This is a genomic window from Pseudomonas sp. 2(2015), from assembly GCF_000955865.1.
GTDB lineage: Bacteria > Pseudomonadota > Gammaproteobacteria > Pseudomonadales > Pseudomonadaceae > Aquipseudomonas.
The window spans coordinates 622,298-678,611 of record NZ_JYOF01000003.1; the positions used below are offsets into that span (position 1 = coordinate 622,298).

The following is a 56,314-nucleotide window of genomic DNA, read 5'->3' on the forward strand; positions in this document are numbered from 1 at the left end:
ACCAACAGGTGATCGTCCAGCGCCCGAGCCACACCGCACGCCTGGCTGCGCCTGACCCGCAGCATGCACGGCAGATCCTCAGCGCCCGGCGCCTGGCCGAAACCACCCTGATCAGCCTCGCGGCCAAACGCGCACGGCCGGCCAAGATCCGCCAGTTGCGCGAACTGGTGGCCCGCGAGCGCCAGCACCATGAACAGGGCCAGCGCTGCACGGCGATCCGCCTGGGCGGCGAGTTTCACCTCAAACTTGCGGACATGGCCGACAACCTGCCGCTGGCGCGTTTTCTCAACGGCCTGGTACCGCAGACTTCGCTGATCATTGCCCAGTACGAAGCACGACCATGCAGCCATTGCGCCTGGCAGGAGCATGCGGCGATCATCGATGCGCTGGAGAACGGCGATGGCGAGGCGGCGCTGGCGTTGATGCATGAGCATCTGGATCATATCGAGGCCAAGCTCGACCTGGAGGGTTGAGCATTTTCGCCTGGGAGCGGGACTTGCCCCGCGATACGATGTGGCCGACAGGACGCTATCGCGGGTCAAGCCCGCTCCTAACAGATGGACCGATGACCGCCTTGGAGGGCACCCTGATGACACCTGCGCCGCACATGACACCGCAGCAGCGCCAGCAAGTGCGCGCAGCAATGTCCGATGCCTTCGTCGACACCCACGTCGAATACCTGTGGATCGCCCGCCACCTGGTGGGTTTTGACCGCGAGCTGCTCAAGGAAATCTTCTACAGCGAAGTCGCCCCCGCCTGCTACGGCAACATCATGACGCCGGTACCGCCGGTCTGGACCGGTTTCGACGAAACCTGGCTGCAGGAGGAGATCGAAGAAACCCTCCAGGCACGCCGCGACAGCTGGTGGCGGCGCCATATCGACCGCCTGTTGAACGCCACCTGGGTGTGGTTTTTCTGCAAGGAGATCTGGGCCGACATCCTCCTCGCCCTGGACGAGGCCGAGGCCGAACAGCAGCGCGAGTGACGGCACCTATACTCAGGTAACCACACCATTCGAGCTTGCCTGACCACAGGGGGGCTGCGCTTTGATTCCGCGTTCCCCGCTCATCGCCCTGCTGCTCGCCGTGCTCCTGGCGCTGGGCGGCTGCGGCTCACGGCAAAAGGTCAGCGAGCCGCCGCCCATCCCGGTCAATGCGGCGACCTGGCAACAGATCGACCGCGAAATCATCGACGCTTCGCTGGCGACCACCAGTTCGGTCAACGACTATGCCCGGCGCTCCATGCGGGTCTGGAAAGACCGCGTGCAACAGTACACCGAAAGCGAGTTCATCCCCTGGTTCACCGGCTACTGGACCCAGCAATGGCTGACCATGAAAGTGGCATGGTACAAAATGAACAGTGGCGACGGCAGCGAAACCCCGGAAAAGCGCCTGGCCCAGTACCTGCAGGAGCAGTACCACGAACGGGTGCTGGACCCGGTGGCCAAGGAGATCGACCCCGAGGCCATTCGCGACCGGGCCATGGAGCTATATATCCAGCTGCTTGGCCAGCAACTGCAGCAGATTGCCCAGCGCTACCGGGCGCCGCCGGAGCAGTTCAACCTGCACCTGACGCGAATCCGGGCCATCGGCCTCGGCCCCCCGGCCAACAACAATGCCTCGCTGCATCAACTGCTGTTCAGCAAGCCGCTGGAACAGCAACCCGCCTACGCCGCACTGGTCAAACGCCTGCACAGCGCCGTGCGCGCCGGCACCCAGCGCGCCGACATCGGCCTGTCATCGGTCGCCCAGCAAGCCAGTGAAAAGCTCGGCGCCACCCTGGCGCCACGGGGCATCGCCAGCGCCGTGGCGGCAGCCGTCGGGCGTGCGGCGGGCACGGTGATTTCCCTGGCGGCCACCGGCATCGGGGTGATGACCCACAACCGCGAACAACCGGCGATGATCGAGCAACTGCGGGTGATCCTCAACGTCGCACTGAACGAGGAATGGCGGGAACTGATGGAGAACCGCAAGACCGGCGCCATGGCCGGGGTCTACTACCTGTCGGGTGAGATAGAAGACAGCCTGCTGGCCGCCGAAGGCCCCGAGCGCGAGCCGCAACCCGCAGCCCAGGTGATCACCCTGCCGGCCCAATAAACGCGCGGCTTATGCGGCGACGCGGTTGTCGGGCTGAGCCTGGGCCGAGGTCGGCAGGCCGAAGATGCGGTCAAACAGCCAGTTGTAGATGAAGGTGTAGCACGGGATCAGGATGATGAACGCCAGGTCGACGACAAAGGCCTCCAGCAGGCTCATGTCCAGCCACCAGGCAATCAGCGGAATCAAGTACACCACCAGGGTCAGCTGAAAACCGATGGCATGCGCCAGCCGCCGGCCAACACTGCGCCCACGCTTGGCCTGGCGGCTTTCCCAGTACTCGAACAGGGTGTTGTAGATGAAGTTCCAGGCCATGGCGATGGTGGTGATCATCACCGCCAGCGGCCCGGTATTGCTCGGCGCGCTGTCGGCCAGGTAGGCCAGGCCCAGGGTCGACATACACAGACCGATCAGTTCATAGGCGGTCACGTAGACCAGTTTGCGTTTGACACCTTGCACGTTGCTAACCTCGGTTTTGCCGTAAAACGCCGCCCTCTTGGGCAGCTGAGGCGGGCAAGCATGCGTCAATCTTCTTGACAGCCAAAGTCAGCAGCTATCAGATTATCTGACAGGAGATTGCCATGAACTTTTCCAGCGACAACATCGAACTGTTTCTTGCCGTGCTCGACCGCGGCTCGTTTTCCGCTGCCGCCCGGGCTTTGGGCCGGGTGCCGTCGGCGGTGAGCATGGCCATCGGCAACCTGGAAGCGGAACTGGGCTTCAGCCTGTTCGAACGCACCCACCGGGAAACCCGCCCCACCGCCATGGCCCAGGCCCTGGAGCCGCACGCACGGATGATCGCCAACCAGCTGGGGCAATTGCAGGTGCATGCCCTGGAGCTGTCCCAGGGTCTGGAAAGCACCTTGAGCATCAGCGTGGTGCCGGACATCGACCACACCCGCCTGCTGGCGGCGATCAAAACCCTCAGTGAGCGCCACCCGCTGCTGGAGGTCGAGGTGCTGAGCGCGCCGCAGGAAGACGCCCTGCAACTGCTGCACGACGGCCGCGTCAGCCTGTGCCTGGCCTTCGCCGGGCTGTCGGTGGACGCCCGCCAGCGCTTTCAGAACACCGGCATGGAGTCGCTGGTGGCCTGTATCGGCCCGCAGCACCCGGCCCTGCAACAGCGCCCCCGGCAAATCGTTTACCTCGAAGACCTGGCCAACGTCCGGCAGATCCTGGTGGCCAGCCGCGACCTGCCCCTGAGCGACACCCGCGCGCTGATCGGCAAGGCGTACTGGCGCACCGACAGCCTGGCCATGGCCATCGAAATGGTCGAAGCCGGCCTTGGCTGGGGCGACTTTCCGTTGTCGCGGGTAGCACCATTGCTCGGCGCCGGGCGCCTGGTGCGCCTGGACTTCAGCAACACCCGCAACGAGTTGCAGTTGCCGGTACATGCCTTCTGGCGCCAGCACCAGCCACTGCAAAAAGCCGCCCAGGCGCTGGTGCGTTTATTGGCCGTACAATAAAGCGCCCGGCTGAAACACGCACGCCAGAGCAGGCAGTAGGAAAATCCTGTCAGCCCCTGCGGCAAAAACTCCTATCAATTTTTCAGTTTTGCGGCCGATACCCGTCTGGATAGGTACGAGCACACGCCAAAAGCGCCGCTCGGCACTCCTCTTTACTGGCACAAGGTCTCGGAACATGAACCTGAAATTTCGCCACAAGATCCTGCTGTGCGCCTGCGGCGTCGTGGTTCTGGCATTTGCACTGTTCACCCTTTACAACGATTACCTGCAACGCAACACCATCAAACAGAACATCGACTCGTCGGTCAAACAGGCCGGTGCACTGGCTGCCAGTAGTGTGCAGAACTGGATGAGCGGGCGCATTCTGGTCCTGGAAAACCTCGCCCAGGACGTTGCCCAGCAAGGCGCCAACGCCGACCTGCCGGGCCTGGTCGACCAGCCTTCGTACACCAACAACTTCCAGTTCACCTACGTTGGCCAGGCCAACGGCGTGTTCACCCAGCGCCCGGACGCGAAGATGCCTGACGGCTACGACCCGCGCCAGCGCCCGTGGTACACCGCGGCCGTCGCTGCCAACCAGACCATGCTGACCCCGCCATACATGGCTGCGGTCGGCGGCCTGGTGGTCACCATCGGCATGCCGGTGAAAAGCAAAACCAGCGGCGAGCTGCTCGGCGTGGTCGGTGGCGACCTGAGCCTGGCGACCCTGGTGGACATCATCAACGCCGTGGACTTCGGCGGTATCGGCCATGCATTTCTGGTCGACCGTAACGGCCAGGTGATCGTCAGCCCGGACAAAGACCAGGTGATGAAGAACCTCAAGGACATTTACCCGGGCAGCAACCTGCACATCGCCCCGGGCACCCACGAGGTCACCCTGAACAAACAGGAGCGGATCATCTCCTTCGCCCCGATCAGCGGCCTGCCGACCGCTGACTGGTACATCGGCCTGTCGATCGATCGCGACAAAGCCTACGCCGGCCTGAGCCAGTTCCGTACCTCGGCCATTATCGCCATGCTCATTGCCGTGGCTACCATCGCCGGCCTGCTGAGCCTGCTGATTCCGGTGCTGATGCGTCCGCTGACCACCATGGGCCGCGCCATGCAGGACATCGCCCAGGGCGAAGGCGACCTGACCCGCCGCCTGGTCGTCGAGAACAAGGACGAGTTCGGTGAACTGGCCGGTGCCTTCAACCAGTTCGTCGAGCGTATCCACGCCTCGATTGCCGAAGTGTCTTCGGCCACTCGCCAGGTCCACGACCTGTCCGAGCGCGTGATGAGCGCCTCCAACGCCTCGATCATCGGTTCCGAAGAGCAAAGCATGCGCACCAACAGCGTGGCTGCGGCGATCAACGAACTGGGCGCTGCCACCCAGGAAATCGCCCGCAACGCCGCCGATGCCTCGCAACACGCCAGCGGCGCCAGCGAGCAGGCCAACGACGGTCGTCAGGTGGTGCAGGAAACTATTTCGGCGATGACCTCGCTGTCGCAGAAGATCAGCGAATCCTGCGAGCAGATCGAAACCCTCAACGCCAGCACCGACGACATCGGCCAGATTCTCGACGTGATCAAGGGCATCTCCCAGCAGACCAACCTGCTGGCGCTCAACGCTGCCATCGAAGCGGCCCGTGCCGGTGAAGCCGGGCGTGGTTTTGCCGTGGTGGCCGACGAGGTCCGCAACCTGGCCCACCGCACCCAGGAGTCGGCCGAAGAGATCCACAAGATGATCACCACCCTGCAGGTCGGTTCGCGCGAGGCGGTGCACAACATGAACGCCAGCCAGGTCTCCAGCGAAGAAAGCGTGATGGTTGCCAACCAGGCCGGCGAGCGCCTGAGCAGCGTGACCCAGCGCATCGGCGAGATCGACGGCATGAACCAGTCGGTGGCCGCCGCGACCGAAGAGCAGACCGCCGTGGTGGAAAGCCTGAACCTGGACATCACCCAGATCAACGTGCTCAACCAGCAAGGCGTGGCCAACCTCAATGACACCCTGCGTCATTGCGATGCCCTGGCCCAGCAGGCCGGGCGCCTCAAGCAACTGGTCGACAGCTTCAAGATCTGACCGCTGTAAAAAACAAAAGGGGCCGCTTGCGGCCCCTTTTTTCATCCTCTCGCGCTACACCGCAAGCACCTGCTTGGCCCGCCCCAGGCGCAGCCAGCCGATCAAAACCGCCAGCATCAGCACAAAACCCAGGTAACCGAAGAACGGATAGACCTGGCCGACCAGGCTGATAAAGCCGATCAGGCTGCAGACAAACGCCGCTACCCCCGCCGCCACCGAACCCAGGCGAAAACTGCGGGTGCCGGCCGGCAACAGCCGCGCCAGAAACGAATACAGCGTGCCCACGGCGGTGTTGACGATCATGCCGAAGATGATCACGCACATGATCACGCCCAGTGCCGGGGAGATTTCGCTGGCGATCGACAGCATCGGCATCGGCAACTCGGCCACGCTGTCCAGGCGCGACAACAGCCCGGCGCTCATCACCAGCATCAGCCCGCCCAACGCCGCGCCGCCAAGAATCCCGCCCCAGATCGCGGTTTTCTCCAGGCGTGCGGAGCCACCGAGAATCGCCAGGATCGGCGCCCCGGCAACGATGTTGTACGACACATACAGGAACGCACCGAGCAGCCAATGGCTGGTGCCCGCCTCCTGCTGGCTGGCCACCTGGTCAAGCTGGGCAAAGCTCAGCTCGCGGGTGAACACCGCGTACAAGGCAATTGCCGTGGCGACCAGGATCAGGAACGGCGTCACCGCACCGATCAGCAGTATCACCTTCTGCACATCCAGGCACACCACCGCCACCACCAGCACAGTCACCAGCACACTGCCGGCCAGCGCCGGAATGGCGAACTGCTGCTCGAGCAAGGCGCCGCCGCCGGCAAGCATCACCACAGTGACGGCGAACATGAAAAAGGTGATCAGCAAATCGACGAACAAGCCCAGGTAACGCCCGCAGATGGCGTACACCACGTCCTTGTGCGAGGCCGCCTGCAAGCGATTGCCGAGCCTTGCCAGGGCCATGCCGAGAAAGGTGAACAACGCCGCACTGACCAGCGCCCCAAGCAGGCCCCAGAGGCCGAAGTCGACAAAGAACAGCAACAGCTCCCGCCCCGAGGCGAACCCTGCGCCGACGATCACGCCGATAAAGGCGCCTGCAATTTTCAGCTGCTCTTTCATTTCCAGCCCTCTGGTATCGATGGCCCTGCTGGGCCTTTGTTGTTGTTTTTACCCAGTGTTGCCGTGCTGACTCAGTCGTTGCCGATCCAGGCCTGCACTTCGATCTCGACGTCCACGCCCAGGGCCAGGCCGGCGCTGACGGTGGAACGCACCGGGTAGCCGTTGGCGAAGAAGCTTTTGTAGACATCGTTGAAGCCGGCGAAATGGACCATGTCGGACAGCCACACGGTGGCCTTGATCACCTGGTCGAAACCGACGCCGCACTCGGCCAGGGTTTCACCGATACGCTCAAGCGCCGCCCGGGTCTGAACCTGAATGTCGCCGCGCACCACTTCACCGTCGGCGTGCATGGGGATCTGCCCGGAAAGAAACAGAAAACCGCCGACCTTGACCGCCTTGGAAAACGGATATGGCAGGTGGCTGGGGATACGCTCGATAGTCGAACTCATGGGAAATCTCCTTCGGGAATTAACGAAAACGCGCCGGGGACAAGCGTTGCGGCTCGACCCCTTCGGCGCTCAGGGTTGCCGGTAACGGTTGCTCAAGCAACAGCGCACAGGCCAGTTGCGAAGCGCCAGCGGCAGACTGGATACCATAACCGCCTTGCGCCGCCAGCCAGAAAAACGCCGGGTTGTGCGGATCGCGGCCAATCACCAGGTCGCCATCGGCAACGAACGAACGCAGCCCGGCCCAGCTATGACTGGGGCGGCGAATCGCCAGGGTGGTGATGGCCTCGATGTTGTAGATACCGATGGCGACGTCGAGCTCTTCGGGCATCACATCCTGGGGTTCGACCGGGTCGGCGTTGGCCGGTGAGCCGAGCAACTGCCCGGCATCGGGTTTGAAATAAAAGCTCTCATCGACGCCGATCACTGCCGGCCAGCGGCTGAAGGCCTGGTCCGGCGGGCCGTCGAAGGTAAAGGCCGAGCGCCGGCACGGCTGCAGGCCGACCGGCTGTACGCCGCAGACCGCCGCGATGTGATCGGCCCAGGCGCCAGCGGCATTGACCAACTGGCGCGCCTGAATGCAGCTGCCGTCGGCCATCACGAGCTGCCAGTAACCTTCGTGGTAACTGCCCTCGACCACCTCGGCATTGCAGTGCAAGTGCCCGCCGGCCTGGCGGTAACCGCGCAAGAAGCCCTGGTGCAGCGCGTGTACATCCAGGTCCATGGCGCCGGGTTCGAGTACCGCGCCGGCCAGCACCTCGGCGCGCAGGCTCGGCACCAGCGCCAGCGCCCCGTCGCGGTCGAGCAAGGTCACTTCGGTACCGTTGGCCTGGCTCTGTGCATAGGTGCTGTCGAGCAGCGCCTGTTGCTCCAGGGTCGCCACATACAGACAACCCCGCGGTTCGAGCAGTGCATGCTCGCAGAAGCCCGGCGGCGGCGACTCATAAAAGGCCCGGCTGGCGCGGGTCAGCGCCTGGATCTGCGGGGTGCCATAGGCCTCCATGAACATCGCCGCCGAGCGCCCGGTGGAGTGGTAGCCGGCCTGGGCTTCGCGTTCAAGCATCAGCACTTGGCGCCCTGGCGCCAGCCGATAGCCCAATGAAGCACCGGCAATACCGGCGCCGATGATCACGATGTCGAAGGTCTGTGTCATAGCCATGCAATCACCTGCGAGATGAAATTATCATTTGTGAGAATTCTAATATCTGAGAATTTCGGATTATGCAAGCGCTCACGGTAAGATGCGCATCCGTTTTGCCTGACCGAGATGCTTGATGAGTGCCGACCGCTCCCCTGCCGACACCCGCCCTGGCGCGCTGCCGCTGATTGACCGCGCCGAAGTCGGCGCGCGCCTGCGCAGCGTGCGCAAGGCCCAGCAACTGACGCTCAAGCAACTCTCGGCGCTGTCCGGAGTACCGGTCTCGACCCTGTCGAAAATGGAACTGGCGCAGGTCTCGGTGAGCTACGAAAAACTCGCGGCGGCGGCGCGGGCGTTGCAGGTGGATATCGCCCAGCTGTTTCGCGCTTCAGGCGTAAGCGATGTGCCAGTGCCGACCACCGTCGTGGTCAACTCCCTGCCCAGCGCCCCCGGCTACAGCACCGGCACCTACGACTACCACCCGATTGCCGGCGAATTCCCGCAGCGCCTGATGACCCCGATGTACGCCCGGATCATCGCCCGCGAGCGGCAACAGTTCGACGAATTCATCCGCCACCCCGGGCAGGAATTTGCCCTGGTGCTGAGCGGGCGGGTGCGCATCGTATTCGAGACCGGTGAGGCGGTGAGTATCGGCCCCCAGGAGACGGCCTACTTCAACAGCAATGTCGGGCATATTTATCTTTCCGAGACGGAAGATGGCGGCGATGCGCATGTGATGGTGGTGATGACGGATCGGTAACAGCGTTGTCTGTAACACCGCATCGCGGGTCAAGTCGAGACGTCGCGCCGCCGCTCCCACAGCGCTACGCGCTCAACAAGAGCGAAGCGAATTGTGCTCTTGATCTTGATCTACCAGCCCCGTTAACCAGAAGGGCCGAGTGCAGGTGTTGCGAAGGGGCGAGTGCGCAGCACCTTCGGCGATAGCCGAAGTTGCGAAACGTAGAGTTGCTTGCAACTCGTAGTTCGCAATGCCCCGTAGCGACGCCGGAGCGAGGGGACCCGAAGCGCAGCGTAGGGCCCCTGGTGGGGCAAGCCCTTTGGTTACTTTGGGGCGACTGCCAAAGTAACCCGCCGTAAGGGCGGAAAGGTGACTCCGCGCCACCATCACAACCGGATAAGCCCCTCCTCTCACAGCCACCACCGGTTATAACCTAATAACGAACAAGTCTATTTGGCTATAAAAAAACCTTTATGCTGGCTGCCATCCGATCACGGGCACGTTGGGCGTTTAGGTTACTTATGGATGTAGGTTCTTTCGGTTTCACCATTGCAGGCCTGGTAGTTGGATTCATCGTCGGCATGACCGGCGTCGGCGGCGGCTCGCTGATGACCCCGATCCTGCTGTGGTTCGGCATCAACCCCGCCACCGCCGTAGGTACCGACCTGCTCTACGCCGCCATCACCAAAGCCAGCGGCGTCTGGGTCCACGGCAAAAACAACAATATCGACTGGAAAATCACCGGCTGGCTGACCCTTGGCAGCGTCCCGGCCGCCGCCCTGACCCTGTGGTTCCTCGCCAGCCTCGATGCCGACACCCAGGCCGCCAACGCCATTATCAAGCAAGGCCTGGCCGTGGTCCTGGTGCTCACCGCCCTGGCCATCCTGTTCAAAAGCAAACTCCAGGCCTTCGCCAGCAAACACGCCGGCGACCGCTACCACCTGAGCGGCACCAGCCTCAACCTGCTGACCGTAGTCACCGGCGTGGTGCTCGGCGTTATGGTCTCGCTGACCTCGATCGGTGCCGGCGCCCTGGGCACCGTGGCGCTGTTTCTGCTCTATCCGTACCTGGTCACCCGCCGCCTGGTCGGCACCGAAATCGCCCACGCCGTGCCCCTGACCCTGGTCGCAGGTCTCGGCCATGCGAGCATGGGCAACATGGACTGGTCGCTGCTCGGCTACCTGCTGCTCGGCTCGCTGCCGGGCATCTACATGGGCAGCCACCTGACCGGGCGAATTTCCGACAGCATCCTGCGCCCGTGCCTGGCGGGCATGCTGCTGATGATTGGCTACAAGCTGGCGTTCTGATCAAAGCTTTCAGGCAACACCAATCCCTGTGGGGCCGGCCTTGCCGGCGATGGGCTACGCAGTAGCCCCAGGGTCAATCCTGCGTACGCCACAGCACCGGCCACTTGTCTGGCCAGTTCCCAGTGCAACTGCCCATGCGTGACAGCGAGCGCGGTCGCATGCGCTCCCCGTCAAAACGCCAGCTCTGTTCCATGCCGCAATCGCCAATGCCCCGCGCCAGGATGAAACTGCTGAGCACCCCGGTGTCCGGGTCATAGCCCACCGAACCGCCAAAATCGTCCCACTGCTCCTGCGCCGCAATCTTCTCCAGTTGCAGCGCCTTCGCCTGCTCGGGATGCGCCCGCGAAGTGGTGTACAGCGCGTACTCGCAGTTGTAGGCACCGCAGCCGAAACGAAAGCTCACCAGCGCCGTGTCCTTGCTCAAGGCATAGGCCTGGGCACTGTCCGGGGTCCAGTCCGCGTCGGGATCGCGCCAGTCGTTTGCGGTGGCAGTCATGACCACCTCGCTGATGCGCCTGGCCTCTGCTTCACCCATCGGCTCGGGGCGTACGAATGGCGCCAGCTTGGGCAGTACTGGCGCAGAAGGCACGGCGCTATCCGGCGCATCCCCTGTGCGCACCAAGGCGCTGCGATGCCCTGCCCGCCCCTGCACCGAATCGATCAGCAACAACGAAGCCGTCAGGCCGTTCAGAGAGCTACCGAGCTCACCATCATTGCTCTGCGAGGTCAGGCGCGCGCCGTTGCGCATGGCCTTGAGCAGGGCCATCGCCTGCTCGCCGCTGGCGTGCCAGAACACCACGCCGTCCTCCTGAGCCTCGCTCAAGGGTAGTGCCAGCGGCTGGCCATCGAGCTGCAACGGCGCCTCCAGCGAGCTGTTGCTGAAGATCGTCACCTGCAGTTGGCCATCGAGGCCGGCCCCGCGCATTACCTGGATGCCCAGCGGCATGTCCGCCCGGGTATCGGCCGCCAGCGCCGTGCACTGGCGGGTATTGTCACAGCCCACCACCCAGTCCTTGAGGGGCTGGTACAGCGGTACCGGTTCTGCCGCCGCAGCGTGGGCAGCACCGGGCAAGGCCAGCAAGGTGAAAAAAGCGGCGTGCAACGGTGCGCTCATGATGAATTCCGTTTCAGGTAAACGGCGCATTCTAACGCTGGGCATCCTGAAAGTACTGCTCCAGGGTAATGATGCTGAGTTCACCAGCGGCTGGCTGATTAGACAACCGGCTTGCCAAAAACATATGGAAATCCGTATATTCGAATTTCCATATGTAAAAGGCCGATTCGATGCTCAGCCCCACCGCCCTGTTCAAATGCCTCGCCGATGAAACCCGTGCCCGCGCCACGCTGCTAATCGCCCGCGAAGGTGAGCTGTGCGTCTGCGAGCTGATGTGCGCGCTCGACCACAGCCAGCCAAAGATCTCCCGCCACCTGGCGCAACTGCGCAGCTGCGGCCTGTTGCTCGACCGCCGCCAGGGCCAGTGGGTGTACTACCGGCTTAACCCGCAACTGCCGGCCTGGGTCAACCAGGTATTGCAGTTGACCCTTGAAGCCAACGGCCAGTGGCTCAGCGCCGACAGCACCCGCCTCGATGGCATGGGTGATCGCCCTGCCCGCGCAACCTGCTGCTAAGGAGTCCGCCCCATGCGAATCCTGTTCATGTGCACCGCCAACAGCTGCCGCAGCATTCTGTGCGAAGCGCTGTTCAACCACCTGGCCCCGGCCGGTTTCGAAGCGCTCAGTGCCGGCAGCTTCCCCAAGGGCCAGGTGCATCCTCGCAGCCTGTCGACCTTGCAACGCGCCGGCATCGGTATCAGCGGCCTGACCAGCAAAGGCAACGACACCTTCGCCGACAACCCACCGGACATCGTCATCACTGTCTGCGACAACGCCGCTGGCGAAGCCTGCCCGCTGTACTTCGGCCCGGCACTGAAGAGCCACTGGGGGCTGGCGGACCCGTCCGAAATCCACGGCACCGACACCCAGCTCGATGCCGCCTTCGACGCCACCCTGGCGCGTATCGCGCTGCGCTGCACAACCTTCCTCGCCCTGCCCTTCGAGCGCCTGAGCCGCGATCAGCTGCAGGCTGAAATTGACCGCATCGGCACCTTGTAAAAGGACTCTCCCATGAACGATCAACTGCCCAATCTCGACCTCGACCTGATCCCTGCCAACGCCGCCCATGACGGGCACAAGCCGCGCATCCTGCTGCTTTACGGCTCGACCCGCGAACGCTCGTTCAGCCGCCTGCTGACTGAGGAAGCTGCGCGCCTGCTGGAGCACTTGGGCGCCGAAACCCGGATTTTCAACCCCAGCGGCCTGCCCCTGCCCGACGACGCGCCCGAGGACCATCCCAAGGTGGTCGAACTGCGCGACCTCATGCAATGGTCCGAAGGCCAGGTGTGGTGCTCGCCCGAGCGCCACGGCGCCATGTCGGCGGTGTTCAAGGCGCAGATCGACTGGGTGCCGCTGGCCATGGGCGCGGTGCGTCCGACCCAGGGTAAAACCCTGGCAGTGATGCAGGTGTGTGGTGGTTCGCAATCATTCAACGTGGTCAACCAGCTGCGGGTACTGGGGCGCTGGATGCGTATGTTCACCATCCCCAACCAGTCCTCGGTGCCCAAGGCCTGGCTGGAATTCGACGGTAACGACCGGATGAAACCTTCGGCCTACTACGACCGCGTGGTCGACGTCATGGAAGAGCTGGTCAAGTTCACCCTGCTGCTGCGCGGGCGCAGCGAGCATTTGGTCGATCGCTACTCCGAGCGCAAGGAGTCGGCCGAGGCTTTGTCACAGCGGGTTGGCCAGCGTTCGATCTGAGCGCCTGACGATAGCCAGCGAATAATCGCACCGGCTGTCGTCATCCAGGCTTACCAGTTCCATGGCCAGTGCGAAGCGCTCGGTAATCCCCAGCTCATCCCCCAGCCCACGGAAAAACTCGCGCAGTACCGGCCACTGCAGCACGTCTTCGAAGCCCAGTTCACGGGCGATGCGGTGGTAGCGATCGGCGCCGGTGATGCGTATAAACACCTGCTCGGCGCCGAATTCGAGGATGTGCAGGCGGTATTCCGGACTGGAGGTAAAGATCGCCGCCACCACCAACCGGCCGAGGCCACGGGCGTCGCGCTCCAGTTGCACCTGGCTGGCCATGTGCCGCGCTGCCATGCGCCGGCCGAGGCGATAGAACATGCGCTCGGACAGGCGATTGATGTGCTCGCGGCCAAACATCTCCCCGGCCTGCTCCAGCATCAGGCCATAGAAGGCTCCGGTGATGTTCGACAGCGACTGGGCCATGCCGACCACGCTGTCGGGGAAAAACGCATGGACCAGCGCCTGCCAGTCCATATCCTCGGGGTAGCGGTCGTGCTCGCGCAGGGCGGCGGCTTGCAGGAAGGTCTCGGGAAGTCCTTTTCCGGGCGAATTCATTGCCACTGATCTCCATGAAATGGCCCCATGCATCCATTGCACAGGCGACCGATGAGTGTAGACAAGCCTTGCTGGCGCTACCTCACCAACCGACGTCCGGCATGCTCACGGCCCATGACGAACTGCAGCAAGCGGTCCATCGGCAACGGCCGGCAGAACCAGAAGCCCTGACCCAGGCTACAGCCCTGGGCCTTGAGATAATCGAGCTGCTCGCGGGTTTCGATGCCCTCGGCCACCACCTGGATATCCAGGCTCTCGGCCAGCATCAGGTAGCCATTGACGATAGCCTGGTCGATCGGGTTGCTCTGCACCTCGCTGATGAACACCCGGTCGATTTTGAGCTTCTCGAACGGCAAGGCGCGCAAGGTGCTGGGCGATGAATAGCCGGTACCGAAGTCGTCGATCGACACCTGCACGCCCATGCCTTGCAAGCGCAAAACGTTCTGCCGGGCCTGCTCGATATCCTTGAGCGCGGCGGTTTCGGTCACTTCGATTTCCAGGCGGTTGGCCGCCAGGCCGCTGCACTCGAGAACCGCCGCCAGTTTGCTGACAAAATCGCACTGCATGAACGAGTAGCCGCTCATGTTCACCGCCACCGGCACATCCAGCAGGCCGGCTTCGATCAGCGCCCGGTTGTCGGCGCAGGCCCGGGTCACCACCCAGACATTGAGCGCCGACATCAGCCCGTTCTGCTCGGCCAGGGGGATGAACACCTCGGGCGATACCGGGCCGTTGGCGCCGTCGTTCCAGCGCAGCAAAGCCTCAAGGCCGGTGATCCGTTGCGGGTCGGCCAGCTCGAACTGCGGCTGGTAATGCAGCTGCAATTGCTCGGTTTCGATCGCCTGGCGCAGACGCTCCAGGCGCTGCTGCTCGCGCTGCTGGGTGATGCGCATGGCCGGGTTGAAACAGGCGATGCGATTGCCGCCGGCCTTCTTCGCCTGGTACATGGCAAAGTCGGCATCGATGATCAGTTGATCCGGCGCCGGCGCTTGCCCTTCCCGGCAATTGGCGCAGGTACTGACGCCAAGGCTTGCGCGCACAGCCAAGGCCATGCCGTCGATCCGCAGCGGCGCCTGCAGGCACTCGAACAGCCGTGTGGCCAGGCCCATGCCACCCTGTTCGGCAAACGGCTGACGCACCACCACCACGAACTCATCGCCGCCAACCCGGGCCAGCAACCCCGCACCGGTCAGGCACTGGCGAAAGCGCTCGGCGACGCCAACCAGCACCCGGTCACCGACGTAATGACCATGGTTGTCGTTGATGATTTTCAAACCATCGAGGTCGATGAACACCAGCACCAGTTGCTGCACCTGCGCTTGCGCCAGGGCGATCTCCTGCTGCAGGCGCGTATGCAGGGCGCTGCGGTTCATGCAGTGGGTCAGGGTGTCATGGCTGGCCAGGTGGTTGATGCGCCGGTGCATCTGCAGCTGTTCACTGATGTCATAGCACACCCCAATCAGCAGTTGCCGGCCACCCAGCAACAGCTCGCCGACACTCACGTGCAAATCGAACAACGAGCCGTCCTTGCGCTTGCCGAGCAGCTCGCGCACCAGGCCGTTGAGCTTGCGCCCGCCGCCCGCACGGTAGGACGCCAGGCACTGATCATGGTGCTCGGCGTAGGCCCTGGGCATCAGCCGGGAAATATTCGCACCGGCAAGTTCGGCGAAGCTGTAGCCGAACAGCTTCTGCGCCGCGGCATTGATCGCCTGCACCCGCCCCCATTCATCGGTGATGACAATCGCATCGGCGGCGGCCTCGAAAATCGCGTAGGGAATGCTGGTCAGCTCACGCTCAGCGTTGGCCGCAAGCTTGTCGAAATCCTCTCGGGTCATGATCGCGGCCTAGCGGTTGAAGCGGTCCACCAGCGCATACATTTCATGCGCCGTGTGTTCAAGCTCACGGCCGATGCTGGCGGAACTGGCGGCTATGTCGACGTTCTGCTCGGACACCTGGGCGATGGTGGTGATCTGCCGGCTGATGTCTTCGGCGACATGGGCCTGCTGTTCGGAGGCGGCGGCCATCTGCTCGGTCATCTGGTGGATATGCTCGACCGCCACGCCGATGCCTTCCAGGGCGTTCTGGGTGGCGATCACCTGATCGACACCGGCATGGGCCTCGTCACTGCCCTGGCGGGCGATATCCACCGCCTGGTTGGCGGCGCTGTGCAGCGACTGGATGATGGTCTGAATGGTTTCGGTCGACTCCTGGGTCTTGAACGCCAGCGCCCGCACCTCATCGGCGACCACGGCAAAACCACGACCCTGCTCGCCGGCCCGCGCCGCTTCAATGGCGGCGTTGAGCGCCAGCAGGTTGGTCTGGTCGGCGATCTGGCGGATCATGTTCGAGGCGATCTGGATCGACTGGGTCTCGTCGGCAAAATTTTCCACCGACTGGCTGATCTGGTTAACGGTGTCCTGCAGTTTCTCGATCACCAGGCGAGTCTTGCCGGCTTCTTCGGAGCCGACCCGGGTCAGCTGGTTGACGTCGTCGGCCTCACGGGCAGTGTCGTGGATGTGGGTCGAAACCTCGGAGATAGACGCCGCCATCTGGGTCATGGCGGTAGCGGCCATGTCGGTCTCGTCGCGCTGGCGCTGCAACGACGATTCGGAGGCCTGAGCCAGCTTGCCGCTTTCGCCGGCCATGGTTTCGGTCTTCTGCGCGTAGTCGCCGGAACGGCTGAGGGCGGTGCGCACCTTGGCCTGTTCGCTGATCAGCGACATCATCAACTGCGCCACGGCGCCGTGCTCGTCGGTGTAGGTGCGGGCAATCAGTTCGCTGTCGAAACTGTCGGCGGTGGCACGCCGGGCCAGGTCGAACTTGCGCTGCAGGTTCCAGTGCGCAGCCACCTGCATGCCGACAAAACCACAGGCCAGCACGGCCAGCGCCGCCCAGCTATCGAGGTACCACACGGCGGCAAGGCAAGGCACGCCAAGCGCCACCGGCGCCAGCGCCTGCTCTTTCACAGCCTTGGCCAGGTGCTTGAAGCTCCAGCTCTTTTTGCCCGTACGGATGCGCTGGTAAAGCGCGGCGGCACGCTCGATATCGGCACGCTGCGGCTTGACCCGCACCGACTCGTAGCCGACGACCGTCGCCCCCTCGAGGATCGGCGTGACATAGGCGCTGACCCAGTAGTGATCGCCGTTGCGGCAGCGGTTCTTGACGATGCCCATCCAGCTCTTGCCGGCCTTGAGGTACGACCACATGTGGGCGAACACCGCTTCGGGCATGTCCGGGTGGCGGACGATATTGTGCGGGCTGCCGATCAGCTCTTCACGGCTGAAGCCGCTGATGGCCACCAGCTCGTCGTTGCAGTAGGTCAGGTTGCCGTGCAGGTCGGTGGCAGAAATCAGCCGCTGTTGGTTCTGGAAGATGACTTCCTGCTGGGTGACCGGCAGATTGCTTCTCATGCGCTGGGTATCCGTTATTACGAGATCAATCGGGTGTAATTACCCGCATTGTAGGTGTGGCAATTGGCCATACCTCATGAATAGAGCGGCTGTAGCTATAGCGATATGGAATACCTGGTTAACTTTGCTCGCCGGGCTGGTTGGCCAGGGTCAGGCATTCACGGAACAGCCGGCTGGCCGGGTCGAGGCTGCGATTGGCCGAGTAGAAGCAGCCGATGCTGCCAAAGCTCAGCGGCTTGCCAAGGTCGAAGGCCTTGAGCTTGCCGCCCTGGGCCAGTTGCTGGGTGGTTTGCAGGGGGAAGAAGCCGACGGTCTGTTGGTCCTGCATCAATTCGTAGTTGGTCAGGGCCGCGATCGACTCGATGACGTTGGCCGGCGGGCCCAGGTCCAGTTCCTCGAACAGGCGGTCGACGGTACGCCGCAACAGGCCGCTGCGCGGCGGCAGAATCCACGGGAACGGATGCAGCTCGGCCAGGCTCAGCGGCCCGCCGCTGGCGTGCAGCGGGTGCTCGGCACCGGCGACGATGCACAGCCCCTCTTCGCACAGCACATCGACTTTGAGCCGCGGCTCGTGCTCGTGCCAGCGCCAGTCATCGGGAATGCGCCCGACGACAATATCCAGCTCACCGGCCAACAGGCTTGAGAACAGCTGGTCCATATGCCCGACCCGCACCGTCACCAGCACCCCTGGCGCGCTCTCCTTGAGCAGGCGCAGGGTATGCGGCAACAGCAAGGCCGATGACGAGGTCAGCGAGCCGACCATGACCTGGCCGGTGGTGCCGCTGTGGTAGGCATTGACCTCATCGGTGAGGCTGCGCAGTTCGGTGAGCATGGCATGGGCGCGGCGCACCACCACCCCGCCCAGCTCGGTGGCACGCACCCCGCGGTTGCCGCGCACCAGCAAGGCGGCGCCAAGGAAGGCTTCCATTTCGTGGATGATCTTGGTCACGGCCGGCTGGGTCAGGTTCAACGCCTGGGCCGCGCCCACCAGCGAGCCGCTACGCAGGACCTGGTCGAAGACCACCAATTGATAGAGTTTGAGTTTGCGCGCAACAGAGACAACGGTCGACTTCATGGGTAACACCGGATGATGATCGAGCGCCGTAAAAACAGCACTCAACCTAACGGGCGATTCCTTATTGTTTTATAAACTTTCACACCATAACTTCGCAGCGTGGCGGGGAGAGTTGTTCATTCCTTTAAATTCAATATAGAGCCCGCAGGCGAGCAAAAAACTGATGCAGATCATCAATTTAGGCGAGAAAAGCAGGTAGGGAGAGAGGGTGCGGCGGGGGTTATTTTCCGAGCATAACATACTTTCAGACATCGGCAAGGCAGCGGCTTCCTTGCTATTCCAAACAGCCTATAAAGCAGGCAGTCAAAGTTGAAATAAAAATAACGAACACAACTATAACAACTTGGAATACCTGGAAGATTTATTATTTCTGCTTGCCCGACAGACATGAAAAACCCCGCTCGGGGCGGGGTTTGCTCTGGCGGTGACGGTCAGAAGGATTCGACCGGCTTCTGCGCCGCAGCTTCGGCTTTTTTCATCTCCAGGTTAGGAAAGGAGAAGCGGATGTACAGCGCCGAGTCAGCCCCCTCACCGGTCAGCATCAGCTCGGCGCAGCGGATGTTATCTGCAGAGCCATTTAGCAAGGTGGGGACACTGGAGTATTTCTTCGAGGTATCGGCCCCCTCAAGGAAGGTGTAAGTGAAATCCCCCGCCGCGACGCCCACTTCTTCATAGCGGGTATACCGGGTCAAGTAGTCGTCGCGATTGCGCGCACTGCTCGCCAGCTCGATCAAGTCCAATTGCGTGTTGGCGTCCGACATCGAACTCAACATGAACGTCTTGTTCAGTGCTGTCATGGCGTTGTTGTAAATCTCCTGATCGAAGTCACTGATCAGCGAAACCGTGTTCAGTTTGCCGCCTGCAAATACCAGGGCCAGGGTAAATTTGTGGCCGATAAAGTCCACATCATCCTTGCACATGGCGGGAGCGAGAAGATCTTCCGAGCAGTCGTAATAGCCCTTGGCTTCGGTATAGGCTGACCGTGGCGAGTCAAAGGCAAAATCCTTGAACAGCTTTTCTTCGGCCATGGCCGACGAGCTGGCTCCGAGGGTCACGGCCAAGGCCAATCCGAGAGAACCCATTTTTTTCGACATCAGACATTCCCTTGCAGGTGAGCAAAATCTTCGTTAATGGCTCAATGCTATCGCATCCTGAGCACTGATGTCCCAGCGTTGCTCCTTGACGCCTCGCAAGCGTCCAGTTTTCTTGACACATCGAAAGAGACTCAGTAATTTTTCCGCCCCTCCTTTTCGGCTACCTCTGCCGTGCACTGCCCAGGCGTTAACTCGCGAAGCGGTCATACAGATGCCGACACTTCCCTGGCGTACCTCTACTCCGATATCAAGTGCACAAGGATGATTCCATGATCATTCGTCAGGCAAACGCTGCCGACTACCCGCAACTGCTCGACCTCTGGCTGCGCTCCGTGCGCGCCACCCACCACTTCCTGCAAGCATCCGACATAGACGCGCTGCTGCCGCAACTGCGCGACGTCTACCTACCCGCGGTTGAGTTATGGGTTGCAGTAGACACTGAAGACCGCCCGCTGGGCTTTATCGGGCTCAACGAAACCCACGTTGAGATGCTCTTCATTGATCCCGACCTGCGCGGGCAAGGCATTGGCCGAGCGCTACTGGATTACGCGCATGATTCGCGGGATACCCTGAGCGTTGACGTAAACGAGCAAAATCCCCAGGCGGTGGGGTTTTATCTGCATTACGGCTTTGTTCAGACTGGCCGTTCGCCGCTGGATGGCGAAGGCCGGCCGTTCCCGTTGCTGCACATGAGCTTGCCGGCTGCAACGGCCTGAAACGGTTCTGGGTTGCCAAGCAAGAATTGGGTCAGTGCGCCAGTGACGGTTGGGTAGCGACCGAGACGGTGAAGATCAAGACAAACAGCACAACGAGTACCCAGAACACCACCACGATTGTCAGCATGACAACCTTCAGGCTTTGATAAAGCCAGCGCAACCAATGACCTTCGGGTCTTGCTGCTGAGCGGGTTCTGAGTACGCCCTTCAAATAGAAACCGAGCAGGGCCAACAGTGCGCCATCCATCAACAGCGCGGGCAGCCCGGCTACGGGAAAAATGCTTTCCCACCGATAGAATGGCGAGCGGCTCAGGAACAGCACATAACAGGTGAGGCTGCCATAGGGGATGGCTCGCCACCCTTTACCGGCCAGCGCCCCGACCATCAGGCACATAACCACCATGAACGGGTTGAGGAGAATATCGATCATCCATTCCAGTACGTTGGGGAAGTAGCCCGGGGAACGGATGCTGCGCCAGATGTGTTCGAACAATGTTCAGGCTCCTGCCTTTTATGGACTTTCCGCAGCACGGTATCGGCGCATTGTCGGGTTACATGAGCCCTGTTCAGGGGCTGTACGAAACGCCTCTCGTCGTAGACTGCTTACGAGCGAACACTCAGCACTCTTGATAGACTATTGCACCTTTGTTTTTGATTAGCGCCGGCATGCTTTAGCAAACCACGCAAAGCAAAAACACCCCTGAATGGCTGCAAATGCGTCGTAGAACATGCCCCTAGAATCCGCCTCAACCCCAGTAAACCCGCGCCCTGAGCCGTCCCGCCGGTTCAGCGTTGCGCCTATGATGGACTGGAAAAATTTTCCCCGCACGCCTTTAAATTTAGGCGCTTCAGCGCTCCCATAGAGATCGCGAACCATTTTTGTACCAACTCTTCTCCCGTTATCTCTTGAATTTTCTGCCGCTCGCACGCCTGTCTCTGCAGCAGCTAGTCAACACGACTGGCCATGCTTGCGCTACCATTCGGTATGCGCCCCGGCAACGCTTCTACTACTGAACCGCGATTGGCCAGTTAGCTCGCGCACAAATACTTCGAAACGGCCGATTCATGACTACGTGTAGAGAATTACCGCCTTACTTCCCGACTGATTTGGAGCATACCAACAACAAGAAGCAGTTGCCGCGCCAAACATTAATGCTAGACTTTATTGACAATAAATTTCACTCAGAAATATTAAACAACAAGGATGAAAGGCTTGCCATGGCTTTTATTAAAGATATTAAAATAGAAGACAATGCAACCCCAGCTGCCGCCACTTCAAAAATCGTGGCCCAGCGACTAGGGAAAACACTTCGCGAGCGTTTCCAAGACCACATACATAAGCGTGAATGCACCCCAGAAATGTCCGACTACGACATTAAAATGGCAAGCCGCGCTATTGCAGCCTTTTCAATTTATAGCCTAGCCTCCGTTGACGAGATTATCGCAGGCAAGAGTGTATGCGATAGTTCCAACGATGGAGGTATTGACGCAATCTGCGTAAACCACAACGAAAAATTGGTTGTCATGGTGCAGTCAAAGTTCAACCAAGCGGGCAATGGGACGTGGACGAAAGATGACTTCGTAGCCTTCAAATTCGCTTGCGAGAAGCTGCAACTTGAGGAGTACCATAGATTTGATGAAATCCTACAATCAATGTCAGCAGATATTGACACAGGGCTAAGCTCGCAGGATTATAAATTTCTTTTTGTCATGGCGCACACTGGAAAACGAGGAGCCGCCGAAGCTATCCTTAGTGATATGCAAACTTGGCAAGACGAACTAAACTCCGCAGCGCTTGCACCCGATACACTTTCCCAAGATGAACTACCTTTCCAAGTCCACTTAGTGTCTGCCGAGGATTTAACTGAATGGCTACAGGCAGGAACTCATGTAAGCATCGACCTCGACGATGTTGAGATCGAGGACTATGGTCAGAAAAAAGAGCCTTACATATCATTTTACGGTCAGATTGGTGGAGACCAAATTCTTGAGTGGTGGGAATCTCACGGCACTCGACTGTTCTCTAGGAATATACGAAATTTATTAGGCGACACAGAGGTGAATTCTTCAATTAAGGAAACGGCCAACAATGAACCAGAGATGTTCTGGTACTACAATAACGGCATAACACTGCTAGTATCAGACATACAACCCCATCGTAGAAATGCTAGCAGAGATACAGCCAGGGGAACCTTCAAATTCTCAAATGTCAGCATTATAAATGGTGCTCAAACAGTGAGCACTATTGGACAGATATTCAAAGGCAACACTGAAGAGCGGAGCACCGCCCTATCTCAAATTAAGATTTCCGCGCGATTCATAAAAGTCAACGACACTGAAAATGCCGAGATTGCAACAGCAATTACAAAAGCCAACAACCACCAAAACAGAGTATTAGGTCGAGACTTCGCCTCGCAACACCCAGAGCAGATAAGACTATCAAAAGAACTGGCTGTTGAGGGCTACCAATATCAATTGCTCAGAACATCGGGCCAAACTACACCCAATGAACAAACTATTATTGATCTTGATGAAGCACTTGATGGGCTTGCTTGCCTAACCAAGTCTTCCTCCATACTTACCACACTCAAAGTAAAGCGAGGTCGCTTTTTCGAAAGCCTTGACGGAAACTTCTACAAGACCATATTTAACCCTACAGTATCAGGGATTAAGGTAATCAATTCCGTCACGCACTTACGCACCGTCGAGAAATTAATCTCTGAAAAGCTTGAAGGTATCGACAGAGCAGCAAAACGGAAGCAACATTTAATCGTTACCCATGCAAATAGGGTGCTGACTTCTATTTTACTTCGAGAGACATGTGGGATTTTCAATGCAACAGAAATTGTGCAACCAAATGAGCCACAACTGCTTGAAAAACTCGAATTCCTATGCGAAGAAGTTGAGCAGTACATTGAGCACAATTATACGAATGCGTACCCTGCAAGATTCTTTGCAAACATCGAAAAAGTTGAAGAAATAATTAGCCATCTCACAGGGAAGTTAAAATCCCACCCGTTTTCCATTGCAGCCATTCAGTCCCAATGAAACGTTGCGTAAGGACCGGGGAGTGGTTGCATCAGATACCTGCACATACCCCGATTGTGCTGGAGTACTGACGCAAGAAAGCTCGAAGCCCCAGTCTAAAAGGGCTTCGGGCTTTTATTTGGCTGTAGCTAAAAGGCTGTAGTTAGCGCTGGATGGCGTGGTTTGGCGTACGACTTACCCCATCTTTGCCCCACGCTTTTGCTAATGGAGTGTTCCTGATGGCGCTCAAAGAGACCGCAGTTGGTAGTATGTCGTCGCTTCGCCCAAGGCCGGGTTGCCTGCTTACGAGCGAACGCTCGGTACTCTTGGTAGACTAGAGCACCTTTGTTTTTGCTTCGCGCCGGAAAGCTGTAACAAACCGCGCAGAGCAAAACATCCCTGAATGGCTGCAAATGCGTCGTAGAACATGCCCCTAGAATCCGCCTCAACCCCAGTAAACCCGCGCCCTGAGCCGTCTCGCCGGTTCAGCGTTGCGCCTATGATGGATTGGACTGACCGCCACTGCCGGTTCTTCCTGCGCCTGCTGTCCAGCAACGCCCTGCTCTACACCGAAATGGTCACCACCGGCGCCTTGCTGCACGGTGATGCCGAGCGTTTCCTGCGTCATAGCGAGGCCGAGCATCCGCTGGCGCTGCAGTTGGGCGGCAGTGTGCCGGCTGATCTGGCCGAGTGCGCCAAGCTGGCCGAGGCCGCAGGCTATGACGAGGTCAACCTCAACGTCGGCTGCCCGAGCGATCGGGTGCAGAACAATATGATCGGCGCCTGCCTGATGGGCCATCCGGCGCTGGTCGGCGATTGCGTGAAGGCAATGCAGGATGCGGTGCAGATTCCGGTGACGGTCAAGCACCGCATCGGTATCAATGGCCGCGACAGTTATGCCGAGCTGTGCGATTTCGTCGGTCAGGTGCGCGATGCCGGTTGCCGCAGCTTTACCGTGCATGCGCGCATTGCGATTCTTGAAGGCTTGTCGCCGAAGGAGAACCGTGAGATTCCGCCGCTGCGGTATGACGTCGCCGCGCAGTTGAAGGCCGACTTCCCGGACCTTGAGCTGGTGCTCAACGGCGGGATCAAGACCCTGGCCGAATGCCAGGAGCACTTGAAGGTTTTCGACGGGGTGATGCTCGGACGCGAGGCTTATCACAATCCGTATCTGTTGGCCGAAGTTGACCAGCAGTTGTTCGGCAGCAGCGCGCCGGTGATCAGCCGCAGCGAAGCGCTGGCCAAATTGCGCCCTTATATTGCTGCGCACCTGGCCTGCGGCGGCGCCATGCATCACATCACCCGGCATATTCTCGGCCTTGGCCAGGGCTTCCCGGGGGCGCGCAAGTTTCGCCAGTTGCTGTCGGTGGATATCCACAAGAGCAAGGACCCACTTGCCCTGCTCGACCAGGCCGGCGAGCTGCTGCAGGGGCGTTAACCCCGGAACCTGTGCGCGCTTTGGCACTCGAAGGCTTATCCCCTTCGCCCCGCCTGCCAGCCAGCCCTTGAGCGGCTGGCAGCGCTCGGGTAATGTCGATCCATTGCACAGGACAGAGCACGCCCATGACTTCCAAGCTGGAACAACTCAAGCAGTTCACCACTGTGGTTGCCGACACCGGTGATATTGATGCCATCAGCCGCTTGAAACCGGTCGATGCCACCACCAACCCTTCGCTGCTGCTCAAGGCCGCGGCCATGCCTGGCTATGCCGAGCTGCTCCAGCAATCGGTCGCGCACAGCAAGGGCGATGTCGGCCTCGCCTGTGACGCCTTTGCCGTGGCGGTTGGCGCCGGCATTCTCAAGGTGATTCCGGGGCGTATCTCCACTGAGGTCGACGCCCGCCTGTCCTTCGACCAACCGGCGCTGCTGGCCAAGGCCCGGCAGTTGATCGAGCTGTACGACCAGGCCGGTATCGGCCGTGACCGGGTGCTGATCAAACTGGCCTCGACCTGGGAAGGCATCCGCGCCGCCGAGGTTCTGGAAAAGGAAGGCATCCAGACCAACCTGACCCTGCTGTTCTCCTTCGCCCAGGCCCAGGCTTGCGCCGACGCCGGGGTGTTCTTGATTTCGCCGTTCGTGGGGCGCATCTACGACTGGTACAAGAAGTCCACCGGCAAGGACTACGTCGGCGCCGAAGACCCGGGCGTGCAGTCGGTGACGCGCATCTACGATTACTACAAAACCAATAACTACAAGACCGTGGTCATGGGCGCGAGCTTTCGCAATATCGGCCAGATCGAGCAACTGGCCGGCTGTGACCGCCTGACCATCAGCCCCGAGCTGCTGCAGCAGTTGAACGATGATCAGGGCGAGCTGCCGCGCATCCTCAAGCCTGGCAAAACCGGCGAGGCGCGCCAGCAGTTGACGGAAAGCCAGTTCCGCTGGGCGTCGAACGAAGATGCCATGGCCACCGAGAAGCTGGCTGAGGGGATTCGCCAGTTTGCCCGGGATCAGGAGAAGCTTGAGGCGTTGTTGGCGGCAAAGGCCTGATACAAATCTGGGTTTGCCAGTGAGGTAGATTGCGCGGAGCATCACTCGGTTCGCGTCGTCTGCAATCGCTGGCAAGCCAGCTCCCACAGGTACTGCATGCATAGCAGGCATCCCGGATCAACCTGACCTCCCAATCTTGTGGCGCCTTCTCCGTTGTCGATAACCGATGCATCTTCTTTGCCCTTGGTACTGGCCGGCCCGTTGCTGCGCCGCCTCGAACCCACGCGCATCGTGTTCTGGCTGGTAGCCTGCGAGCCGCTGCAAGCTGAACTGCAACTGAGCTGCGCAGGCGTTTGCGCCGACATCCACTGCAAGGTTGTGCCGATTGGCCGTCAGGCGTTTGTCCACCTGCTCGACATCCGCCTCGACAGCCCGCTGCCGTGCGATGAGCAGATCGACTACGACCTGATCTTCAACAACCAGGGCATCGCCGACTACGCACCACACCTGCTTTACCCGGGCGCGCAACGGCCGAATTTCGTCCTGCGTTCATACCTGGAGCACCTGCTCCACGGCTCCTGCCGCAAACCCCACCACCCGGCGGCCGACGGCCTGCTGTGCGCCGATCGCCTGTTGCTGGAACATCCCACGCCATTGCAGCGCCCGGCCCTGCTGATGATGAGCGGTGACCAGGTGTATGCCGACGATGTCGCCGGGCCCATGCTGCGCGCCATACATGCGCTGATCGAGCGCCTGGGGCTGTTTGGCGAGCACCTGCAAGGCGCGGTGGTCGATGACAGCGCCGCGCTCTACCAGCACCCGGCCAGCTATTACCACCGCGCCGACCTGCTGCCGGCACTGGAGAGCAACGAAACCCTGCGCGAGCGCTTTTTCGGCGGCACGCGCAAGCCGATCTTCACCAGCAGCAACGCCGACAACCACCTGGTGACCTTCGCCGAAGTCATGGCCATGTACCTGCTGGTCTGGTCCCCGCTGCCCTGGGGCCTGATTGACGTGCAGATGCCACCCGGCCTCAATGCCGAGCGCCAGGCCCGCTACCGCCAGGAACAGCAACTGATCGACGGCTTTGCCAGCGGCCTTGGCGGGGTGGCGCGGGTATTGGCGCATTTGCCGAGCCTGATGATTTTCGATGACCACGACATCACCGATGACTGGAACCTGTCGGCGCAATGGGAAGAAACCGCCTACGGCCACCCGTTCTCCAAGCGCATCATCGGCAACGCCCTGCTCGGCTATATGCTGTGCCAGGGCTGGGGCAACAACCCGGATGCCTTTACCGGGCTACTGGAGCATTGCCAAGCCTTCAGCCACAGTGCCGACGCCGATGACTACCTCGACACGCCGCTGCAGGATGCGCTGATCAACGAGGTGCTGCGCTTTCAGGGCTGGCAGTTCGTCCTGCCCAGCAGCCCGGCGCTGCTGGTGCTCGATACCCGCACCCGGCGCTGGCGCAGTGAAAGCAACTTCAACAAACCCTCGGGCCTGCTCGACTGGGAAGCCTTAAGCGAGCTGCAGCAGGCGCTGCTCGACCATCCTTCGGCGATCATCGTCTCGCCGGCGCCGATCTTCGGCGTCAAGCTGATCGAGAGCGTGCAGCGGGTATTCAGCTGGCTGGGTTATCCGCTATTGGTCGATGCCGAGAACTGGATGGCCCATCGCGGCGCGGCGCAGGTGATCCTGAACATCTTCCGCCACTCGCGCACACCGGGGCACTACGTGATTCTCTCCGGTGACGTGCACTACTCGTTCGTCTATGAGGTGCTGATCCGCCACCGCCAGCGCGCCCCGCACCTGTGGCAGATCACCAGCAGCGGCATCAAGAACCAGTTCCCCAAGCGTCTGCTGGACACCTTCGATCGCCTCAACCGCTGGCTGTACTCGCCACGCTCACCGCTCAACTGGTTTACCAAGCGCCGGCAAATGCAGGTGATGCCGCGCACACCCGCGCACAGCAAGGCCGGCGAGCGGCTGTGGAACAGCGCGGGCCTGGGCCAGGTGTTTTTCAATGAACAGGGGCAGCCGGCGCGGATTTTCCAGCTCAACGCCGATGGCAGCGCGGCGACCGAGTTTCCACCGCGCGAAGCTGACTGTTAAGTGATTTTTGACCGGCGCCAGAACGGCGCCCGGTCGACGATCAGGTGCGCTCGAGAGCGTTGACCAGGTCGTGGAAGGCTTCGCGGTTGGAATCGTTCAGACCCATGAGGATCTTGTGCGCCTCAAGCACCTTGGAGCGCACCACGTCTTCGTTCTGATCCTGCGACGGCAGGTCGGTCAGGCATTCCGGGCACGGGATCGGCCGGTCAACGATGTTGAACACCTGGTCGAAACCCATCGACTGCAACAGGCGGGTGATGTCGGCGTGGGTGGTGACCACCGTCGGCAACAACCCGACCTTTTGCCGCGACAGGATCGAGAGCTTGGCCAGCAAGCCCAGGGTGGTGCTGTCGATGCTGTGGGTTTCTGTCAGATCGATGACGATCGCCGAGAAATTCAGCGCCGTGAAGATCTTTTCAATCGTCGCATCCAGCGCCGAACACAAGGTCAGGCGCACTTCACCGACAAACTTCAGCACGAAGGTGCCATTCTGCTCGGCGAACTGGATTCTACCCGTACTCATTGAAGGTTCCTGCTCAACACCAATAGGGCGATATCATCCGGCATCTCCCCAAGCGTAGCTAATCCGAATCGTTGGCGCAGCCCATCCAGACTACCGCCTGCGGCCTTGATGATTTCAGGCAGGGCCGCCTCTTTATCTTTGAGTGTGTCACCGGGCAAAAGGTCCAGAATGCCATCAGACAGCAGGGTCAGGCTGAACTGCGGCGGCAACTCCAGGACGTGGTCCTGGTAGGTGGCCTCCTCGAACAAGCCGACCGGCAATCCGCGGCCCTCCAGATAACGGCTCTGGCCCGGGGTGTACAGCACTGGCAACGGCAGGTGACCACCGATGCTGTAGGTCATGATACCGGTGTCTTCGTCGATCACGCCGCCGACCATGGTCACATGCTTGCCCAGCTTGCAGTTGATCAGGCCGCGGTTGATGTGCCCGAGCACCTCCGACGGCTTGAAGTCACGCAAGTTGCCGCCGCGCTTGAACTCGAACAGCAGGCGCGTGGTCATGAACTTCAGCAGCACGGTGACGAAGGCCGAAGACGCGCCATGCCCGGAAACGTCTGCCAGGTAAAAGGCAATTCGCCGGTCATCGACACGGAAATAGTCGGCAAAGTCGCCCGACAGGTACAGCGACGGAATAATCTGGTGCTCGAACGACAGGTCGTCGGCCACCCAGGGGCTTTCCGGCAGCATGTTCATCTGCACCTGACGCCCGGCGGTCTGGTCCTCCTGCAGCAGGTGCAGGCTGGCCTCAAGCTCGCGGTTGGCGGTTTCGAGCTTTTCCCGGTAGCGCTGGTTTTCCAGCACCAGACGCGCGCGGTCCAGGGCCCGGCGTACCGAATGCTCGAGCACCGCGAGGTCTTCGAGGGGCTTGATCAGGTAGTCGGCCGCGCCCAGGCGCAGGGCCTCGACGGCGTCGTTCATCACCCCGGCGCCCGATACCACGATCACCGGCAGTTCCGGCGCGCGCTCGGTTACCTGGCGAATCAGCTCCAGGCCGCCCATTTGCGGCATGCGCAGATCGCAGATCACCAGATCAGGATGTTCCTGTTCGAAGACCTGCAGGCCCTGCTGGCCATTGGCTGCCTGCAGGACGCTGAAACCGCTGTCTTCCAGGTAGGCGGCAAGACTCGCACGTACGACGTCGTCGTCATCGATTATCAGCAGCGTTGCACTGGTTTTCTGCATGTGGGCAAACGGCGCCAGGAATAGGTTGGGCGTAGGTGAGCATCGGCCCACGTACTGGATTCACTTCGAGCTACTCTTCTATGAGTTGTAGGACATCAAAACCTGTCCGGCAAATAGCAGAGGTGCCTTGTAAGGCGCAGACGGTACTCCCATCCGCCGGGCGTTTCAAGGGCACACCGATGGTCGCCGATGCTCTTTACAGCCGAAAGCACCGGGAGTTATAAAAACCCCTCCAACCGCAACGCAATGAAAGGATGCCGAGATGAGCTCAGGGCCCATGGACTACAGCGAGAAGCGCGATTTCATTCGCATGCGGGTGGAAGCAGATATAAGCCTGATCCACCAGGGGCAGGTCATCGCCGCCGTCTGCCTCGACCTCTCCAGCAGTGGCATGCAGGTCCAGGCGCCGCAGCCGTTCACGGTTGGCGATCAACTCGAGGTGCGTATCGACTCCGACCATCCGGCACTCAAGGGCCTGGAAGCGAGCACAGAGGTGGTGTGGATTGCCGACCAGCAAGACGGCAAGCAGAAACTCGGCCTGCGCATCCTCAGCATGAAATAATTGCAGACACAAAAAAGGCGACCTGAAGGTCGCCTTTTGTTTACCCGCTCGGATCAGAAGTCGTCGACGACGGCGCCATCCTTGACCTTGAATTCGCGATTTTGCAGGTATGCATTGCGAATGAAGATGTATTTGTCGCCATTGATCAGCTTTTCAGCCGACAGCAGGCTGGCGCGGGTGTCGACCACATCGACGGCGGCGGCGGTGTTGCGGGTCGGCACGTGGTCGATGTAGCGGTAGGGTTCGGTGTAGGTGTCCGGGTACTTGCCGATGGCATCGCGCACGGTGCTCGGGCCGAGCAACGGCAGCATTACGTACGGGCCGCTGCTCACGCCCCAGTAGCCGAGGGTCTGGCCAAAGTCTTCGTCATTGCGCTGCAGGCCCATCTTGGTGCCGACATCGAAGAACCCGCCAATACCGAAGGTGGTGTTGACGATCAGCCGCGCAGTATCAACCCCGGCGGCGTGCGGCTTGAGCTGCAGCACGTTGTTGGCCAGGTTGGTGACGTCGCCCAGGTTGCGGAACATGTTGTGGATGCCGTCTTCGAGGAACTGCGGAGTGACCGCCTGGTACCCCTGTGCCAGCGGCTTGAGCGCGTAGGTGTCGAGCGTGTCGTTGAAGCGGAAGATCGGCCGGTTGATGCTTTCCCAGGGATCTTCTTCAGTGGCCGCCTGGGCCGCGACGACAGGCGCCAACAGTAGGCCGGCACAGACACAAGCCCGGGTCATCCGATCGATCAGGCCGATCCTACGCATAGTGTTACTCCTCGAACTAGGCAGACGCCGCGCGTCCTACGCCAAAAAATGAAGCAAGTATAAAGGCTCTGCTGCCGTTAAGCAGCTTGGCATAAACAACGTCGCAAAAATGTGAACAACTGTGTATCGGCAGCGTCACCAAAAAGTAACAACCCAAGCGTAGCCTGCAAAGTATTTCAGGGACGTTGCCATGCCAGACTCCCCCGCCATCACTGCCCTGCTGTTCGGCTTGCGCGGCTGCCTTGTCGAAGTGAACCCGGGCTCTGATGCCCAGGCACCCTGCCCCACTCCGGGCGCGCTGCCCACCCTTGACTGGCTGTATCAGCAAAAGGTTCCCTGTGCCTGGCTCGATGAGCTGCCGGCTGCAGACGGCAAACAAATGGCCAGCCCCTTGCCGGCCTGGCTCAATGCCTTCCCGGCCTGCAAGACCCCCTGGCCGGCACCGGATGCCTGCTGGCAGGCACTGATGAGCCTCAGGGCGGGCAAACTCGACGGTTGCGTGCTGGTCAGTGGCGAACCACGCCTGCTGCAGTCGGGCCTCAACGCCGGGTTGTGGACCATCGGCCTGGCCGCCTGCGGGCCCAGCAGCCAGTGGCAAGCCCTTGGCCCCAAAGAGCAGGAACGCCAGCGTGGCCAGGCCACCTTGCAGTTGTTTGCCCTGGGCGTGCACTCGGTGATCGACCACCTCGAAGCCCTGGCCGACTGCCTGGCAGATATCGGCCAGCGCCGGCGCAAAGGTGAAAAACCCTGAAACAGCACCTTTGATCAGGGTCATGCAAAGCGCTGGCCGGTGGATTACTCTAGTAGGCAGGGCATGGACCTTTCACCCGCTAACGGGGTCCATGACTGTGCCTATTCATAGAGGGAGAACACCCATGCCTGCCCAAGAACTGCAAAAGCAACTCACTGAGCTGCGCGAGCAACTGGAGCAGAACCCGCCGCTTTCAGAAGAAGAGCGCCAACACCTGCATGAGCTGATGGAGAAGATCGAGGCCGAGATCAAGCTGGAAGCCGCGACCAAGGACAACAACCTGGTCGATGGCGTCAACCTCGCCGTGGAGCGCTTTGAAGTCGAGCACCCGGGCCTGACCGCCACCTTGCGCAATATCGTTCAGAGCCTGCAAAGCATGGGCATCTAAGCCCGCCGGAATAAAAAAGCCCCGTCATCGAACGGGGCTTTTCGTTACTGGCGAACCAGTCGCAGGTTCTCCAGGGTCACCTGTGAAGTACTGCGGTACGGGTTGATGTCCAGGCCGCCGCGGCGCACGTAACGGGCATAAACCGTCAGGTGCTCGGGGTTGAGCAGGCGCTTGAGGTCAAGGTAGATGCGCTCGACGCACTGCTCATGGAAGTCGGCATGCTGGCGGAAGCTGATCAGGTAGGTCAGCAGGCTGGCATGCTCCAGCGCCGCGCCACGGTAGTGCACGGTGACGCTGCCCCAGTCCGGCTGGCCGGTGACCGGGCAGTTGGACTTGAGCAAATGGCTGTGCAGGGTTTCTTCAACAATGTTGTCGCTGTCGCATCGCAGCAACTCCGGCTGCGGTTGCTCGTAGTTGCTGATGCTGACATCCAGCTCGTCGATGCACACGCCCGGCAAGCCGACCACACCCTGCCCTTCGACCTCGGCCAGGCTGCGGACCTGCACGCCCACCGGCTTGCCGGCGGCAGCCGAGAGGTCCTTGACCAGGCATGCCTGCAGGGCAGCGGGCGATTCGAACACGGTCTGGTTCAGCGAGTTGAGGTACAGCTTGAACGACTTCGACTCGATGATGTTCGGCGAGTCGGCCGGGATGGCGAACTCACCGATGGCCACCACCGGCTTGCCCGATGGCAGCAGCCAGGACAGCTCGAAGCAGTTCCAGAAATCGACGCCCTGCCATGGCAGGGTCTGGGCGCTGACGCCCAGCTCGGCCCATTTTGCCGCCCGCGGGATCGGGAACAGCAGCGAGGGTGTGTAGGTGGAAACGTATTCGCTGGATTTACCCAGCGGAGAATGTTCGGCAGCAGGATGCATGGCTAAAACCTGTAGGAGCAAATGCGCCTAGTTTATCGGTTTTAGGCCATGCTTTGGGCAATCGGCTGTTATTGGCCGATGGTCAGCTTGCCGACCATGCCCGCTTGATAATGGCCGGGCACGTTGCAGGCGAACTCGATTGGCGTCGACTGGCTAAAGGTCCAGGTCAGCTCGGCGCTTTTGCCAGGTTCGACCATCACCGTGTTCGGATCGTCGTGCTGCATGCTGGCGTGATTCATGTTGCCGTGGCCCATGGCCGAGTGGTCCATCTGGCCCTGCATGGCGAGCATTTCTTTCTGGTGCCTGGCGTGCATCACAGCATCGCCGAGGCTGAACTCATGGACTACCGCGCCCTTGTTGATTAGCACGAAGCGCACGGTCTCCCCGGCCTTTACCTCAAGGCTGCGCGGCGCGTAATACATGTCGCCCATCACCACCTCGACGCTGCGGGTGGCCTTGCTCGCAGGCGCAGGCTGGCCGAAGGTGTAGGAATGCGCGGGCGACGCCAAGGCTGGAAGGCTGAACAGCGCCAGTGCGCCAATGATAAAAAGGTGTTTCATTTCAAGCCCACTCCAGGGTTGCGACGGTTCAGGCTTCACTGTAGAAAATCGCCGCTGGCAGTCACCTGACAAAAACATTACAACTTTGTCAGCTTGGCCACCCGCCACGCCCGCCGCGGTATAACCCTGCGGCAATCCACGTAAAAGAGCCAGCCGATGAAACTGTTGATCGTCGAAGACCAGACCAAGACCGGCCAGTACTTGTGCCAGGGCCTCAGTGAAGCGGGCTTTGCCACCGAGCTTGCCAGCGACGGCAATACCGGCCAGCACCTGGCGCTGACCGGCGACTATGACTTGCTGATCCTCGACGTCATGCTGCCGGGCCGCGATGGCTGGCAGATCCTTCAGGCGGTGCGCGCCGCCGGCCTGGAAATCCCGGTGCTGTTCCTCACCGCCCGCGACGCCGTCGAAGACCGCGTGCACGGCCTGGAACTGGGCGCCGACGATTACCTGGTCAAGCCGTTCGCCTTCTCCGAACTGCTGGCACGGGTGCGCAGCCTGCTGCGCCGCGGCAGCAGCCCGGCACAGGAAACCAGCCTGGGCCTGGCCGACCTGCGCCTTGACCTGATCCGCCGCCGGGTCGAACGCACAGGCCAGCGCATCGACTTGACCGCCAAGGAGTTCGCCCTGCTCGAACTGCTGCTGCGCCGCCAGGGCGAAGTGCTGCCCAAATCGCTGATCGCCTCGCAGGTGTGGGACATGAACTTTGACAGCGACACCAACGTCATTGAAGTGGCGATCCGCCGCCTGCGCCTGAAGATCGACGATGCCCACGACAACAAGCTGATCCATACCGTGCGCGGCATGGGTTATGTGCTTGAAGAGCGCAGCGCCTGATGCGCCGCCTGTCCCTCGGTAGTCGCCTGGCACTGCTGTTTGCCGCCTGCACGGCAGTGGTGTCGCTGACTGCCGGTATCCTTTTTAGCCGCGCCAGCGCCACCCACTTCATCGAGCTCGACCAGCAACTGCTCAACAGCCGCCTGTCACTGCTGCGCCAGATGCTCGAAGGCGTGGACGACCCGGCCAGCCTCGCCCCGCGCCTGCCTGCCCTGCAAACCGAACTCAGCCACCAGGCCGACCTTGCCGTGCGCATTCGCGGCCGGGACGGGCGCATCTGGTTCGACAGCCAGGCCGGCCTGCCCGAGTCGCCGCAAGTGCTCGGCCTGAGCACCCTGCACAGCAGCGGCGTCGACTTTCGCAGCCTGTGTGTCAACCTCAACGGTGGCGACGCGCAGCTGACGCTGTTTCTCGACATCACCCACCATCAGCATTTCCTCCAGCGCATGCAGCAGCTGATCTGGCTGACTGTCGGCCTTTCGGCGCTGGCGACCGCGTTGCTCGGCGCCTGGGCCGCGCGCAGCGGGCTGCGGCCACTGCGGCAGATGGGCGAAGTGGCCTCCGGGGTGTCGGCACGCTCGTTGACCACACGCCTGCCCGAAGGGCAAATGCCGGTGGAACTGGCGGAACTGGCGCAGACCGTCAACGCCATGCTCGAACGCCTGGACGATGCCTTTCAGCGCCTCTCGGCGTTCTCTGCCGACATTGCCCACGAGCTGCGCACGCCGCTGTCCAACCTGCTGACCCACACCCAGGTAACCCTGACCCGGCCGCGCAGCCTGGATGAATACCGCGAGGCGCTGCACAGTAACCTCGAAGAGCTGCAATGGATGGCGCAACTGGTCAACGACATGCTCTACCTGGCCAAGGCCGACCACGGTTTGCTGATGCCCAGCCGCCAGCAACTGGCACTTGAAGACGAGGCCGATGCCTTGCTCGAATACTACGCGCCGCTGGCTGAAGATGCCGAGGTAAGCCTGAGCCGTGAGGGCCAAGCGCCGCTTGCCGGCGACCGGCATATGCTGCGCCGGGCGCTGTCCAATTTGCTCGACAACGCCCTGCGCTTTACCCCGGCCGGCGGCGAGATACGTGTGACCATCGAGCGACACCAAGACGGAGTAAGGCTGCAGGTGGCCAACTGCGGTGAGCCGATTGACCCGGCGTTGCTGCCGAAACTGTTCGACCGCTTCTACCGGGCAGACCCGGCGCGGCGCGAAGGCAGCAGTGAGCATGCGGGGTTGGGACTGGCGATTACCCGCTCGATCGTACAGGCGCACGGCGGGCGTATTCGTGGGGAGTCGGCTGAGGGCTGGACGCGGTTCGTGATCGACTTGCCGACGGTGTGAATACCATCGCGGGGCGAGCCCGCTCCTACAGCCGGTGTAGGAGCGGGCTTGCCCCGCGATCAGCCATCACTCGTAACGCAAGGCGTACGCCGGCTCTACCTGCGAAGCCCGCCAGGCCGGGTACAGGGTGGCCAGGAAGCTCATGATCAGGCCGGCGCTACAGATCAGCGCCACGTCGCCCCATTGCAGTTCCGACGGCAAGGTACTGATGAAGTACACGTCCGAGGTGAAGATGTGCTGGCCGCTGACCCGCTCCAGCCAGCCGACGATCTGGCTGACGTTGAGCGCGGCAATCACCCCCAGCACGCCGCCGATCAAGGTACCGACGATACCGATCAGGCTGCCCTGGACCATGAAGGTGCCCATGATCTGCGCCGGCGTTGCGCCGATGGTGCGCAGGATGGCGATGTCGGCGCCCTTGTCGTTGACCACCATGATCAGCGTGGCAATGATGTTGAACGCCGCCACGGCGATGATCAGCAGCAGCAACAGGCCGATCATGGTCTTTTCCATCTTCATGGCGCTGAACAGGCTGCCCTGGGTGTGGGTCCAGTCATCGGCGCGGTACTGCTCGCCAAGGCTTGCGGTAATCGCCTTGGACACCTGCGGCGCCGCGTACAGGTCCTTGACCTTGAGGCGCACGCCCTGCACCTGGTTCGGCGCCCAGCGTTGCATCTGCGCGGCGTCGGCCATGTGCATCAGGCCCAGCGAGCCGTCGAGCTCGGCGCCGACCTTGAATACCCCGACCACGTTCAGGCGCTGCATGCGCGGGGTGATGCCACCCGGCGCGCTGCTGACTTCGGGCACGATCAGGGTCAGCTTGTCGCCAACATTGAGGCGAAAGCGGCGCGCGGTGATTTCACCGATGACCACGCCGAACTCACCCGGCTTGAGGTCTTCAAGGCTGCCCTGGACGATATGCTGGGCGACGATCGAGACCTTGCCCTCCTCGGCCGGGTCGATGCCGCTGACCTGGATCGGCTGCATCGAGCCCTTGTAAGAGAGCATGCCTTCCATCTCGGTCAGTGGTGCGGCGGCGATCACTTCAGGGTTTTTCAAGGCTTGCGCCGCCACCGGCCGCCAGTCGTCCAGCGGCTGGGCACCGAGCACGCTGGCGTGCGGCACCATGCCGAGGATGCGCGAGCTCATTTCGCGCTGGAAGCCGTTCATCACCGACAGCACCACGATCATCGCCAGCACGCCCAGGGACAGGCCGATCATCGAGGTCATGGAAATGAACGAGATGAAATGGTTGCGGCGCTTGGCGCGGGTGTAGCGCGCGCCGATGAAAATAGACAAGGGTCTGAACATGAACGAAAGCACCCGGGTAAAGAAAAGGAACCAGGTGCCCGCCTGACAGCGGCGGGCACGTTGCGCGGGCAATCAGATCGGTACCAGGTGCCCGTCTTCCAGGCGCAGTACGCGGTCCATCTGGCGCGCCAGGTTGAGATCGTGGGTCACCACCAGGAAGGCCGTCTGCGAAGAGCTGCTGAGCTCCTGCATCAAGTCCTGGATACCCTGGGCGGTGTGATGGTCGAGGTTGCCGGTAGGCTCGTCGAGCATCACCAGCCCCGGACGGTTGACCAGCGCCCGGGCGATTGCCACGCGCTGGCGCTCGCCACCGGACAGCTCGGCCGGCTTGTGGCTCAGGCGATGGCCCAGGCCGACGCGCTTGAGCAGCGCTTCGGCGCGCTCGCGGGCTTCGGGGATGGCGGTGCGACCGATCAGCAGCGGCATGCACACGTTCTCCAGCGCCGTGAACTCCGGCAGCAGGTGGTGGAACTGGTAGACGAAGCCCAGGGCGCGGTTGCGCAGCAGGCCACGGGCGCGTTCGCCCAATGCCGAGAGCTCTTCGCCGGCCAGCCAGACGCTGCCTTCGGTCGGGGTATCGAGGCCGCCGAGCAGGTTGAGCAAAGTACTCTTGCCTGAACCGGAGCTACCGACGATCGCCACCCGCTCGCCCGGGTGCAGCTCCAGCTGCAGGCCTGACAATACCTGGACTTTCTCCGGGCCTTCCTCGTAGGACTTGCCCAGGTTGCGGCAACTCAGCACTGCTTTATCACTCATGCCCAACTCACTCATAACGTAGCGCCTCCGCAGGCTGGGTGCGTGCCGCACGCCAGGCCGGATACAAGGTGGCGAGGAAACTCAGGACCAATGCCGCACCGCAGACCATCCACACGTCCTCGGCCATGATCTGCGATGGCAGGTAGTCGATGAAGTAGACGTCGGCATTGAGGAACTTGTGCCCGATCAGGGTCTCGATGCCGGCAATCGCGGCGCTGACATTGAGCGCGGCGAAAATGCCCACCAGCGCGCCGATCAGGGTGCCGACCACGCCGATCACCGTGCCCTGGACCATGAAGATGGCCATGATCTGCCCCGGCGTCGAGCCCAGGGTGCGCAAGATGGCGATGTCGCCCTTCTTGTCGTTGACCACCATTACCAGGGTGGAAATGATGTTGAACGCGGCCACCGCGACAATCAGCAGCAACAGCAGGCCGATCATGGCTTTTTCCATGCGGATCGCCTGGTACAGGTTGCCGTGGCTACGGGTCCAGTCGCGGGCGTAGAACTCCTGCTCGCCCAGCTTCTGGGCGATGTCCCAGGCAACCCGGGGGGCCTGGAACAGGTCATCGAACTTCAGGCGCAGGCCCTGCACCTGGTCGGCTTTCCAGCGGTGCAGGCGCGACAGGTCCGACAGGTTGGTCAGGCCCAGGTAGCCGTCGATTTCACCGGCGCCGACATGGAAGATGCCGACCACGGTAAAGCGCTTCATGCGCGGGAACATACCGGCCGGAGTGACGGTGACCTCGGGGGCGACGAAGGTCAGTTTGTCACCGATGCCGACGCCCAGCTTGGCCGCCGCCTTGTCGCCGATCATGATGCCGAAGCCGCCAGGGGCCAGGTCATCGAGCTTACCCTCGCGGATAAAGTCGTCGATGATCGAGACCTTGCGCTCCTGGGCCGGGTCGATGCCGTTGAGCAGCACCTTCTGCACCTTGCCGTCATGGGTCAGCAGGCCCTGCATCTGGGTGAAGGGCGCCACCGCCAGAACCTGCGGGTTCTGCTTTACTTGACTGGCAAGGGCGGGCCAGTCGTTGATCGGCTGGCCGGTTTCCAGTGTGGCGTGGGGCACCATGCCCAACACCCGGGTGCGCATCTCGTGATCGAAGCCATTCATGACCGACAACACCACGATCATCACGACAACGCCCAGGGCGAGGCCGATCATCGAGGTCAGGGAAATGAACGAGACGAAGTGGTTGCGACGCTTGGCACGGGTATAACGCGTGCCGATGAATACGAAGAGAGGTCTGAACATGTCGGGGCTTGTTCGGATGAAAGAGGAACGTCCTTGTGGCGGGGCTTGATTAGCAGCTTTACACTCAGACCACCGCCGCTACCATGGGTTCGCCATGTCGACATTAGATGAAGAAGATCGCCGCGAATACTACCGTATCGAGGATCGGATCGCACTGGAAATTAGCCCGTTGAGCGCCGCCGAAGCGCTTGGCACAGACTTGTTGCAAGATACTTCACCGCTGTTCAACCTGCTCAGTGAACTGCACCTGAGCGAGTTCGAGTCCCAGCACCTGCTGCGCCAGCTCAGTGATAAGGACCGCACCCTGGCGGCCTTTCTCAAGGCCCAGAACAAACGCATCGATCTGCTCAGTGCCGTGGTTGCGCAGACCCTGCTCGGGCAATTGAGCGCGCCGCAGGCGGTAGTGCTGTCCGAGGGCGGCATCGAGTTCAACCGCGCCGAGCCGCTGGCGGCCGGCGAGCGCGTGGCCGTGAAGATGGTGCTGATGCCCCAGGCCCTGGGCCTGCTGCTGCGCGCCAAGGTCACCCATTGCGACCGCCAGGCCGACGGCCAGTACGAGATCGGCACCGAGTTCGTCGACACCACCGACGCCCAGCGCCAGCTGCTGGCCCGCTACATCCTGCAACGCCAAGCGCAACAACGACGCCAGGCCCTGGAGCAGAACGACCCAAGCGCCTCCTGAGTTTCACTTATTTGTTGAAGGAACAGACGTGACCACGATTTACGGCCACCGCGGCGCCAAGGGCGAAGCCCCCGAAAACACCCTCACCAGCTTCCAGCAGTGCCTCAAGCATGGCGTGCGCCGCTGCGAGCTCGACCTGCACCTGTCGGCTGACAACCAGCTGATGGTGATTCACGACCCCAGCCTCAAGCGCACCACCGGCCGGCGCGGCAAGGTGGTTGAACACAGCGCCGCCGACCTTGCCACCTACGACGCGCGCAAGGGTGGCCCGGGCTGGGTCTCGCCCTGCCCGATCCCGCGACTTGAGGAGCTGTTTGAAAAGTGCGATTTCGAGCACTGGCAGCTTGAGGTCAAGAGCGCCTCGCGCACCCGCGCCGCCACCACCGTGCTGGCGATCCGCGAAATGGCCCAGCAGTTCGGCCTGCTCGACAAGATCACCATCACCTCAAGCTCACGGGAAGTGCTGGGCGCAGCGCTGGAGCTGACTCCGGATATTTCCAGAGGACTGGTGGCCGAGTACGCCTGGCTCGACCCGCTGAAGGTCGCCCAGAACTACGGCTGCAACTTGCTGGCGTTGAACTGGACACTGTGCACCCCCGAGCGCCTGATCAAGGCCCAGCGCCAGGGTTTGCACGTGTCGGTGTGGACAGTCAACGAGCCGGCGCTGATGCGCAGGCTCGCCGACTTCGGCGTAGACAGCCTGATTACAGACTTTCCCGGTTTGGCCAGCGCCACCCTCGAGAATCGCTGAAATCGGTCTCCCCGGCCGGCTCAGGCCACCGGCCGGAGCCGCTCAAAAAAGCCGGTTGAGGCCGTCGTAAGCCGCTACCCGATAGGCTTCGGCCATGGTCGGGTAGTTGAAGGTGGTGTTGACGAAGTACTTCAGGGTATTGCGCTCACCCGGCTGGTCCATGATCGCCTGGCCGATGTGAACGATCTCCGAGGCCTGGTAGCCGAAGCAGTGCACGCCGAGGATTTCCAGGGTTTCGCGGTGGAACAGGATCTTCAGCATGCCTTGTGGCTCACCGGCAATCTGCGCCCGGGCCATGCTCTTGAAGAAGGCCTTGCCGACTTCGTAAGGCACCTTGGCCTGGGTCAGCTCCTGCTCGTTCTTGCCGATCGAGCTGATCTCAGGAATGGTGTAGATGCCGGTCGGCACATCGTTGACGAAGCGCCAGCTGCCATTGTCGACGATACTGCCGGCAGCCGAGCGGCCCTGGTCGTGGGCGGCACTGGCCAGGCTCGGCCAGCCGATCACGTCACCGGCACCGTAAATGTTCGCCACGTGGGTGCGGTAGTTTTCATCGACTTCGATCTGGCCACGGCTATTGACCTTGATGCCGATGTTTTCCAGGCCCAGCTTGTCGGTGTTGCCGGTACGGCCGTTGCACCAGAGCAAGGCATCGGCCTTGATCTTCTTGCCGGATTTCAGGTGCAGGATCACCCCGTTGTCCAGGCCTTCAACACGCTCGTACTCTTCGTTGTGGCGCACGGTGATGTTGTTGTTGCTGAAGTGGTAGCTCAACGCCTGGGAGATTTCCGAGTCGAGGAAGCTCAGCAACTGGCCGCGGTTGTCTACCAGCTCTACCAGCACACCCAGGCCGCTGAAGATCGAGGCGTACTCGCAGCCGATCACGCCGGCGCCGTAGACGATCAGTTTGCGCGGGGTGTGGCCGAGGCTGAGGATGGTGTCGCTATCGTAGATTCGCGGGTGGTGGAAATCGATATCGGCCGGGCGATACGGGCGCGAACCGGTGGCGATGATGATGTGCTTGGCCACCAGCTTCTCGACCACGCCGTTGGCGCAGACCACTTCGATGGTCTGCTCGTCGGCGAAGCTGCCGGTGCCGAAGAACACGTCGACGCGGTTGCGGGCGTAGTAGCCGGTGCGCGAGGCCACCTGCTTGGAGATCACCTTCTCGGCGCTTTTCAGCACGTCGGGGAACGAGAACCAGCGCGGCTCACCAATGGCCCGGAACATCGGGTTGGTGTTGAACTGCATGATCTGGCGCACCGAGTGACGCAGGGCCTTGGACGGAATGGTACCCAGGTGGGTGCAGTTGCCGCCGACCTGGCGACGGCTATCGACCATCGCCACCTTGCGTCCTGCTTTGGCAGCATTCATTGCCGCCCCTTCTCCTGCGGGGCCGGAACCCAGCACCACTACGTCGTAGTTGTAGACAGCCATGCGTACTCCTTCAGAACAGGCCCACGCGCCACATCGGCGGGCGGGGCTACCTCATGTCGCCAGCGGCGCCATGCAAAAATTCGGGTGCAGTCTAATCAAGCTTGAACGCCGCGCACATTAACCCTTGGTCGCGTCGTAGGCTATTTTTCTCTGCACTACATGTATTCATTGTCAGTTCACCAGCACCTGGGCAAACGCCGGCGTGCTGCGGGAGACGAAACCATCGGCAACCCGGGTCACGAACACTGCGCCAATCCCGTGCCGAAGGGCAAACTCCCAGCCGCGCTCAGGCCCGAGAATCAGCAGCAAGGTCGAATAACCATCAGCCATCAGCGTCGAGCGGTCAAACACCGTCACCGAGGCCAGCTCGTGTTTCACGGGTTTTCCCTGGCGCGCATCGAAGGTGTGTGAATAGCGCTGGCCATTCTCCTCGAAATAATTGCGATAGTCACCGGAGGTCGATACACCAAACCCGTCCACGTCCAGCACTTGCTGGGCTATCTGGCGGTCAGCGCGGGGCAGTTCCAGCGCCACTTTCCACGGGCTGCCGTCGGCCTTGCGCCCGATCGCCTTGAGTTCACCTGTCGCCTCGACCAGCAAATTCGCGACCCCCAGGGCTTTTAGCCGCTCCACCAGCAGGTCTACCGCATGCCCGGCGGCGATGCTGTTGAAGTCCACTTCCACCGGCGCATCCTTGCACAGCTGCTCGCCAACTATGCGCAAATGCCCATGCCCGACCCGCTGGCGAGTGGCAGCCAGGGCCTGGGCATCCGGTACTTTTTCCATCCGCGACTGCGGGCCAAAGCCCCACAGGTCGAGCAAGGGCTCCACGGTCAGGTCAAAAGCGCCGTCACTTTGCTGCGCCAGTTGCTCTCCGACCCGCACCAGTTGCAGTACATCGGCCGGCATCGACTGGCAGCTATTGGCCGGCAGCCTGTTGAAAGCTTCGGTCAAAGAATCACTACGGTAGGTGGAAAAACGCCTGTCGACACCCTCGAGAATCCGCTCGACCTCGCGCTTGACCAGCTCCGGTGCCGGCCCCTGGGGCGTACGCACATACTGCACGGTGTAGCTGCTGCCCATGGTCGGGCCACTGATGCGCTCCAGGGTGTTGCCCTGCCCGCACCCGGCCAGGCCCAGCATCGCACCGATCAACACTGCCTTGCGCATCCAGCCTCCAGGGAAAATTCAGGCAAAAAAAACGGGAACCCTGAGGTTCCCGTCTTTCACGATCAAGCCAAGCTTAGCGTGGGAAAGCAGGCGGATTGACGCCAGCCATGTCTTCCATCACGCGCACTACCTGGCAGCTGTAACCGAATTCGTTGTCGTACCAGACGTACAGGACAACACGGTTATCGTTGCAGATGGTGGCTTCGGCATCAACCACACCGGCGTGGCGCGAACCGACGAAGTCGGTGGAGACCACTTCCTGGGAGCTCACGTAGTCGATCTGCTTGTGCAGGTCCGAGTGCATGGCCATCTGGCGCAGGTACTCGTTGATCTCTTCGCGATTGGTGGCTTTTTCCAGGTTCAGGTTGAGGATGGCCATCGACACGTTCGGCGTTGGTACGCGGATCGCATTGCCGGTCAGCTTGCCCTTGAGCACTGGCAGTGCCTTGGCGGCTGCAGTGGCAGCACCGGTCTCGGTGATAACCATGTTCAGCGGCGCGGCGCGGCCACGACGGCTGCCCTTGTGGAAGTTGTCGATCAGGTTCTGGTCGTTGGTGAACGAGTGAACGGTTTCAACGTGGCCGTTGACGATACCGAACTTGTCGTTGACCGCTTTGAGCACAGGAACGATGGCGTTGGTAGTGCAGGAAGCCGCGGAGATGATCTTGTCATCAGCGCTGATTTCGCCATGGTTGATGCCGTGCACGATGTTCTTCAGCGCGCCCTTGCCAGGTGCGGTGAGGATCACGCGGGCAGCGCCCGGGCAGGCCAGGTGCTGGCCCAGGCCGTCGGCGTCGCGCCATACACCGGTGTTGTCGACGATCAGGGCATTCTCGATGCCGTACTGGGTATAGTCGACTTCGCTCGGGTTCTTGGCGTAGATAACCTGGATCAGGTTGCCGTTGGCGGTGATGGTGTTGTTGGCTTCGTCGATGGTGATGGTGCCATCGAACGGGCCGTGCACCGAGTCACGACGCAGCAGGCTGGCACGCTTGACCAGATCGTTCTCGGCGCCTTTGCGCACGACGATGGCGCGCAGACGCAGGCCGTCGCCACCACCGGTTTTCTCGATCAGGATGCGCGCCAGCAGGCGGCCGATACGACCGAAGCCGTACAGCACGACGTCGGTGCCTTTGCGTGCCGAAGCGTTTTGCTGGCCAACCACGTCAGCCATTTCTTCACGCACGAACTGCTCGGCAGTACGGCCGTTGCCTTCTTGCTTGAACTTGTTGGCCAGCTTGCCCAGGTCGACCGAGGCGGCGCCCAGTTTCAGCTCGCTCATGGCTTTGAGCAGCGGGAATGTCTCGTGTACAGACAGTTCGGTTTCGTCGGTCTGGCGATGACGGGCAAAGCGGTGTGCTTTGAGGATCGAGATCACCGAGCGGTTGATCAGGCTACGGCCATAGATCGAGCTCACCACATTGTTATTGCGGTAGAGCTGACCGATAAGCGGGATCATCGCTTCTGCAAGCGCTTCACGATCAATCCACTCACCAAGACACTGGTCGGGCTTCTGAGTCACGGGAACCTTCCACATGTAGGGACAGAAAAAAGGGGCTACATTATGACGCCCCGCAGCCCATCGGGCAATGAGCGCCTGTCGCCAGCATCGCACTACATGCTTTTAGCCTGCACAAACCTGACAGCGCGGGCCTGCGCCCGGTACAATTGGCGTCTTTGTCGCAACGCTTGGAGCTCGACCTCCCGTGCCTGTTCTGCGTCTACCGCACCTGCCGGCCACTGCCGGCAAACAAACCTGGGGCAACCTGCCGGGCGCCGCCCTGAGCCTGGCCATTGCCGAAGCGGCCAGCGCCGCCAAACGCTTCACCCTGCTGCTGACCGCCGACAGCCAGAGCGCTGACCGCCTCGAGCAGGAGCTGCGCTTTTTTGCGCCCGAGCTGCCGGTGCTGCCGTTCCCCGACTGGGAAACCCTGCCCTACGACCTGTTCTCGCCGCACCAGGACATCATTTCCCAACGCATCTCCAGCCTGTACCGGCTGCCGGAGCTCGATCACGGCATTCTCGTGGTGCCGATCACCACCGCCCTGCACCGCCTGGCGCCGACGCGCTTCTTGCTCGGCAGCAGCCTGGTGCTGGACATCGGCCAGAAGCTCGATGTCGAGCAGATGCGCACGCGTCTTGAAGCCAGCGGCTACCGCTGTGTCGACACGGTCTACGAGCACGGCGAATTTGCCGTGCGCGGCGCCTTGATCGACCTGTTCCCGATGGGCAGCAAGCTGCCGTACCGCATCGACCTGTTCGATGACGAAATCGAGACCCTGCGCACCTTCGACCCGGAAACCCAGCGTTCGATCGACAAGGTCGAGTCGGTGCGGCTGCTGCCGGCCCGTGAGTTCCCGCTGCAAAAAGACGCGGTGACACGCTTCAAGGCGCGCTTTCGCGAGCGCTTCGATGTCGATTTCCGCCGCTGCCCGATCTTCCAGGACCTCTCCAGCGGCATTACCCCGGCCGGTATCGAGTACTACCTGCCGCTGTTCTTCGACGACACCTCGACCCTGTTCGACTACCTGCCCCAGGACACCCAGGTGTTCTCCCTGCCCGGTGTCGAGCAGGCCGCCGAACACTTCTGGAGCGATGTACGCAACCGTTATGAGGAGCGTCGCATCGACCCGGCGCGGCCGCTGCTGCCGCCGGCCGAGCTGTTCATGCCGGTGGAAGACTGCTTTGCCCGGCTCAAAAGCTGGCCGCGGGTGGTGGTCAGCCAGGATGACCTCGACAGCGGGGTCGGCCGCGAACGCTTCCCGGCCCAGGTCCTGCCCAACCTTGCCATCGAAGCCAAGGCCAACCAGCCATTGGCGGCGCTGTCGGGGTTTCTCGAGACGTTCCCTGGCCGCGTGCTGTTCACCGCCGAATCGGCGGGGCGCCGCGAAGTATTGCTGGAACTGCTCGAACGCCTGAAGCTGCGCCCGCAGACCGTCGACAGCTGGAGCGCTTTCGTCGCTGGCAAGGCGCGCCTGGCGATCACCATCGCCCCGCTGGACGAAGGCCTGCTGCTGGACGACCCGGCCATTGCCCTGGTCGCCGAGAGCCCGCTGTTCGGCCAGCGGGTGATGCAGCGCCGGCGCCGCGACAAGCGCAGCGACGCCAACAACGATGCGGTGATCAAAAACCTCACCGAGCTGCGCGAAGGCGCGCCGGTGGTGCATATCGACCATGGCGTGGGCCGCTACCTGGGCCTGGCGACCCTGGAAATCGACAACCAGGCCGCCGAGTTCCTCACCCTCGAATACGCCGAGGGCGCCAAGCTCTATGTGCCGGTAGCCAACCTTCACCTGATCGCCCGCTACACCGGCAGCGACGACGCCCTGGCGCCGCTGCACCGGCTCGGCTCCGAAGCCTGGCAGAAAGCCAAGCGCAAGGCTGCCGAACAGGTACGCGACGTGGCCGCCGAACTGCTCGACATCTATGCCCGCCGCGCCGCGCGCAAGGGCTATGCCTTCGCCGACCCGTCGGTGGACTACGCCACCTTCAGCGCAGGCTTCCCCTTCGAGGAAACCCCCGACCAGCAGAGCGCTATCGAGGCGGTGCGCGAGGACATGCTCGCGGCCAAGCCGATGGACCGCCTGGTGTGCGGCGACGTCGGCTTCGGTAAAACCGAAGTGGCCATGCGCGCGGCGTTCATTGCCGTGCATGGCGGTCGCCAGGTGGCGATCCTGGTGCCCACCACCCTGCTCGCCCAGCAGCACTACAACAGTTTTCGCGACCGCTTTGCCGACTGGCCGGTAACGGTCGAAGTGATGAGCCGCTTCAAGTCGCCCAAGGAAGTCGCTGCCGCGGTGGCGGACCTGGCCGAAGGCAAGATCGACATCGTCATCGGCACCCACAAGCTGTTGCAGGACGACGTCAAGATCAAAGACCTGGGCCTGGTGATCATCGACGAAGAACACCGCTTCGGTGTGCGCCAGAAAGAACAGCTCAAGGCCCTGCGCAGCGAGGTGGACATCCTCACCCTGACCGCCACGCCAATCCCGCGCACCCTGAACATGGCCGTAGCCGGCATGCGCGACCTGTCGATCATCGCCACGCCGCCGGCACGCCGGCTGTCGGTGCGCACCTTCGTCATGGAGCAGAACAAGAGCACGGTCAAAGAGGCGTTGCTGCGTGAGCTGCTGCGCGGTGGCCAGGTGTACTACCTGCACAACGATGTGAAGAGCATCGAGAAATGCGCCGCCGACCTCGCCGAACTGGTGCCGGAGGCCCGCATCGGCATCGGCCACGGGCAGATGCGCGAACGCGAACTCGAACAGGTGATGAGCGACTTCTACCACAAGCGCTTCAACGTGCTGATCGCCTCGACCATCATCGAGACCGGCATCGACGTGCCGAGCGCCAACACCATCATCATCGAGCGCGCCGACAAGTTCGGCCTGGCCCAGTTGCACCAGTTGCGCGGCCGGGTCGGGCGCAGCCACCACCAGGCCTACGCCTACCTGCTCACCCCGCCGCGCCAGCAGATCACTCCGGACGCCGAGAAGCGCCTGGAAGCCATCGCCAACACCCAGGACCTGGGCGCAGGTTTCGTCCTGGCTACCAACGACCTGGAAATCCGCGGCGCCGGCGAGCTGCTCGGCGAAGGCCAGAGCGGGCAGATCCAGGCAGTCGGCTTCACCCTGTACATGGAAATGCTCGAGCGCGCGGTCAAGGCCATCCGCAAGGGCGCCCAGCCGAACCTCGACCAGCCGCTGGGCGGCGGCCCGGAAATCAACCTGCGCCTGCCGGCGCTGATTCCCGAGGACTACCTGCCGGATGTCCACGCGCGGCTGATCCTCTATAAGCGCATCGCCTCGGCGGTGGATGAAGACGGCCTCAAGGACCTGCAAGTGGAGATGATCGACCGCTTCGGCCTGCTGCCGGAGCCGACCAAGAACCTGGTGCGCCTGACCCTGCTCAAGCTGCAGGCGGAAAAACTCGGGATCAAGAAAGTCGATGCCGGGCCCAATGGCGGCAAGATCGAGTTCGAATCGGAAACCCCGGTCGATCCGCTGGTGCTGATCAAGCTGATCCAGAGCCAGCCAAAACGCTACAAGTTCGAAGGCGCCACCCAGTTCAAGTTCCTGGTGCCGATGGAGCGTCCGGAAGAACGCTTCAACAACCTTGAGGCGCTGTTCGAGCGCCTGACCCCACAATCTGCGTGAAGGAAGTTCCATGCGTGTAATGCGTAGCCTGACCCTGCTGCTGGCGCTGATCGCCCCGGCAGCCTTTGCCGATGGCACTTTTCAGGTCGAAATGATCCTGGTACGGCAAAACGCCGTGCCGGCGATCACCATCAAGTCGGCTCCGGAAGACTGGCGCAACGGCGCCCAGGCCATCCAGGAAGGTGACCTGCGCCAACCGGCGCTCAATGACGAAGCGGCCAAGCTTGCCGCCGACCCGCAGTACACCGTGCTGCTGCACAAGGCCTGGAAACAGGACGCAGGCACAGTGGCGATCAGCGACGGCGAAGAACACTTCGGCCAGTTCCCCATCGCCGGCAACCTGAGCATCAAGGAAGAGCGCTTTATCGCCGCAGAAGCCAACTTCTGGGTCAACCAGTTCGACGGCAACGGCAGCGTGCTGCAGAGCGAAGCATTCAAGCAGAGCAACAGCAACATGAAAAATGGCGAGTTGACCTTCCTCGATGGCGGACACCTGGCCGTGCTGCTGAAAGTTACTACCCACCGCCCAGTCAGCGCCCCCGCTGCGCCTGCGGAGATGATGGAGCAGTAACCCGATGCCTAACGATGGTCTTGCCCCCACACCTCACCTGATCCTGGGCAGCCACGAGTTCAGCGCCTACGTGCCACAAACCGGCCGGATGCAGCGCCAGCACCAGCACCGGGCGGCGCTGTCGTTCAACTATGACGGCATTCGTGCCAGCGGCAGGCAAGGCAAGGAAGCCGGCCGCCTGGACGTCAGCAGCCAACGCATACAGCGCCACGCCGAAGCCGAAAGTCAGATCCGCCAAACCCTTCAACGCCTGGGCTTCAAGGTGGCCACCCGGCAAAGCAAAGCCTTGCCGGAGAGTGCCGGCGACCTGCTGGAGCTGGCTTCCGAAGCGGCCTGGCTGCGTTTCATGCTCAACGATCTGCCCAGCCTGCGCGAGCAAGGCTGGGAGATCGAGTACACCGAGGACTTCGCCTTCAACCTCGCCGAGGTTGACGACTGGTATGCGCACATCGACGAAGCCAGCGGCCGCGACTGGTTCGACCTGGAGCTGGGTATCGAGGTCAATGGCCAGCGCCTGAGCCTGTTGCCGATTCTGCTCAATGTGCTACGCAGCCACCCGGAGCTGCTTAACCCGGCGCAACTGCACAAGCGTCGCGACGACGAGCAGTTGCTGGTGCAGATCCCCGCCCCCGCCGGTGAAGCACGGCGCAATCTGCAAGTGGCCTTGCCCTACGGCCGCCTCAAGCCGGTGCTGGCCACCCTGGGTGACTTTTACCTGCGCGAACCCGGCGAAACCAGCGTGCGCCTGCCAACCCTGGACGCCACCCGCCTCAACGACCTGGAAGACCTGCCGTTGAGCTGGCAAGGTGGCGAACAGGTGCGCAGCCTGGGCGAACGGCTGCGCGATATTCGCTTGCAGCCGGCACAAACCCCGGATGGCCTGAACGCAACCCTGCGCCCCTATCAGCTCGAAGGCCTGAGCTGGATGCAGGCCCTGCGCGAGCTGCAGGTTGGCGGTATCCTCGCCGACGACATGGGCTTGGGCAAAACCCTGCAGACCCTCGCCCACCTGCTCTGCGAAAAGAACGCCGGACGCCTGACCCGCCCGGCGATGGTGGTGATGCCTACCAGCCTGATCCCCAACTGGCAGGACGAAGCTGCGCGCTTCGCCCCTGGCTTGCGCGTACTGGCCCTGCAGGGCATTGGCCGGCGCAAGCATTTCGACAACCTGCAGGACTACGACCTGCTGCTGACCACCTACGCCCTGCTGCCCAAGGACCTGGAGCACTTCAAGGGCCTGATGCTGGATGTGCTGATCCTCGACGAGGCGCAGTACATCAAGAGCCCGAACAGCAAGGCGGCCCAGGCGGCGCGCCAGCTCGACGCACGCCAGCGCCTGTGCCTGAGCGGCACGCCGCTGGAAAACCACCTGGGCGAGCTGTGGTCGCTGTTTCACTTCCTGCTGCCTGGCTGGCTGGGCGATGCCAAGGCCTTCAATCGCGACTACCGCGTGCCGATAGAGCGCCAGGGCAACGATGAACGCCTGCAGTACCTGAATGCGCGAATCAAGCCCTTCCTGCTCAGGCGCACCAAGGAGCAGGTGGCCACCGAACTGCCGGCCAAGACCGAAATGATCCACTGGGTCGAGCTCAGCGATGCCCAGCGTGACGTGTACGAAACCATGCGCCTGGCCATGGACCAGAAAGTGCGCGCCGAAATCACCCGCAAGGGCGTGGCGCGCAGCCAGATCATCATTCTCGAAGCGCTGCTAAAGCTGCGCCAGGTGTGCTGCGATTTACGCCTGATCAACAGCGAAGCCTCGACCGCGCGCGGCGCCCACTCCGGCAAACTCACCAGCCTGATGGAAATGCTCGAAGAACTGCTGGCCGAAGGGCGACGCGTCCTGCTGTTCTCGCAGTTCACCAGCATGCTGCGGCTGATCGAGGCCGAACTGCAGCACCGCGGTATCGCCTATGCCCTGCTGACCGGCGAGACCCGCGATCGCCGCTCGCCGGTGCAGGACTTCCAGAGCGGGCAATTGCAGATCTTCCTGATCAGCCTCAAGGCCGGTGGTGTGGGCTTGAACCTGACCGCGGCCGACACCGTGATCCACTACGATCCGTGGTGGAACCCGGCCGCGGAAAACCAGGCCACCGACCGTGCCTATCGCATCGGCCAGGAGAAGCCGGTGTTCGTCTACAAGCTGATTACCCGGGGCACGGTGGAAGAAAAGATCCAGCAGTTGCAACTGGAGAAATCGGCGTTGGCGGCGGGTGTGCTGGATGGGCGCCAGGCGGGGGACTGGCGTTTGGCGGCGGAGGATATCGATGCGCTGTTTGCGCCGTTGCCGGGGAAGCGGCGAGGCACAAGATCCGGTTGAATTCATCGCTGGCAAGCCAGCTCCCACACGGACTCTGTGGGAGCTGGCTTGCCAGCGATGGGCTGCAACGCAGCCCTGCAATCAATCGACCAGTTGCGCTTCCTTCAGCGCCCCCAGGGCCTCCAGCCAGCGCGGCTGCTGGCGATAGTCGGTACGGGCAAAGCCCTGCCCGCGCATCTGCGCAATCCGCGGCGAAGGCTTGACCTTCAGGCGCTGGGCCGCGCTCAGGGCAAGTTCCGCCGCCGCACGGTCATTGCACACCAGGCCCATGTCGCAGCCGGCACTCAGTGCCGCCTCGATGCGGCTGGCCGCATCGCCGACCACGTGGGCGCCAGCCATGGACAGGTCATCACTGAAGATCACCCCGTTGAAACCCAGCTCGCCACGCAGGATGTCCTGCAACCAGCGGCGGGAGAAACCGGCCGGCTGGTTGTCGACCTGCGGGTAGATCACATGGGCCGGCATTACTGCCGCCATTTGTCCGCTCAAGCGGGTGAACGGCACCAGGTCGGCTGCGCGGATCTGCTCCAGGCTGCGCTCGTCGGTAGGGATCGCCACATGGGAATCGGCCTCGGCCCAGCCATGACCGGGGAAATGCTTGCCGCAAGCGGCCATGCCCGCAGCGTTCATGCCGCGGATAAAAGCACCGGCAAGCAACGTGGCGCGCTGTGGATCGCCTTCAAAGGCACGGCTGCCGACCACCGCGCTGCGCTGGTGATCGAGGTCCAGCACCGGCGCAAAGCTCAGGTCCAGGCCCACTGCCAGCACCTCGGTGGCCATCAGCCAACCGCACTGTTCGGCCAAATAGTCTGCGTTGGCGTTGTCGGCAATCGCGCGCATCGCCGGCAGGCGCACAAAGCCCTGGCGCAGGCGCTGGACCCGACCGCCCTCCTGGTCCACCGCGAGGATCAGCTCCGGGCGAATGGCGCGAATCGAGGCACACAGCTCACGCACCTGGCGCGGGCTTTCAATGTTGCGGGCAAAGATGATCAGGCCGGCCACTTCGGGCTGGCGCAAAAGCTGGCGGTCCTCGGCGGTCAGCCAGGTACCGGCGATGTCGACCATCAGGGAGCCTTGCAGGCTGGCACTCATAATTGATCCTTCAGTTGACGCTGATGTGAGCCCATTGGGGGCACGCGGCTTCGTCGATCTGCACCGGGCAATGCACCGGCACCTGGTCGAACAGGCTCAGCAGGTCGGCGTTGCGCAAGCGCACGCAGCCATGGGACAACGGCACACCCATAGGTTCGCTATCGGGCGTGCCATGCAGGTAGATGTAACGACGAAAGGTGTCGACCGACCCCAGGCGATTGACGCCCGGCTCGCAACCGCTGAGCCAGAGAATGCGCGTAAGGATCCAGTCGCGACCGGGAAATTGTTCATGCAGCTCGGCCGACCAGGTCTCGCCAGTCCAGCGCCGCCCGCGCAGCACCGCGCCTTGCGGCAGGCCGGCGCCGATCTTGGCACGCACCTGGTGGCGCCCTCGCGGCGTGCAACCTGAACCATTGAGCTCGCCCGCGCCATTGCGCGCGGTGGAGATCTCGAGGCGCAGGCGCAACTGCCCCTGGGCGAACCCATAGAGGCATTGATCAGCGAGGGAAATATGCAGGAAATCGAGACTGGCCATGGGGCGCTAGCTTAGCCGATGCGGCCCGCCGCGCCCAGCCGTGGCATCAGGCCTTGGCGGCGACCGGAGCGCTGGAGGACTTGCTGCGCGGGCGCAGCTGCGCGGCAGCCATGGCCTCGTCGGTGACGCCGCTGTCGGCGCGCATGCCGGCGGCCAGGAACGGCACCATCAGGCGCATGACCTGCTCGATCGAGGTATTGATGCCGAAATCGGTTTCGGCAATGGCGCGCAGGGCCTTGATCCCGGACATGCTGAACGCCGCAGCGCCGAGCATGAAGTGCACGCGCCAGAACAGCTCGATTGGCGGAATGCGCGGTGCGGCTTCGTTGACCAGCAGCATGTAGCGGCGGAACACCTTGCCGTACATGTCTTCAAGGTAGCGCCGCAGGTGACCCTGGCTCTGGCTGAAAGCCAGGCCCAGCAGGCGCATGAAGATCGACAGGTCGTTGCCACTGCGTGGCTGTACCACCAGGGCCTGTTCGACCAGCATCTCCAGCAGCTCTTCAAGGGTGGGCTTTTGCTCGGGGCGAGCCTGGCGACGCTCCAGCTCGCGCTCAAGGCTTGCGCAGAACGGCCCGAGGAAACGCGAGAAAACCGCCTGGATCAGGGCCTTCTTCGAACCGAAATGGTAGTTCACCGCCGCCAGGTTGACGCCGGCCTTGCTGGTGATCAGCCGTAATGAGGTTTCGGCAAAACCTTTTTCCGCGAACAGCTGCTCGGCAGCATCGAGAATGCGTTCTACGGTTTCCGACTGGGCCATGACTTCTCCGCCTGACAAACACTTGTTTGAAACATACGTTTCAAAGTGGTGATTTGTCAAGTCCGCGCAGCCGTTTTGCGGCCATATGGTCACGTATTAAACCATAGCTGCAAGCCACAAGCTGCAAGCTGCAAGAACGCCCCTGTGCCGTTTCTTCAAGCTTGGCGCTTGCAGCTTGCCACCCACTGTATATAATCCCAGTCACTGTATAAAAAGACAGAGCGATCGACATGCTAAAACTGACGCCACGCCAAGCTGAGATTCTGGCTTTTATCAAACGCTGCCTGGAAGACAACGGCTTCCCGCCGACCCGCGCAGAGATCGCCCAGGAGCTGGGCTTCAAATCGCCCAACGCCGCCGAGGAGCACCTCAAGGCCCTGGCCCGCAAGGGTGCGATCGAAATGACCCCCGGGGCGTCACGGGGCATTCGCATCCCGGGCTTCGAAGCCAAGCCCGACGACAGCGGCCTGCCGATCATCGGCCGGGTAGCAGCCGGTGCGCCGATCCTCGCCCAGCAACACATCGAGGAGTCCTGCAACATCAACCCGGGGTTCTTCCATCCGCGTGCCGACTACCTGCTGCGCGTTCACGGCATGAGCATGAAGGATGTCGGCATCGTCGACGGCGACCTGCTGGCGGTACACACCTGCCGAGAAGCCCGTAACGGCCAGATCGTCGTCGCCCGCATCGGCGATGAAGTCACGGTCAAACGCTTCAAGCGCGAAGGCAGCAAGGTCTGGCTGATTGCCGAGAACCCCGAATTCGCCCCTATCGAAGTCAACCTGAAAGACCAGGAACTGGTGATCGAGGGCTTGAGTGTCGGCGTCATACGCCGGTAAAGGAGGCTTCATGCAGTTCCCCCCTGCGTCACAGAACGTACCGCTGCAAGCACAATTGCCACTGTTCGAAGCATTCCTGGCCCAGCCGGTACTGCCCGGACTGAAAAACACCAGGCCTGCACCCCACCCCGGCGCGGCCCAGGTTTTCAGCGAGCTGTCCTTGCGTGGCGCACTGGGTAGCTGCCAGAGCCTGCTGGCACCGATGCTGCGTGAACTGAGCGAGTTGAGCGAAGAACATGACGCCCGCTGGCTGACCCTGATCGCTCCACCCGCCAGCCTGACCCAGGCCTGGCTGCGCGAGGCCGGGCTGAACCGCGAGCGCATCCTGCTGCTGCAACCGCGCGGCAACCAGAGCGCCTTGCAACTGGCCTGCGAAGCCCTGCGCCTGGGCCGCAGCCACACTGTGGTCAGCTGGCTCAATACCGTCAGCAGCAGCGCCCGTCAGCAACTGAGCAATGCCGCCCGTGCAGGAGACGCACAAAGCCTGAACATCCGCCTCGGCTGATATTCAGGTCTGTTTCAAATGTTGATTTCGCCAGGCTTCCTCAGGACGAGGAAGCCATGCAGGCGATCAGTGCAGAACCCGCGGCCCGTCGTCGCGCTCGATCTCGCCTTCCACCAGCTTGCCAGCCATCTGCACGCCAACACTGAGCATGGCCTTGGCCACTTCGACGTGCTGACCCTGCAAAAAGGCTTTGGCGTCCTCGGAGAAATCCAGGGTTACCAACGAACCCTCGTCCTCGGCACGGCGCAGCTCGATCCGGCCATCAGGCAACTCGACAATTTCTAGAAAGGACGTTGGCATAAGGGGCTGTTCTCCACGAAAGGCCGGCATTGTACCAGCCGTTGCCCCAATCAGCACTCACTCAAACCCTCGCGAAAACGAACCGTAAGGCGCTTGAGATTCTGCCGCCAGCTTTCCAGCTCTTCGCGCGACAGCGCTGGCGCCTCGGGTTCGTCGAGGCTCACCGCCTGGATCAGCGGCTGGGTGACGTCGGTTTTTGCTGCTTTTTTCGCGACCGGCGGTCGGAACAAATCGGCATAAGCGTCAAGCAGTTGCGCCAGCCAGGTTTCGCGCTGTTCAGCCAGTTCGACCAGTTCGGCCATCTCTGGAATGGCAATGGCCTCAAGCACTTCACGGGTCAGCAGCAGCTCGGCGCGGGGTGCGCCGGCCTGGGGCAAACGATAGAACCCGGCAATCTCGTGACACAAGCCCAGCAACGCGCCGTACAGGTGGAACAGCGCCGATTCGCGCTCGGCCTGGATCAGCGCCTGGGCGTTCATGGCCCGGCTCTCCTGCGCCTTGCCAAGGGCTTCGAGGGCCAGGCCTGCGAAGTAAATCTTCTGGTTGGTGCGGGTGTAGAGTTCCTGGGCCATCTGGGTGCCCTCCGAAAGGCTGCAAGGCGGTCTATCAATCTACACTAGTGCAGGCCTGAAAAGCATCGCGGGGCAAGCCCGCTCCTACAGACTGTAGGAGCGGGCTTGCCCCGCGATTTTTACCTGACCTGGCGATCAGCGCTTGTCTTCGACCTTCCAGGCATTGCCGTCGTAGAACGCACGCCAGCCAGTCGGCTTGCCGTCAACCTCGGTCTGCACGTACTGCTCCTTGGTCTTGCGGCTGTAGCGAATGACTGCCGGGCGACCGTCCGGGTCCTTCTTCGGCGCTTCGCAGAGGAAGTGGTACTTCGGATCGATCTCGTCCTTGTGCGGGATGATTTCGATCACCAGCGGTGCGCGGGTCTCGCGGTTTTTCGGGAACTGGCTGGCAGCCAGGAACAACCCCGAAGCGCCGTCACGCAGCACGTAGGTGTCGTTGACCTTCTCGCACTTGAGCTCCGGCATCTTCACCGCATCCATCTTCGGCGGCGCCGCCTCGCCGCTCTTGAGCAGCTTGCGGGTGTTCTTGCATTCGGCGTTGGTGCAACCGAAGAACTTGCCGAAACGGCCGGTCTTGAGCTGCATCTCGCTGCCGCACTTGTCGCACTCAAGGCTCGGCCCTTCGTAGCCCTTGATGCGGTAGTTGCCTTCTTCGATTTCGTAGCCGGTGCAATCCGGGTTGTTACCGCAGATGTGCAGCTTGCGCTTCTCATCGAGCAGGTAGGCATCCATGGCAGTCGAGCAGATCGGGCAGCGGTGCTTGTTGAGCAGCACGCGCGATTCCGATTCACCCTCGTCATCGGCGGCGATCTCATCGCCCGGGACCAGGTTGACGGTGGCCTTGCAGCGCTCTTTCGGTGG

55 protein-coding genes (2 of these 55 cut by a window edge) are annotated in these 56,314 nt (G+C 62.0%); 27 read left to right on the forward strand and 28 right to left on the reverse strand.

The window, feature by feature from the left end:
* The 3 genes from UB48_RS05750 to UB48_RS05760 form a co-directional block, all read left to right on the forward strand.
* Positions 1 to 473, forward strand: partial view of a GntR family transcriptional regulator gene (locus tag UB48_RS05750; protein ID WP_045194811.1) — the 3' portion only. 214 nt of this gene lie to the left of the window's left edge; 473 of the gene's 687 nt are visible here — the last part of the coding sequence; its start codon lies off the left edge, out of view; the stop codon is at positions 471 to 473.
* A gap of 92 nt (positions 474 to 565) precedes the next feature.
* Entirely contained in the window at positions 566 to 985 is a 420-nt protein-coding gene (locus UB48_RS05755; RefSeq protein WP_082075396.1) for a hypothetical protein, read from the forward strand.
* Between the two features lie 64 nt (positions 986 to 1,049).
* Positions 1,050 to 2,096 carry a hypothetical protein gene (locus UB48_RS05760; protein WP_052676503.1) on the forward strand — a complete coding sequence of 349 codons (1,047 nt, stop codon included), beginning with the start codon at positions 1,050 to 1,052 and terminating at the stop codon, positions 2,094 to 2,096.
* Positions 2,097 to 2,105: 9 nt separating this feature from the next.
* Here the strand turns inward: UB48_RS05760 and UB48_RS05765 are convergent, their stop codons facing one another.
* Positions 2,106 to 2,552, reverse strand: a complete 447-nt coding sequence (locus tag UB48_RS05765) for a PACE efflux transporter (protein ID WP_045194813.1) — start codon at positions 2,550 to 2,552, stop codon at positions 2,106 to 2,108.
* Positions 2,553 to 2,674: 122 nt separating this feature from the next.
* Here UB48_RS05765 and UB48_RS05770 point away from each other — a divergent pair, with 122 nt between their 5' ends.
* Positions 2,675 to 3,559, forward strand: a complete 885-nt coding sequence (locus tag UB48_RS05770; RefSeq protein WP_045194815.1) for a LysR family transcriptional regulator — start codon at positions 2,675 to 2,677, stop codon at positions 3,557 to 3,559.
* Between the two features lie 175 nt (positions 3,560 to 3,734).
* Positions 3,735 to 5,621: a methyl-accepting chemotaxis protein gene (locus UB48_RS05775; RefSeq protein WP_045194821.1), complete on the forward strand. Its 1,887-nt coding sequence runs from the start codon at positions 3,735 to 3,737 to the stop codon at positions 5,619 to 5,621.
* 54 nt (positions 5,622 to 5,675) lie between these two features.
* Here UB48_RS05775 and UB48_RS05780 read toward each other — a convergent pair whose 3' ends face one another.
* From UB48_RS05780 to UB48_RS05790, 3 genes are all read right to left on the reverse strand, one after another.
* Positions 5,676 to 6,740 (reverse strand): membrane protein, encoded by a 1,065-nt coding sequence (locus UB48_RS05780; protein ID WP_045194823.1) that lies wholly within the window; start codon positions 6,738 to 6,740, stop codon positions 5,676 to 5,678.
* A 71-nt stretch (positions 6,741 to 6,811) separates the two neighbouring features.
* Positions 6,812 to 7,189 carry a RidA family protein gene (locus UB48_RS05785; protein ID WP_045194824.1) on the reverse strand — a complete coding sequence of 126 codons (378 nt, stop codon included), beginning with the start codon at positions 7,187 to 7,189 and terminating at the stop codon, positions 6,812 to 6,814.
* Positions 7,190 to 7,208: 19 nt separating this feature from the next.
* Positions 7,209 to 8,339: an FAD-binding oxidoreductase gene (locus UB48_RS05790; protein ID WP_045194825.1), complete on the reverse strand. Its 1,131-nt coding sequence runs from the start codon at positions 8,337 to 8,339 to the stop codon at positions 7,209 to 7,211.
* A gap of 121 nt (positions 8,340 to 8,460) precedes the next feature.
* Here UB48_RS05790 and UB48_RS05795 point away from each other — a divergent pair, with 121 nt between their 5' ends.
* Positions 8,461 to 9,084: a helix-turn-helix domain-containing protein gene (locus UB48_RS05795; protein ID WP_045194826.1), complete on the forward strand. Its 624-nt coding sequence runs from the start codon at positions 8,461 to 8,463 to the stop codon at positions 9,082 to 9,084.
* A 500-nt stretch (positions 9,085 to 9,584) separates the two neighbouring features.
* Positions 9,585 to 10,370 carry a sulfite exporter TauE/SafE family protein gene (locus tag UB48_RS05800; protein ID WP_045194827.1) on the forward strand — a complete coding sequence of 262 codons (786 nt, stop codon included), beginning with the start codon at positions 9,585 to 9,587 and terminating at the stop codon, positions 10,368 to 10,370.
* 73 nt (positions 10,371 to 10,443) lie between these two features.
* On the opposite strand, the gene UB48_RS05805 is transcribed toward UB48_RS05800, so the two are convergent.
* Entirely contained in the window at positions 10,444 to 11,484 is a 1,041-nt protein-coding gene (locus UB48_RS05805) for a DUF1176 domain-containing protein (RefSeq protein WP_045195724.1), read from the reverse strand.
* Between the two features lie 170 nt (positions 11,485 to 11,654).
* Here UB48_RS05805 and UB48_RS05810 point away from each other — a divergent pair, with 170 nt between their 5' ends.
* The 3 genes from UB48_RS05810 to arsH are packed head-to-tail and all read left to right on the forward strand — an operon-like array spanning position 11,655 to position 13,187.
* Positions 11,655 to 11,999, forward strand: a complete 345-nt coding sequence (locus UB48_RS05810) for a metalloregulator ArsR/SmtB family transcription factor (protein ID WP_045194829.1) — start codon at positions 11,655 to 11,657, stop codon at positions 11,997 to 11,999.
* Positions 12,000 to 12,011: 12 nt separating this feature from the next.
* Positions 12,012 to 12,482, forward strand: a complete 471-nt coding sequence (locus UB48_RS05815) for an arsenate reductase ArsC (RefSeq protein ID WP_045194831.1) — start codon at positions 12,012 to 12,014, stop codon at positions 12,480 to 12,482.
* 12 nt (positions 12,483 to 12,494) lie between these two features.
* On the forward strand, positions 12,495 to 13,187 hold the full coding sequence (arsH, locus tag UB48_RS05820; protein WP_045194833.1) for an arsenical resistance protein ArsH: 693 nt from the start codon (positions 12,495 to 12,497) through the stop codon (positions 13,185 to 13,187).
* Here the strand turns inward: arsH and UB48_RS05825 are convergent.
* The 5 genes from UB48_RS05825 to UB48_RS05845 form a co-directional block, all read right to left on the reverse strand.
* Positions 13,158 to 13,793, reverse strand: a complete 636-nt coding sequence (locus tag UB48_RS05825) for a hypothetical protein (protein WP_045194835.1) — start codon at positions 13,791 to 13,793, stop codon at positions 13,158 to 13,160. The two genes, arsH and UB48_RS05825, sit on opposite strands and share 30 nt — an antisense overlap.
* Positions 13,794 to 13,870: 77 nt before the next feature.
* Positions 13,871 to 15,628: a bifunctional diguanylate cyclase/phosphodiesterase gene (locus UB48_RS05830; protein ID WP_052676489.1), complete on the reverse strand. Its 1,758-nt coding sequence runs from the start codon at positions 15,626 to 15,628 to the stop codon at positions 13,871 to 13,873.
* 9 nt (positions 15,629 to 15,637) lie between these two features.
* Positions 15,638 to 17,203 carry a PAS domain-containing methyl-accepting chemotaxis protein gene (locus UB48_RS05835; RefSeq protein WP_045194838.1) on the reverse strand — a complete coding sequence of 522 codons (1,566 nt, stop codon included), beginning with the start codon at positions 17,201 to 17,203 and terminating at the stop codon, positions 15,638 to 15,640.
* 118 nt (positions 17,204 to 17,321) lie between these two features.
* Entirely contained in the window at positions 17,322 to 18,278 is a 957-nt protein-coding gene (locus UB48_RS05840) for a LysR family transcriptional regulator (RefSeq protein WP_045194839.1), read from the reverse strand.
* Between the two features lie 431 nt (positions 18,279 to 18,709).
* Positions 18,710 to 19,372: a hypothetical protein gene (locus UB48_RS05845; RefSeq protein ID WP_045194840.1), complete on the reverse strand. Its 663-nt coding sequence runs from the start codon at positions 19,370 to 19,372 to the stop codon at positions 18,710 to 18,712.
* Between the two features lie 269 nt (positions 19,373 to 19,641).
* On the opposite strand from UB48_RS05845, the gene UB48_RS05850 reads away from it, so the two are divergent.
* Positions 19,642 to 20,088, forward strand: a complete 447-nt coding sequence (locus tag UB48_RS05850) for an acetyltransferase (protein ID WP_045194844.1) — start codon at positions 19,642 to 19,644, stop codon at positions 20,086 to 20,088.
* A gap of 31 nt (positions 20,089 to 20,119) precedes the next feature.
* Here UB48_RS05850 and UB48_RS05855 read toward each other — a convergent pair whose 3' ends face one another.
* A complete protein-coding gene (locus UB48_RS05855) occupies positions 20,120 to 20,581 on the reverse strand; it encodes a hypothetical protein (protein ID WP_045194846.1) in 462 nt (153 codons plus the stop codon).
* A 572-nt stretch (positions 20,582 to 21,153) separates the two neighbouring features.
* Between UB48_RS05855 and UB48_RS05860 the strand changes: the two genes are divergently transcribed.
* The 4 genes from UB48_RS05860 to UB48_RS05875 all read left to right on the forward strand — a co-directional run bounded on the left by UB48_RS05860 (position 21,154) and on the right by UB48_RS05875 (position 27,660).
* Positions 21,154 to 23,136 carry an AIPR family protein gene (locus tag UB48_RS05860; RefSeq protein ID WP_275559030.1) on the forward strand — a complete coding sequence of 661 codons (1,983 nt, stop codon included), beginning with the start codon at positions 21,154 to 21,156 and terminating at the stop codon, positions 23,134 to 23,136.
* 406 nt (positions 23,137 to 23,542) lie between these two features.
* Positions 23,543 to 24,553: a tRNA dihydrouridine(20/20a) synthase DusA gene (dusA, locus tag UB48_RS05865; RefSeq protein ID WP_045194852.1), complete on the forward strand. Its 1,011-nt coding sequence runs from the start codon at positions 23,543 to 23,545 to the stop codon at positions 24,551 to 24,553.
* Between the two features lie 125 nt (positions 24,554 to 24,678).
* Positions 24,679 to 25,605, forward strand: coding sequence for a transaldolase (gene tal, locus UB48_RS05870; protein WP_045194856.1), 927 nt, complete (start codon positions 24,679 to 24,681; stop codon positions 25,603 to 25,605).
* 159 nt (positions 25,606 to 25,764) lie between these two features.
* Positions 25,765 to 27,660, forward strand: a complete 1,896-nt coding sequence (locus tag UB48_RS05875; protein WP_045195729.1) for an alkaline phosphatase D family protein — start codon at positions 25,765 to 25,767, stop codon at positions 27,658 to 27,660.
* Between the two features lie 40 nt (positions 27,661 to 27,700).
* On the opposite strand, the gene rssC is transcribed toward UB48_RS05875, so the two are convergent.
* Together rssC and rssB are read right to left on the reverse strand one after the other, a co-directional pair.
* Complete coding sequence (rssC, locus tag UB48_RS05880) at positions 27,701 to 28,183, reverse strand: anti-sigma factor antagonist RssC (RefSeq protein ID WP_038994382.1); 483 nt, start codon at positions 28,181 to 28,183, stop codon at positions 27,701 to 27,703.
* Entirely contained in the window at positions 28,180 to 29,364 is a 1,185-nt protein-coding gene (gene rssB / locus UB48_RS05885) for a two-component system response regulator RssB (protein ID WP_045194857.1), read from the reverse strand. The genes rssC and rssB overlap by 4 nt, the downstream gene beginning before the upstream one ends.
* Positions 29,365 to 29,626: 262 nt before the next feature.
* Between rssB and UB48_RS05890 the strand changes: the two genes are divergently transcribed.
* Positions 29,627 to 29,926: a PilZ domain-containing protein gene (locus tag UB48_RS05890; RefSeq protein ID WP_045194861.1), complete on the forward strand. Its 300-nt coding sequence runs from the start codon at positions 29,627 to 29,629 to the stop codon at positions 29,924 to 29,926.
* Positions 29,927 to 29,979: 53 nt separating this feature from the next.
* Here UB48_RS05890 and UB48_RS05895 read toward each other — a convergent pair whose 3' ends face one another.
* Entirely contained in the window at positions 29,980 to 30,681 is a 702-nt protein-coding gene (locus UB48_RS05895) for a VacJ family lipoprotein (RefSeq protein WP_045194864.1), read from the reverse strand.
* Positions 30,682 to 30,871: 190 nt separating this feature from the next.
* Here UB48_RS05895 and UB48_RS05900 point away from each other — a divergent pair, with 190 nt between their 5' ends.
* Positions 30,872 to 31,432, forward strand: coding sequence for a hypothetical protein (locus tag UB48_RS05900; RefSeq protein ID WP_045194865.1), 561 nt, complete (start codon positions 30,872 to 30,874; stop codon positions 31,430 to 31,432).
* Positions 31,433 to 31,556: 124 nt separating this feature from the next.
* A complete protein-coding gene (locus UB48_RS05905; RefSeq protein ID WP_045194866.1) occupies positions 31,557 to 31,820 on the forward strand; it encodes a DUF4404 family protein in 264 nt (87 codons plus the stop codon).
* A 44-nt stretch (positions 31,821 to 31,864) separates the two neighbouring features.
* Here the strand turns inward: UB48_RS05905 and queF are convergent, their stop codons facing one another.
* Both queF and UB48_RS05915 read right to left on the reverse strand, forming a co-directional pair.
* On the reverse strand, positions 31,865 to 32,695 hold the full coding sequence (gene queF, locus UB48_RS05910; RefSeq protein ID WP_045194872.1) for an NADPH-dependent 7-cyano-7-deazaguanine reductase QueF: 831 nt from the start codon (positions 32,693 to 32,695) through the stop codon (positions 31,865 to 31,867).
* A 68-nt stretch (positions 32,696 to 32,763) separates the two neighbouring features.
* The gene (locus tag UB48_RS05915) at positions 32,764 to 33,255 is read right to left on the reverse strand and encodes a plastocyanin/azurin family copper-binding protein (protein WP_045194873.1); all 492 of its coding nucleotides are present in this window, start codon (positions 33,253 to 33,255) and stop codon (positions 32,764 to 32,766) included.
* A gap of 156 nt (positions 33,256 to 33,411) precedes the next feature.
* Between UB48_RS05915 and UB48_RS05920 the strand changes: the two genes are divergently transcribed.
* Both UB48_RS05920 and UB48_RS05925 read left to right on the forward strand, forming a co-directional pair.
* The gene (locus UB48_RS05920; RefSeq protein WP_045194874.1) at positions 33,412 to 34,092 is read left to right on the forward strand and encodes a heavy metal response regulator transcription factor; all 681 of its coding nucleotides are present in this window, start codon (positions 33,412 to 33,414) and stop codon (positions 34,090 to 34,092) included.
* A complete protein-coding gene (locus UB48_RS05925; RefSeq protein WP_045194876.1) occupies positions 34,089 to 35,438 on the forward strand; it encodes a heavy metal sensor histidine kinase in 1,350 nt (449 codons plus the stop codon). Before UB48_RS05920 ends, UB48_RS05925 begins: the two co-directional genes overlap by 4 nt.
* A gap of 66 nt (positions 35,439 to 35,504) precedes the next feature.
* Here UB48_RS05925 and UB48_RS05930 read toward each other — a convergent pair whose 3' ends face one another.
* The 3 genes from UB48_RS05930 to UB48_RS05940 all read right to left on the reverse strand — a co-directional run bounded on the left by UB48_RS05930 (position 35,505) and on the right by UB48_RS05940 (position 38,763).
* Entirely contained in the window at positions 35,505 to 36,749 is a 1,245-nt protein-coding gene (locus UB48_RS05930) for a lipoprotein-releasing ABC transporter permease subunit (protein WP_038999248.1), read from the reverse strand.
* A gap of 72 nt (positions 36,750 to 36,821) precedes the next feature.
* Positions 36,822 to 37,505, reverse strand: coding sequence for a lipoprotein-releasing ABC transporter ATP-binding protein LolD (gene lolD / locus UB48_RS05935; protein WP_176794235.1), 684 nt, complete (start codon positions 37,503 to 37,505; stop codon positions 36,822 to 36,824).
* A gap of 7 nt (positions 37,506 to 37,512) precedes the next feature.
* The gene (locus tag UB48_RS05940) at positions 37,513 to 38,763 is read right to left on the reverse strand and encodes a lipoprotein-releasing ABC transporter permease subunit (protein WP_045194878.1); all 1,251 of its coding nucleotides are present in this window, start codon (positions 38,761 to 38,763) and stop codon (positions 37,513 to 37,515) included.
* A 94-nt stretch (positions 38,764 to 38,857) separates the two neighbouring features.
* On the opposite strand from UB48_RS05940, the gene UB48_RS05945 reads away from it, so the two are divergent.
* Positions 38,858 to 39,445, forward strand: coding sequence for a PilZ domain-containing protein (locus UB48_RS05945; protein WP_045194879.1), 588 nt, complete (start codon positions 38,858 to 38,860; stop codon positions 39,443 to 39,445).
* Between the two features lie 28 nt (positions 39,446 to 39,473).
* Positions 39,474 to 40,196: a glycerophosphodiester phosphodiesterase gene (locus tag UB48_RS05950; RefSeq protein WP_045194882.1), complete on the forward strand. Its 723-nt coding sequence runs from the start codon at positions 39,474 to 39,476 to the stop codon at positions 40,194 to 40,196.
* Between the two features lie 42 nt (positions 40,197 to 40,238).
* Here UB48_RS05950 and sthA read toward each other — a convergent pair whose 3' ends face one another.
* The 3 genes from sthA to UB48_RS05965 form a co-directional block, all read right to left on the reverse strand.
* Complete coding sequence (gene sthA / locus UB48_RS05955) at positions 40,239 to 41,633, reverse strand: Si-specific NAD(P)(+) transhydrogenase (RefSeq protein WP_038994353.1); 1,395 nt, start codon at positions 41,631 to 41,633, stop codon at positions 40,239 to 40,241.
* A gap of 171 nt (positions 41,634 to 41,804) precedes the next feature.
* Positions 41,805 to 42,803: an FAD:protein FMN transferase gene (locus tag UB48_RS05960; RefSeq protein ID WP_045194886.1), complete on the reverse strand. Its 999-nt coding sequence runs from the start codon at positions 42,801 to 42,803 to the stop codon at positions 41,805 to 41,807.
* 73 nt (positions 42,804 to 42,876) lie between these two features.
* The gene (locus UB48_RS05965) at positions 42,877 to 44,340 is read right to left on the reverse strand and encodes a glyceraldehyde-3-phosphate dehydrogenase (protein WP_045194887.1); all 1,464 of its coding nucleotides are present in this window, start codon (positions 44,338 to 44,340) and stop codon (positions 42,877 to 42,879) included.
* Positions 44,341 to 44,509: 169 nt separating this feature from the next.
* Here UB48_RS05965 and mfd point away from each other — a divergent pair, with 169 nt between their 5' ends.
* Genes mfd through UB48_RS05980 form a run of 3 tightly spaced genes read left to right on the forward strand, consistent with a single transcriptional unit; the run spans position 44,510 to position 50,850 of the window.
* Positions 44,510 to 47,959, forward strand: a complete 3,450-nt coding sequence (gene mfd / locus UB48_RS05970) for a transcription-repair coupling factor (protein WP_045194889.1) — start codon at positions 44,510 to 44,512, stop codon at positions 47,957 to 47,959.
* A gap of 10 nt (positions 47,960 to 47,969) precedes the next feature.
* Positions 47,970 to 48,530, forward strand: coding sequence for a CsiV family protein (locus UB48_RS05975; RefSeq protein WP_045194890.1), 561 nt, complete (start codon positions 47,970 to 47,972; stop codon positions 48,528 to 48,530).
* Between the two features lie 4 nt (positions 48,531 to 48,534).
* The gene (locus UB48_RS05980; RefSeq protein ID WP_045194894.1) at positions 48,535 to 50,850 is read left to right on the forward strand and encodes a DEAD/DEAH box helicase; all 2,316 of its coding nucleotides are present in this window, start codon (positions 48,535 to 48,537) and stop codon (positions 50,848 to 50,850) included.
* A gap of 81 nt (positions 50,851 to 50,931) precedes the next feature.
* On the opposite strand, the gene nagZ is transcribed toward UB48_RS05980, so the two are convergent.
* From nagZ to UB48_RS05995, 3 genes are read right to left on the reverse strand one after another with little or no spacing between them, the layout of a single operon-like run.
* Positions 50,932 to 51,930, reverse strand: coding sequence for a beta-N-acetylhexosaminidase (gene nagZ / locus UB48_RS05985; protein WP_177329147.1), 999 nt, complete (start codon positions 51,928 to 51,930; stop codon positions 50,932 to 50,934).
* A gap of 22 nt (positions 51,931 to 51,952) precedes the next feature.
* Complete coding sequence (locus UB48_RS05990) at positions 51,953 to 52,477, reverse strand: L,D-transpeptidase (protein ID WP_045194898.1); 525 nt, start codon at positions 52,475 to 52,477, stop codon at positions 51,953 to 51,955.
* A gap of 46 nt (positions 52,478 to 52,523) precedes the next feature.
* A complete protein-coding gene (locus UB48_RS05995) occupies positions 52,524 to 53,237 on the reverse strand; it encodes a TetR/AcrR family transcriptional regulator (protein ID WP_045194900.1) in 714 nt (237 codons plus the stop codon).
* A 230-nt stretch (positions 53,238 to 53,467) separates the two neighbouring features.
* Between UB48_RS05995 and lexA the strand changes: the two genes are divergently transcribed.
* Both lexA and sulA read left to right on the forward strand, forming a co-directional pair.
* The gene (lexA, locus tag UB48_RS06000; protein WP_045194902.1) at positions 53,468 to 54,076 is read left to right on the forward strand and encodes a transcriptional repressor LexA; all 609 of its coding nucleotides are present in this window, start codon (positions 53,468 to 53,470) and stop codon (positions 54,074 to 54,076) included.
* A gap of 10 nt (positions 54,077 to 54,086) precedes the next feature.
* Complete coding sequence (gene sulA / locus UB48_RS06005; RefSeq protein ID WP_045194905.1) at positions 54,087 to 54,581, forward strand: SOS-induced cell division inhibitor SulA; 495 nt, start codon at positions 54,087 to 54,089, stop codon at positions 54,579 to 54,581.
* A 66-nt stretch (positions 54,582 to 54,647) separates the two neighbouring features.
* On the opposite strand, the gene UB48_RS06010 is transcribed toward sulA, so the two are convergent.
* From UB48_RS06010 to topA, 3 genes are all read right to left on the reverse strand, one after another.
* Positions 54,648 to 54,881, reverse strand: a complete 234-nt coding sequence (locus UB48_RS06010) for a hypothetical protein (RefSeq protein WP_045194907.1) — start codon at positions 54,879 to 54,881, stop codon at positions 54,648 to 54,650.
* Positions 54,882 to 54,931: 50 nt separating this feature from the next.
* Positions 54,932 to 55,453: a DUF6586 family protein gene (locus tag UB48_RS06015; protein WP_045194909.1), complete on the reverse strand. Its 522-nt coding sequence runs from the start codon at positions 55,451 to 55,453 to the stop codon at positions 54,932 to 54,934.
* 135 nt (positions 55,454 to 55,588) lie between these two features.
* On the reverse strand, positions 55,589 to 56,314 hold the 3' portion of the coding sequence (gene topA, locus UB48_RS06020) for a type I DNA topoisomerase (RefSeq protein ID WP_010226976.1). The gene runs 1,887 nt beyond the window's last position; the window shows 726 of its 2,613 coding nt (coding positions 1,888–2,613); its start codon lies off the right edge, out of view; its stop codon occupies positions 55,589 to 55,591.

Coding starts and splice junctions, on each gene's coding strand:
- tal (WP_045194856.1), top strand. CDS start 24,679: ATGACTTCCAAGCTGGAACAACTCAAGCAGTTCACCACTGTGGTTGCC.
- UB48_RS05795 (WP_045194826.1), top strand. CDS start 8,461: ATGAGTGCCGACCGCTCCCCTGCCGACACCCGCCCTGGCGCGCTGCCG.
- UB48_RS05755 (WP_082075396.1), top strand. CDS start 566: ATGACCGCCTTGGAGGGCACCCTGATGACACCTGCGCCGCACATGACA.
- UB48_RS05920 (WP_045194874.1), top strand. CDS start 33,412: ATGAAACTGTTGATCGTCGAAGACCAGACCAAGACCGGCCAGTACTTG.
- lexA (WP_045194902.1), top strand. CDS start 53,468: ATGCTAAAACTGACGCCACGCCAAGCTGAGATTCTGGCTTTTATCAAA.
- UB48_RS05830 (WP_052676489.1), bottom strand. CDS start 15,628: ATGACCCGAGAGGATTTCGACAAGCTTGCGGCCAACGCTGAGCGTGAG.
- UB48_RS05945 (WP_045194879.1), top strand. CDS start 38,858: ATGTCGACATTAGATGAAGAAGATCGCCGCGAATACTACCGTATCGAG.
- UB48_RS05850 (WP_045194844.1), top strand. CDS start 19,642: ATGATCATTCGTCAGGCAAACGCTGCCGACTACCCGCAACTGCTCGAC.
- UB48_RS05835 (WP_045194838.1), bottom strand. CDS start 17,203: ATGAGAAGCAATCTGCCGGTCACCCAGCAGGAAGTCATCTTCCAGAAC.
- UB48_RS05800 (WP_045194827.1), top strand. CDS start 9,585: ATGGATGTAGGTTCTTTCGGTTTCACCATTGCAGGCCTGGTAGTTGGA.
- lolD (WP_176794235.1), bottom strand. CDS start 37,505: ATGAGTGATAAAGCAGTGCTGAGTTGCCGCAACCTGGGCAAGTCCTAC.
- UB48_RS05965 (WP_045194887.1), bottom strand. CDS start 44,340: ATGTGGAAGGTTCCCGTGACTCAGAAGCCCGACCAGTGTCTTGGTGAG.
- UB48_RS05940 (WP_045194878.1), bottom strand. CDS start 38,763: ATGTTCAGACCTCTCTTCGTATTCATCGGCACGCGTTATACCCGTGCC.
- UB48_RS05775 (WP_045194821.1), top strand. CDS start 3,735: ATGAACCTGAAATTTCGCCACAAGATCCTGCTGTGCGCCTGCGGCGTC.
- UB48_RS05780 (WP_045194823.1), bottom strand. CDS start 6,740: ATGAAAGAGCAGCTGAAAATTGCAGGCGCCTTTATCGGCGTGATCGTC.
- UB48_RS05975 (WP_045194890.1), top strand. CDS start 47,970: ATGCGTGTAATGCGTAGCCTGACCCTGCTGCTGGCGCTGATCGCCCCG.
- UB48_RS05840 (WP_045194839.1), bottom strand. CDS start 18,278: ATGAAGTCGACCGTTGTCTCTGTTGCGCGCAAACTCAAACTCTATCAA.
- UB48_RS05790 (WP_045194825.1), bottom strand. CDS start 8,339: ATGACACAGACCTTCGACATCGTGATCATCGGCGCCGGTATTGCCGGT.
- UB48_RS05915 (WP_045194873.1), bottom strand. CDS start 33,255: ATGAAACACCTTTTTATCATTGGCGCACTGGCGCTGTTCAGCCTTCCA.
- dusA (WP_045194852.1), top strand. CDS start 23,543: ATGCCCCTAGAATCCGCCTCAACCCCAGTAAACCCGCGCCCTGAGCCG.
- UB48_RS05905 (WP_045194866.1), top strand. CDS start 31,557: ATGCCTGCCCAAGAACTGCAAAAGCAACTCACTGAGCTGCGCGAGCAA.
- rssB (WP_045194857.1), bottom strand. CDS start 29,364: ATGCAGAAAACCAGTGCAACGCTGCTGATAATCGATGACGACGACGTC.
- rssC (WP_038994382.1), bottom strand. CDS start 28,183: ATGAGTACGGGTAGAATCCAGTTCGCCGAGCAGAATGGCACCTTCGTG.
- UB48_RS05810 (WP_045194829.1), top strand. CDS start 11,655: ATGCTCAGCCCCACCGCCCTGTTCAAATGCCTCGCCGATGAAACCCGT.
- sulA (WP_045194905.1), top strand. CDS start 54,087: ATGCAGTTCCCCCCTGCGTCACAGAACGTACCGCTGCAAGCACAATTG.
- UB48_RS05890 (WP_045194861.1), top strand. CDS start 29,627: ATGAGCTCAGGGCCCATGGACTACAGCGAGAAGCGCGATTTCATTCGC.
- UB48_RS05990 (WP_045194898.1), bottom strand. CDS start 52,477: ATGGCCAGTCTCGATTTCCTGCATATTTCCCTCGCTGATCAATGCCTC.
- UB48_RS06015 (WP_045194909.1), bottom strand. CDS start 55,453: ATGGCCCAGGAACTCTACACCCGCACCAACCAGAAGATTTACTTCGCA.
- UB48_RS05900 (WP_045194865.1), top strand. CDS start 30,872: ATGCCAGACTCCCCCGCCATCACTGCCCTGCTGTTCGGCTTGCGCGGC.
- UB48_RS05930 (WP_038999248.1), bottom strand. CDS start 36,749: ATGTTCAGACCCTTGTCTATTTTCATCGGCGCGCGCTACACCCGCGCC.
- UB48_RS05825 (WP_045194835.1), bottom strand. CDS start 13,793: ATGAATTCGCCCGGAAAAGGACTTCCCGAGACCTTCCTGCAAGCCGCC.
- UB48_RS05815 (WP_045194831.1), top strand. CDS start 12,012: ATGCGAATCCTGTTCATGTGCACCGCCAACAGCTGCCGCAGCATTCTG.
- UB48_RS05805 (WP_045195724.1), bottom strand. CDS start 11,484: ATGAGCGCACCGTTGCACGCCGCTTTTTTCACCTTGCTGGCCTTGCCC.
- queF (WP_045194872.1), bottom strand. CDS start 32,695: ATGCATCCTGCTGCCGAACATTCTCCGCTGGGTAAATCCAGCGAATAC.
- UB48_RS05860 (WP_275559030.1), top strand. CDS start 21,154: ATGACTACGTGTAGAGAATTACCGCCTTACTTCCCGACTGATTTGGAG.
- UB48_RS05995 (WP_045194900.1), bottom strand. CDS start 53,237: ATGGCCCAGTCGGAAACCGTAGAACGCATTCTCGATGCTGCCGAGCAG.
- UB48_RS06010 (WP_045194907.1), bottom strand. CDS start 54,881: ATGCCAACGTCCTTTCTAGAAATTGTCGAGTTGCCTGATGGCCGGATC.
- UB48_RS05980 (WP_045194894.1), top strand. CDS start 48,535: ATGCCTAACGATGGTCTTGCCCCCACACCTCACCTGATCCTGGGCAGC.
- UB48_RS05895 (WP_045194864.1), bottom strand. CDS start 30,681: ATGCGTAGGATCGGCCTGATCGATCGGATGACCCGGGCTTGTGTCTGT.
- UB48_RS05960 (WP_045194886.1), bottom strand. CDS start 42,803: ATGCGCAAGGCAGTGTTGATCGGTGCGATGCTGGGCCTGGCCGGGTGC.
- sthA (WP_038994353.1), bottom strand. CDS start 41,633: ATGGCTGTCTACAACTACGACGTAGTGGTGCTGGGTTCCGGCCCCGCA.
- UB48_RS05785 (WP_045194824.1), bottom strand. CDS start 7,189: ATGAGTTCGACTATCGAGCGTATCCCCAGCCACCTGCCATATCCGTTT.
- UB48_RS05770 (WP_045194815.1), top strand. CDS start 2,675: ATGAACTTTTCCAGCGACAACATCGAACTGTTTCTTGCCGTGCTCGAC.
- arsH (WP_045194833.1), top strand. CDS start 12,495: ATGAACGATCAACTGCCCAATCTCGACCTCGACCTGATCCCTGCCAAC.
- UB48_RS05845 (WP_045194840.1), bottom strand. CDS start 19,372: ATGTCGAAAAAAATGGGTTCTCTCGGATTGGCCTTGGCCGTGACCCTC.